At 71.9% G+C, this 54,260-nt stretch carries 50 protein-coding genes; 13 read left to right on the plus strand and 37 right to left on the minus strand.

Features of this window, described 5'->3' with window-relative positions:
• Positions 1 to 199 precede the first annotated feature (199 nt).
• The 13 genes from ileS to ftsW all read right to left on the minus strand — a co-directional run bounded on the left by ileS (position 200) and on the right by ftsW (position 14,928).
• The gene (gene ileS / locus RIN75_RS36185) at positions 200 to 3,307 is read right to left on the minus strand and encodes an isoleucine--tRNA ligase (RefSeq protein ID WP_309116597.1); all 3,108 of its coding nucleotides are present in this window, start codon (positions 3,305 to 3,307) and stop codon (positions 200 to 202) included.
• 255 nt (positions 3,308 to 3,562) lie between these two features.
• Positions 3,563 to 4,075, minus strand: a complete 513-nt coding sequence (locus tag RIN75_RS36190) for a hypothetical protein (protein WP_309116598.1) — start codon at positions 4,073 to 4,075, stop codon at positions 3,563 to 3,565.
• 27 nt (positions 4,076 to 4,102) lie between these two features.
• The gene (locus tag RIN75_RS36195; RefSeq protein WP_121226822.1) at positions 4,103 to 4,918 is read right to left on the minus strand and encodes a DivIVA domain-containing protein; all 816 of its coding nucleotides are present in this window, start codon (positions 4,916 to 4,918) and stop codon (positions 4,103 to 4,105) included.
• A gap of 45 nt (positions 4,919 to 4,963) precedes the next feature.
• Positions 4,964 to 5,248 carry a YggT family protein gene (locus RIN75_RS36200; RefSeq protein WP_309116599.1) on the minus strand — a complete coding sequence of 95 codons (285 nt, stop codon included), beginning with the start codon at positions 5,246 to 5,248 and terminating at the stop codon, positions 4,964 to 4,966.
• A 20-nt stretch (positions 5,249 to 5,268) separates the two neighbouring features.
• Entirely contained in the window at positions 5,269 to 5,886 is a 618-nt protein-coding gene (locus RIN75_RS36205; protein WP_309116600.1) for a cell division protein SepF, read from the minus strand.
• Positions 5,887 to 5,954: 68 nt separating this feature from the next.
• The gene (locus RIN75_RS36210) at positions 5,955 to 6,659 is read right to left on the minus strand and encodes a YggS family pyridoxal phosphate-dependent enzyme (RefSeq protein ID WP_309116601.1); all 705 of its coding nucleotides are present in this window, start codon (positions 6,657 to 6,659) and stop codon (positions 5,955 to 5,957) included.
• Positions 6,656 to 7,360, minus strand: a complete 705-nt coding sequence (gene pgeF / locus RIN75_RS36215; protein WP_309116602.1) for a peptidoglycan editing factor PgeF — start codon at positions 7,358 to 7,360, stop codon at positions 6,656 to 6,658. The genes RIN75_RS36210 and pgeF overlap by 4 nt, the downstream gene beginning before the upstream one ends.
• Positions 7,361 to 8,113: 753 nt before the next feature.
• A complete protein-coding gene (ftsZ, locus tag RIN75_RS36220) occupies positions 8,114 to 9,436 on the minus strand; it encodes a cell division protein FtsZ (RefSeq protein ID WP_309116642.1) in 1,323 nt (440 codons plus the stop codon).
• Positions 9,437 to 9,645: 209 nt separating this feature from the next.
• A complete protein-coding gene (locus RIN75_RS36225; RefSeq protein WP_309116603.1) occupies positions 9,646 to 10,170 on the minus strand; it encodes a DinB family protein in 525 nt (174 codons plus the stop codon).
• A gap of 67 nt (positions 10,171 to 10,237) precedes the next feature.
• Entirely contained in the window at positions 10,238 to 10,966 is a 729-nt protein-coding gene (locus tag RIN75_RS36230) for an FtsQ-type POTRA domain-containing protein (RefSeq protein WP_309116604.1), read from the minus strand.
• A complete protein-coding gene (murC, locus tag RIN75_RS36235) occupies positions 10,963 to 12,357 on the minus strand; it encodes a UDP-N-acetylmuramate--L-alanine ligase (RefSeq protein ID WP_309116605.1) in 1,395 nt (464 codons plus the stop codon). The genes RIN75_RS36230 and murC overlap by 4 nt, the downstream gene beginning before the upstream one ends.
• Positions 12,354 to 13,457: an undecaprenyldiphospho-muramoylpentapeptide beta-N-acetylglucosaminyltransferase gene (gene murG, locus RIN75_RS36240; protein ID WP_309116606.1), complete on the minus strand. Its 1,104-nt coding sequence runs from the start codon at positions 13,455 to 13,457 to the stop codon at positions 12,354 to 12,356. Before murG ends, murC begins: the two co-directional genes overlap by 4 nt.
• A 28-nt stretch (positions 13,458 to 13,485) precedes the next feature.
• The gene (ftsW, locus tag RIN75_RS36245) at positions 13,486 to 14,928 is read right to left on the minus strand and encodes a putative lipid II flippase FtsW (RefSeq protein WP_309116607.1); all 1,443 of its coding nucleotides are present in this window, start codon (positions 14,926 to 14,928) and stop codon (positions 13,486 to 13,488) included.
• A gap of 194 nt (positions 14,929 to 15,122) precedes the next feature.
• Here ftsW and RIN75_RS36250 point away from each other — a divergent pair, with 194 nt between their 5' ends.
• On the plus strand, positions 15,123 to 15,509 hold the full coding sequence (locus RIN75_RS36250) for a hypothetical protein (protein ID WP_309116608.1): 387 nt from the start codon (positions 15,123 to 15,125) through the stop codon (positions 15,507 to 15,509).
• Here the strand turns inward: RIN75_RS36250 and murD are convergent.
• The 8 genes from murD to mraZ form a co-directional block, all read right to left on the minus strand.
• Positions 15,500 to 16,864: a UDP-N-acetylmuramoyl-L-alanine--D-glutamate ligase gene (gene murD / locus RIN75_RS36255; protein ID WP_309116609.1), complete on the minus strand. Its 1,365-nt coding sequence runs from the start codon at positions 16,862 to 16,864 to the stop codon at positions 15,500 to 15,502. The two genes, RIN75_RS36250 and murD, sit on opposite strands and share 10 nt — an antisense overlap.
• A gap of 1 nt (position 16,865) precedes the next feature.
• Positions 16,866 to 17,954, minus strand: coding sequence for a phospho-N-acetylmuramoyl-pentapeptide-transferase (gene mraY / locus RIN75_RS36260; RefSeq protein WP_309116610.1), 1,089 nt, complete (start codon positions 17,952 to 17,954; stop codon positions 16,866 to 16,868).
• The gene (murF, locus tag RIN75_RS36265; RefSeq protein WP_309116611.1) at positions 17,951 to 19,414 is read right to left on the minus strand and encodes a UDP-N-acetylmuramoyl-tripeptide--D-alanyl-D-alanine ligase; all 1,464 of its coding nucleotides are present in this window, start codon (positions 19,412 to 19,414) and stop codon (positions 17,951 to 17,953) included. The genes mraY and murF overlap by 4 nt, the downstream gene beginning before the upstream one ends.
• Positions 19,411 to 20,940, minus strand: coding sequence for a UDP-N-acetylmuramoyl-L-alanyl-D-glutamate--2,6-diaminopimelate ligase (locus tag RIN75_RS36270; protein WP_309116612.1), 1,530 nt, complete (start codon positions 20,938 to 20,940; stop codon positions 19,411 to 19,413). Before RIN75_RS36270 ends, murF begins: the two co-directional genes overlap by 4 nt.
• 485 nt (positions 20,941 to 21,425) lie before the next feature.
• Positions 21,426 to 23,324, minus strand: a complete 1,899-nt coding sequence (locus RIN75_RS36275) for a penicillin-binding protein 2 (RefSeq protein WP_309116613.1) — start codon at positions 23,322 to 23,324, stop codon at positions 21,426 to 21,428.
• The gene (locus tag RIN75_RS36280; protein WP_309116614.1) at positions 23,324 to 24,076 is read right to left on the minus strand and encodes a hypothetical protein; all 753 of its coding nucleotides are present in this window, start codon (positions 24,074 to 24,076) and stop codon (positions 23,324 to 23,326) included. Before RIN75_RS36280 ends, RIN75_RS36275 begins: the two co-directional genes overlap by 1 nt.
• Complete coding sequence (gene rsmH / locus RIN75_RS36285) at positions 24,073 to 25,017, minus strand: 16S rRNA (cytosine(1402)-N(4))-methyltransferase RsmH (protein ID WP_309116615.1); 945 nt, start codon at positions 25,015 to 25,017, stop codon at positions 24,073 to 24,075. Before rsmH ends, RIN75_RS36280 begins: the two co-directional genes overlap by 4 nt.
• Before the next feature lie 152 nt (positions 25,018 to 25,169).
• Positions 25,170 to 25,601: a division/cell wall cluster transcriptional repressor MraZ gene (gene mraZ / locus RIN75_RS36290; protein WP_121226791.1), complete on the minus strand. Its 432-nt coding sequence runs from the start codon at positions 25,599 to 25,601 to the stop codon at positions 25,170 to 25,172.
• A gap of 509 nt (positions 25,602 to 26,110) precedes the next feature.
• On the opposite strand from mraZ, the gene RIN75_RS36295 reads away from it, so the two are divergent.
• Genes RIN75_RS36295 through RIN75_RS36305 form a run of 3 tightly spaced genes read left to right on the plus strand, consistent with a single transcriptional unit; the run spans position 26,111 to position 30,940 of the window.
• Positions 26,111 to 27,181, plus strand: a complete 1,071-nt coding sequence (locus RIN75_RS36295; protein WP_375296068.1) for an AAA family ATPase — start codon at positions 26,111 to 26,113, stop codon at positions 27,179 to 27,181.
• Position 27,182: 1 nt separating this feature from the next.
• Positions 27,183 to 28,448 carry a DUF58 domain-containing protein gene (locus tag RIN75_RS36300; protein ID WP_309116616.1) on the plus strand — a complete coding sequence of 422 codons (1,266 nt, stop codon included), beginning with the start codon at positions 27,183 to 27,185 and terminating at the stop codon, positions 28,446 to 28,448.
• A 29-nt stretch (positions 28,449 to 28,477) separates the two neighbouring features.
• Entirely contained in the window at positions 28,478 to 30,940 is a 2,463-nt protein-coding gene (locus RIN75_RS36305) for a DUF3488 and transglutaminase-like domain-containing protein (RefSeq protein WP_309116617.1), read from the plus strand.
• A 1,037-nt stretch (positions 30,941 to 31,977) separates the two neighbouring features.
• On the opposite strand, the gene RIN75_RS36310 is transcribed toward RIN75_RS36305, so the two are convergent.
• The 6 genes from RIN75_RS36310 to RIN75_RS36335 form a co-directional block, all read right to left on the minus strand.
• The gene (locus RIN75_RS36310) at positions 31,978 to 32,361 is read right to left on the minus strand and encodes a DUF3040 domain-containing protein (protein WP_309116618.1); all 384 of its coding nucleotides are present in this window, start codon (positions 32,359 to 32,361) and stop codon (positions 31,978 to 31,980) included.
• Between the two features lie 235 nt (positions 32,362 to 32,596).
• Entirely contained in the window at positions 32,597 to 33,307 is a 711-nt protein-coding gene (locus RIN75_RS36315; protein ID WP_309116619.1) for a hypothetical protein, read from the minus strand.
• Between the two features lie 180 nt (positions 33,308 to 33,487).
• Positions 33,488 to 33,745: a hypothetical protein gene (locus tag RIN75_RS36320; protein ID WP_309116620.1), complete on the minus strand. Its 258-nt coding sequence runs from the start codon at positions 33,743 to 33,745 to the stop codon at positions 33,488 to 33,490.
• A gap of 81 nt (positions 33,746 to 33,826) precedes the next feature.
• The gene (locus RIN75_RS36325; protein WP_309116621.1) at positions 33,827 to 34,468 is read right to left on the minus strand and encodes a Crp/Fnr family transcriptional regulator; all 642 of its coding nucleotides are present in this window, start codon (positions 34,466 to 34,468) and stop codon (positions 33,827 to 33,829) included.
• A 60-nt stretch (positions 34,469 to 34,528) separates the two neighbouring features.
• Positions 34,529 to 35,806: a DNA polymerase IV gene (locus tag RIN75_RS36330; RefSeq protein ID WP_309116622.1), complete on the minus strand. Its 1,278-nt coding sequence runs from the start codon at positions 35,804 to 35,806 to the stop codon at positions 34,529 to 34,531.
• Positions 35,807 to 35,842: 36 nt separating this feature from the next.
• Positions 35,843 to 36,937 carry an amidohydrolase family protein gene (locus RIN75_RS36335; RefSeq protein WP_309116623.1) on the minus strand — a complete coding sequence of 365 codons (1,095 nt, stop codon included), beginning with the start codon at positions 36,935 to 36,937 and terminating at the stop codon, positions 35,843 to 35,845.
• A 38-nt stretch (positions 36,938 to 36,975) separates the two neighbouring features.
• Here RIN75_RS36335 and RIN75_RS36340 point away from each other — a divergent pair, with 38 nt between their 5' ends.
• Complete coding sequence (locus RIN75_RS36340; protein ID WP_309116624.1) at positions 36,976 to 38,280, plus strand: glutamine synthetase family protein; 1,305 nt, start codon at positions 36,976 to 36,978, stop codon at positions 38,278 to 38,280.
• On the opposite strand, the gene RIN75_RS36345 is transcribed toward RIN75_RS36340, so the two are convergent.
• Together RIN75_RS36345 and RIN75_RS36350 are read right to left on the minus strand one after the other, a co-directional pair.
• A complete protein-coding gene (locus tag RIN75_RS36345; RefSeq protein WP_309116625.1) occupies positions 38,261 to 38,836 on the minus strand; it encodes a sigma-70 family RNA polymerase sigma factor in 576 nt (191 codons plus the stop codon). The two genes, RIN75_RS36340 and RIN75_RS36345, sit on opposite strands and share 20 nt — an antisense overlap.
• A gap of 582 nt (positions 38,837 to 39,418) precedes the next feature.
• Complete coding sequence (locus RIN75_RS36350; RefSeq protein ID WP_309116626.1) at positions 39,419 to 40,141, minus strand: class I SAM-dependent methyltransferase; 723 nt, start codon at positions 40,139 to 40,141, stop codon at positions 39,419 to 39,421.
• A 34-nt stretch (positions 40,142 to 40,175) separates the two neighbouring features.
• Here RIN75_RS36350 and RIN75_RS36355 point away from each other — a divergent pair, with 34 nt between their 5' ends.
• From RIN75_RS36355 to RIN75_RS36370, 4 genes are read left to right on the plus strand one after another with little or no spacing between them, the layout of a single operon-like run.
• Positions 40,176 to 41,018, plus strand: coding sequence for a ParA family protein (locus RIN75_RS36355; RefSeq protein ID WP_309116627.1), 843 nt, complete (start codon positions 40,176 to 40,178; stop codon positions 41,016 to 41,018).
• On the plus strand, positions 41,015 to 41,650 hold the full coding sequence (locus RIN75_RS36360; RefSeq protein WP_309116628.1) for a LysE family translocator: 636 nt from the start codon (positions 41,015 to 41,017) through the stop codon (positions 41,648 to 41,650). Before RIN75_RS36355 ends, RIN75_RS36360 begins: the two co-directional genes overlap by 4 nt.
• Complete coding sequence (locus RIN75_RS36365) at positions 41,637 to 42,431, plus strand: DNA-formamidopyrimidine glycosylase family protein (RefSeq protein ID WP_309116629.1); 795 nt, start codon at positions 41,637 to 41,639, stop codon at positions 42,429 to 42,431. The genes RIN75_RS36360 and RIN75_RS36365 overlap by 14 nt, the downstream gene beginning before the upstream one ends.
• Before the next feature lie 10 nt (positions 42,432 to 42,441).
• A complete protein-coding gene (locus tag RIN75_RS36370) occupies positions 42,442 to 43,461 on the plus strand; it encodes a quinone-dependent dihydroorotate dehydrogenase (RefSeq protein WP_309116630.1) in 1,020 nt (339 codons plus the stop codon).
• Here the strand turns inward: RIN75_RS36370 and RIN75_RS36375 are convergent.
• Positions 43,458 to 44,708, minus strand: a complete 1,251-nt coding sequence (locus RIN75_RS36375) for a solute carrier family 23 protein (protein ID WP_309116631.1) — start codon at positions 44,706 to 44,708, stop codon at positions 43,458 to 43,460. The genes RIN75_RS36370 and RIN75_RS36375 overlap by 4 nt on opposite strands.
• A 252-nt stretch (positions 44,709 to 44,960) precedes the next feature.
• On the opposite strand from RIN75_RS36375, the gene RIN75_RS36380 reads away from it, so the two are divergent.
• Positions 44,961 to 45,884, plus strand: a complete 924-nt coding sequence (locus RIN75_RS36380; protein ID WP_309116632.1) for a MerR family transcriptional regulator — start codon at positions 44,961 to 44,963, stop codon at positions 45,882 to 45,884.
• A gap of 281 nt (positions 45,885 to 46,165) precedes the next feature.
• On the opposite strand, the gene RIN75_RS36385 is transcribed toward RIN75_RS36380, so the two are convergent.
• The 6 genes from RIN75_RS36385 to rimO form a co-directional block, all read right to left on the minus strand.
• A complete protein-coding gene (locus RIN75_RS36385) occupies positions 46,166 to 46,954 on the minus strand; it encodes a hypothetical protein (RefSeq protein WP_309116633.1) in 789 nt (262 codons plus the stop codon).
• 14 nt (positions 46,955 to 46,968) lie between these two features.
• A complete protein-coding gene (locus RIN75_RS36390) occupies positions 46,969 to 47,841 on the minus strand; it encodes a PspA/IM30 family protein (RefSeq protein ID WP_309116634.1) in 873 nt (290 codons plus the stop codon).
• A 325-nt stretch (positions 47,842 to 48,166) separates the two neighbouring features.
• Entirely contained in the window at positions 48,167 to 48,589 is a 423-nt protein-coding gene (locus RIN75_RS36395; protein ID WP_309116635.1) for a helix-turn-helix transcriptional regulator, read from the minus strand.
• A gap of 156 nt (positions 48,590 to 48,745) precedes the next feature.
• Positions 48,746 to 49,219, minus strand: coding sequence for a nicotinamide-nucleotide amidohydrolase family protein (locus RIN75_RS36400; protein WP_309116636.1), 474 nt, complete (start codon positions 49,217 to 49,219; stop codon positions 48,746 to 48,748).
• Complete coding sequence (gene pgsA, locus RIN75_RS36405; protein ID WP_309116637.1) at positions 49,216 to 49,800, minus strand: CDP-diacylglycerol--glycerol-3-phosphate 3-phosphatidyltransferase; 585 nt, start codon at positions 49,798 to 49,800, stop codon at positions 49,216 to 49,218. Before pgsA ends, RIN75_RS36400 begins: the two co-directional genes overlap by 4 nt.
• Positions 49,797 to 51,170, minus strand: coding sequence for a 30S ribosomal protein S12 methylthiotransferase RimO (rimO, locus tag RIN75_RS36410; RefSeq protein ID WP_309116644.1), 1,374 nt, complete (start codon positions 51,168 to 51,170; stop codon positions 49,797 to 49,799). The genes pgsA and rimO overlap by 4 nt, the downstream gene beginning before the upstream one ends.
• 165 nt (positions 51,171 to 51,335) lie before the next feature.
• On the opposite strand from rimO, the gene RIN75_RS36415 reads away from it, so the two are divergent.
• The 3 genes from RIN75_RS36415 (at position 51,336) to RIN75_RS36425 (ending at position 53,371) form a co-directional block, all read left to right on the plus strand.
• Positions 51,336 to 51,836 (plus strand): amino-acid N-acetyltransferase, encoded by a 501-nt coding sequence (locus RIN75_RS36415; RefSeq protein ID WP_309116638.1) that lies wholly within the window; start codon positions 51,336 to 51,338, stop codon positions 51,834 to 51,836.
• Between the two features lie 54 nt (positions 51,837 to 51,890).
• Positions 51,891 to 52,733 carry a MerR family transcriptional regulator gene (locus tag RIN75_RS36420; protein WP_309116639.1) on the plus strand — a complete coding sequence of 281 codons (843 nt, stop codon included), beginning with the start codon at positions 51,891 to 51,893 and terminating at the stop codon, positions 52,731 to 52,733.
• A 212-nt stretch (positions 52,734 to 52,945) separates the two neighbouring features.
• Complete coding sequence (locus tag RIN75_RS36425) at positions 52,946 to 53,371, plus strand: phospholipase (protein ID WP_309116640.1); 426 nt, start codon at positions 52,946 to 52,948, stop codon at positions 53,369 to 53,371.
• A gap of 14 nt (positions 53,372 to 53,385) precedes the next feature.
• Here the strand turns inward: RIN75_RS36425 and RIN75_RS36430 are convergent.
• Positions 53,386 to 54,260: FtsK/SpoIIIE domain-containing protein (locus RIN75_RS36430; protein WP_309116641.1), on the minus strand; the 875-nt coding region annotated here is incomplete at its 5' end.

The following is a 54,260-nucleotide window of genomic DNA, read 5'->3' on the forward strand; positions in this document are numbered from 1 at the left end:
GCAGGCGGGGCTACCGCCGGATCAACCTGGAGACGGGCACCCAGGACTTCTTCGCACCGGCCCGCCGTCTCTACGCCCGCCACGGCTTCGTGCCGTGCCCGCCGTTCGCCGACTACCTGCCGGACCCCACGAGCTGCTTCATGACCCTCGACCTGGCGCCGGGACTCCCGTAGGAATCCCGGCGCCGGGTCGGAGAACGTCAGGCGCGGGCCACGGCCACCCGGACCTTGGCCCCGTCACCCACGGCACCGTCGGCGCCCTCGGCCACGTCGCCGTACACGACCGAAGTGCTCAGCGTCTCCGAGGCCACGAACTCCTCGAACCGCCGCACCGCCTCGGCCACCTCGTCCGGCACCTGCAGCGTCAGCACGATCCGGTCCGACACGTCCAACCCCGCGTCCTTCCGGGCCTGCTGCACGACCCGCACCAGGTCACGCGCCACGCCCTCGGCCGCCAGCTCGTCGGTCACGACCGTGTCCAGCACGACCAGGCCGCTGTTGCCCGGCAGCGCCGCCGTCGCGCCCTGGTCGGTGGCGACCAGGCGCTGTTCGTACTCCTCCGGGAACAGCTCGATCCCGGCGGCCACGACCCGACCGTCCACCTCGGACCAGTCCCCGGCCTTGACCGCCTTGATGACCTTCTGCACGTCCGGACCCAGCCGCGGCCCCGCCACGCGCGCGTTCACGGCCAGCTGGAAGTGCCCGTGCGCGTCGACGTCCGTGGTCAGGTCGACGTCCTTAACGTTCACCTCGTCCCGCAGCACCTCGACGAACGGCTCCAGCTGCGCCACGTCCGCCGAAGCGATCACCAGCTTGGCCAGCGGCAGGCGCACCCGCAGCTTGTTGGCCTTGCGCAGCGACAACGCCGTGGACGCGACCTGGCGCACCTGGTCCATGGCCGCGACCAGGGCGGCGTCCGCCGGCAGGTCGTCCACCGCCGGGAAGTCGGTCAGGTGCACCGACCGGCCACCGGTCAGCCCCCGCCACACCACCTCGGTGGTGAACGGCAGCAGCGGCGCGGCCACCCGTGACACGACCTCCAGCACCGTGTGCAGGGTGTCGACCGCGTCCTGCTCGCCCGCCCAGAACCGGTCGCGCGAGCGCCGCACGTACCAGTTGGTCAGGACCTCCAGGAACTCCCGGATGGACGCGCACGCCCCCGAGATGTCGTAGGTCTCCAGCTGGTCGGTCACCACCGCGACCAGGTCGTGCGTCTTGGCCAGCACGTACCGGTCCAGCACGTGCTGCGAGTCCGTCCGCCACTTGCCCTCGACGCCCTCGGCGTTGGCGTACAGCGCCAGGAAGTACCACGAGTTCCACAGCGGCAGCACGGCCTGCCGGACCGCGTCCCGGATGCCCCGCTCGGTGACGATCAGGTCGCCGCCGCGCAGGATCGGGGACGCCATGAGGAACCACCGCATGGCGTCGGAGCCGTCGCGGTCGAAGACCTCGTTGACGTCCGGGTAGTTCTTGCGGGACTTGGACATCTTCTGGCCGTCGTCGCCCAGCACGATGCCGTGCGCCACGCAGTTGCTGAACGCGGGCCGGTCGAACAGGGCCGTGGCCAGCACGTGCATCGTGTAGAACCAGCCGCGCGTCTGGCCGTTGTACTCGACGATGAAGTCGCCGGGGTAGTGGTTCTCGAACCACTCGGCGTTCTCGAACGGGTAGTGGACCTGGGCGAACGACATCGAGCCGGACTCGAACCAGCAGTCCAGCACCTCGGGGACCCGGCGCATGGTCGACTTCCCGGTCGGGTCGTCCGGGTTGGGCCTGGTGAGCTGGTCGATCCCGGGCCGGTGCAGGTCGGTCGGGCGCACGCCGAAGTCGCGCTCCAGCTCGTCCAGCGAGCCGTAGACGTCCACCCGCGGGTACTCGGGGTCGTCCGACACCCACACCGGGATCGGCGAGCCCCAGAACCGGTTGCGCGAGATGTTCCAGTCGCGCGCGTTCTCCAGCCACTTGCCGAACTGGCCGTCGCGGATGTGCTCGGGCACCCAGTTGATCTGCTTGTTCAGCTCGACCATCCGGTCCTTGAACTGGGACACGGCGACGAACCACGACGAGACCGCGCGCTGGATGAGCGCGTTGTCGCACCGCCAGCAGTGCGGGTACGGGTGGTCGTAGGTCTCGTGGCGCAGCAGCAGGCCCGCGTCCTTGAGGTCGCGGATGATCGCCTTGTTGGCCTCGAAGACCTGCCGGCCCTGGTACGGCGGGACCTCGGCGGTGAACCGGCCGTGCGGGTCGACCGGGACGACGACCTCGATGCCGGCCGCGTCGGTGACGAGCTTGTCCTCCTCACCGAAGGCGGGGGCGATGTGGACGATGCCCGTGCCGTCCTCGGTGGTGACGTAGTCCGCGGTGAGCACCTGGTGGGCGTTCTCGCGGCCCGCGAAGAAGTCGAACGGCGGGGTGTACTTCTTGCCGACCAGGTCCGCGCCCTTGTACCGGGCCACCACGGTCGGCTCCTCGCCCAGCTCACGGGCGTACGCCGGCACGCGGGCCTCGGCCAGCAGGTAGCGCTCGCCTTGGGCTTCGACGGTCACGTAGTCCACGTCGGGGTGCACGGCGGCGGCCAGGTTGGACGGCAGGGTCCACGGGGTCGTCGTCCACACCAGGGCCAGTTCGCCGGTCTCCAGGCGCAGGCCGACCGTCACCGCCGGGTCCTGGCGGTCCCGGTAGGTGTCGTCCATCTTGGTCTCGGTGTTGGACAGCGGCGTCTCGCAGCGCCAGCAGTACCACAGCACGCGAAAGCCCTCGTAGACCAAGCCCTTGTCCCACAAGGTCTTGAAGGCCCACATGACCGATTCCATGTAGTCCAGGTCGAGGGTCTTGTAGTCGTTGTCGAAGTCGACCCAGCGGGCCTGGCGGGTCACGTAGTCGCGCCACTGGTCGGTGTAGCGCAGCACGGACGTGCGGCAGGCCTCGTTGAACTTCTCGATGCCGAACGCCTCGATCTCGGACTTCGACGAGAAGCCGAGCTGCTTCTCCGCCTCGACCTCGGCGGGCAGGCCGTGGGTGTCCCAGCCGAACCGGCGCTCGACGTGCTTGCCGCGCATGGTCTGGAAGCGCGGGACGACGTCCTTGACGTAGCCGGTCAGCAGGTGGCCGTAGTGCGGCAGGCCGTTGGCGAAGGGCGGGCCGTCGTAGAAGACGAACTCGTTGGCGCCCTTGTCCCCCGCCGGTCGCGCGTCGATCGAGGCCTGGAAGGTCCGGTCGGACTTCCAGAAGTCGAGGACGTCCCGCTCGAGGGCGGGGAAGGACGGCTGGGAGGGCACCGGACCCTCGCCTGCCTTGGGGTAGGCCATCGTGCTGCTCCTCGCGTGCTGTTCTCGCCCGGCACGCGGGGACGACGCGCCCTCTGGCGGGCACACCGCGGTACCACCCCGCTTGCCGACGCGACACGCGCGACGGCCTCTCGTTGACGGCTGTGACGGGCCGCTCCCGTCCGGTTCTACTGGGGCGCTGTTCGCCGAGGGGGCGACGCCCGTTCTTCCGGAGGCTCCCCGGTGATGGCCGGATCGGTGCCTGTGCGTCAAGGGTAACCGGTGCCCGCAAACCGCCTAGTCGCCGGTGGCCCGCTTCTTCGCCACCAGCACGGCGTCGGGCGTGCACACCGCGCACGGGGTGAACCCCAACTGCCTGGCCTCGGCGATCGGCAACCCCAAGGTCGCCCGCTCGCCCAGCCAGCTGCACGACGCCAGGTGGTAGCGGGGGTGCTCGTCCAGGACGCGGACCTCGTCGGTCAGGTCCGCCACGACCAGCAGGTCGGCGGCGTCCGTGTCCTCCTCACCCGGCTCGGTGTCCTGATCGGGTGAAACGGGTGTGTCGTCCGCACCCGACACCGGTTCTACTTGATCATCGGCGCTAGCCCGTTGATCAACTCGTTCCACCGCGGCGCCGGCAGCCGGGGCGGGTCCCGACCGCCGGCGCAGCCACCAGTCCCAGACCAGGATCAGGGCCGCCGCGGCGCTCGCGCCCACCGAGAGCCACGCCCAGTGCGTCTGGGCGGTGGTCAGGGCGGGCACGAGCAGCCCCAGGGCTGCCAGCACCAGCAGCAGAACGACGTAGAGCACGTGCGCAGACTAGATCAACCGCGCCGATCAGCCGGCTTCGGCACGCGCCCCGAACGAGTAGCCCTGCTGGCGGCCGTCGGACGGCGCGGCCGGGCCGCGGTCCTGCAGGTCGCGCAGCGAGGACTCCAGCATGGTCTTGAGCCGGGTCCGGTACTCGCGCTCGAACGTCTGGAGCTTGTCGATCTGCTTTTCGAGCGTGTTCTTCTCCTGGGTGATGTTGCCCATCACCTCGGCGTGCTTGCGCTGCGCGTCGCGGTCGAGCGCGCTGGCCTTCTCGCGGGCCTGCCGCTCCAGCGTCTCGGCGCGGGTCCGCGCGTCGTTCAGCATGGTCTCGGCGCGCGTGCGCGCCTCGTTGACCATCGTGTCGGCCTTGGCGCGGGCCTCGGAGAGCAGCTGCTCGGACTTGGTCCGGGCCTCCGACAGCATCCCGTCGGCCTCGGCCTTGGCCTCGCCGGTGAGCCGGTCGGCCATCTCCTGCGCCAGGCCGAGCACCTTCGCGGCCTGCACGTGGTGGTCACCGCCACCACCGGGCGAGGTCTGCTCCAGCGCCGAGGGGGGTGGCACCGGGGCCAGCCTGCGCGGCTCGTCGACGACTCGGCTGGGACCACCCACACCTGCGGCGATCTTGGCCCGGGCGTCCTCGAGGTCGGCACGCGCGGTCTCGACCTGCTGGTCGAGCTGCTCGACCTGCTGGCGCAGGTCGTTGTTCTCCTCGATCAGGCGGGCGAGTTCGCCCTCAACCAGGTCGAGGAACGCGTCCACCTCGTCCTCGTTGTAGCCCCGCTTGCCAATCGGCGGCTTGCTGAACGCGACGTTGTGCACGTCCGCGGGGGTCAACGGCATCAGATCACCTCACGCACTCCTGGGCTGTGGACATCCCTGGTCCCCTCACCTGGGATCGGCTACTCGCATCAGAATGATAACGACCAGCAACAGCACAATAATGGACAAGTCCAGACCGATGCCCCCGATCCGCACCGTCGGGATGAGCCGACGCAGCAGTCGGACCGGGGGATCGGTCACGGTGTAAACGGTCTCCAAGGCCACCGCGACGCCACCCGCCGGCCGCCACTCCCTGGCGAAAGTCCGGACGAGCTCGACCACGACGCGGGCCGTGAGCAGCAGCCAGAACGAGAACAGCACGTAGTAGACGACGAGCGCGAGGGCATACACACCGTCAACTGTGCCATCACTCACCCGTGGTTGAGGAACCCGCCCTCCGCGAGTCGCCTCCGATCCTCCGCCGTCACGTCGATGTTGGGAGGTGAGAGGAGGAACACCTTGTTCGTCACCTTGTCGATCGAGCCGCGCAGCGCGAAGGCGAGCCCCGCGGCGAAGTCGACCAGGCGCTTGGCGTCCGCGTCGTCCATGTCGGTGAGGTTCATGATCACCGGCGTGCCGTCGCGGTAGTGCTCGCCGATGGTCCGCGCCTCGTTGTAGCTGCGCGGGTTCAGCGTGGTGATGCGGCCCAGCGACTGGCGGGGCGGCTCGGGCGCCGGGCGGACCCGGCTGACCGGCTCGCGCGGCGACTCGACGGCCAGCGAGCCGTGCGTCGGCTCGGCCGCCCACGACCGGCGGGACCGGGTGCGGGCGTCGGGCTGCTCGTAGTCGTCGGCGTCGTCCAGCTCGGCGCGGTACCCGCCGTGCGGGCGGCGCCGGCCGTTGCGCTCCGGGTACTCGGGGTAGGCGTCGTAGTCCTCGGCGTCGGACCGGTAGTCGTACCGCCCGCGCTCACCGTCGTAGTCGGGGTCGTCGGCGTACTCGGCGGGAACCATCCCGAAGTAGGCCTTCAGCTTGTGAAACCCGCTCATGGTCGAGCCCTTCCTCCGCCGATCCCTACCCGCAAGGACGTCGCGGCCGCCCCCGAGGTTCCTCCCGATTACGGCGAGGCTAGCCCTCGGCTGCCCAGCAACGCTGTTCCGACACGCACGCACGTCGATCCGTGCGCGATGGCATCTTCCAGGTCACCGGACATCCCCGCCGAGATCACGGTGGCAGTGGGATGATCGTCACGCAAGCGGGTTACCGCACCTTGTAGAGCACGAAACGCCGCCTCTGGAGACATCCCGAGGGGTGCGACGGTCATCACACCGCGGAGACGAAGTTCACCCTTCTCAGCGACATGTTGAGCAAGATCGGGCAAGTCCGGGATCGGGCAGCCGCCGCGGGCCGGGTCGCCGTCGATGCTGACCTGGAGGAGCACGTCCAGCGGGTCGCGGCCGGCGTTGGCCTTGGCGAGGGCGTCCGCGAGCCGGGTCGAGTCGACCGCGTCGACCTGGTCGGCCCAGGTGACGACGGATTTGGCCTTGTTGCGCTGGACCGAGCCCACCATGTGCCAGCGGACGGTCGCGTCCGGTCGGAGCCGGGCGAACGCGGCGGTCTTGCGGCTCGCCTCCTGGTCGCGGTTCTCGGCGAACTCGGTCAGACCAAGGTCGCTGAGGATCGCCACGTCCTCGGCGGGGAAGGTCTTGGTGACCGCGAGGAGCGTGATGTCTCTTTGATCGCGGCCGGCGTTGTGACAGGCCCGTTCGATGCGCTCGCGAACCTCGGCGAGGTTGGCGGCGAGTTCGTCCCGGCGGCTCACGCGTCGATCCAGATCACGCCGGCGATCCGCCCCGTTCCGGGGTCGCGCCGATGGCTGAACAGGGCCTTCTCCTCGACCGTGCAGCGGGGGTCGACGCCGATCTTGCCGATGCCCGCGTCCGCGAGCTGCTGCCAGAGGCCGGCGCGCAGGTCGAGCGAGGGGGTGCCCCGGCGGGACTTGGCGGCGCTGCCCGGGAGGTGCTTCTCGACGTCCGCGCGCATCCCGGCGGGGACCTCGTAGCACTGGCCGCAGACGGCCGGGCCGAGGAGGACTTCGATGTGGTCCTTCTGCGCGCCGAGTTCGACCATCTTGTCCAGCGCTGCGGGGACAACTCCGACCCGAGCCCCGACCCGCCCGGCGTGGACGGCCCCGATGACCCCCGCCTCGGGATCGCCGAGGAGCACGGGGACGCAGTCGGCGGTGAGGACGACGAGGGCGAGGCCGGGGGTGGCGGTGACGACGGCGTCGGTGGCTTCGAGCGGGTTGGGTCGAGGGCCGTCGACGGCTTGGACGGTCCGGCCGTGGACCTGTTCCATCCAGACGAGCCGGTCGACGTCGAGCCCGATGCCCTCGGCGAGGCGGCGGCGGTTGGCGGCGACGGCGGCGGGGTCGTCACCGACGTGGTCGCCGAGGTTGAAGGAGTCGAACGGGGGCTTCGACACGCCGCCTTCGCGGGTGGTCACGACACGACGGATACGCACCCACTAAGCCTGCCACGCCCCCCACCACCCCCAACCAGACCCGCTCCCCTCGCGTCCATCCACCCCCGCCGCCGCCCACCGCCGCCCACCGCCCACCGCCTCCGCCACCGCCACGGCCTCGCCTCCACCCTTCGCCACCGCCTCCGCCCGCCCCGCCTCCGCTCGCCCGCCACCGCCCACGCCCGCCCTCAGCTGCGCTCAACCTCCGCACATACTCACTTAGCCACCCTAAGCAAAAATATTTAGTACGGTGAAGTGAAATTTTCACCTGCCAGGCGGCCAACCCTCAGCGCGCGCCGAATCCCGCAGCCAGCGAACCCCGCGCAGCCCGCCGAACCACCGACCCCACCGACCGCGCAGACCCGCCCGCCGCGCAGACCACCGGCCGCGTCAGCCCCGCCGGCGAACCGACTGGCTCGCCAAATCCGCCAGCCTGACCCCGCCCGCCCAGCGCCAACCCAGCCCGCCGCCGGCTCGGGCCGCAACTCAACCCCGTCGGCCGACCAAGGCCGTCAGCCCCACGCAGCCAGCAGCGACTCGCCCACAGCCCAGCAGCAACCCGCTCAGCCCGGCAGCCCCCGCCGAGTCCCACCGAGTCCCACCGGGTGCCGCCGGGTGCCGCCGGGTCCGACCGGGTGCCGCCGAGCCCCGCCGAGTCCCCACCGAGTCCCGCCCTGTTCCAGCGAGTCCCGAAGAGCGAAGAGCCCGCCTCCCCAAACGGGAAAGCGGGCTCTCGGTGGCGTTCGGCCTGCCTCAGCGGCGCATGAAAGGCGGCACGTCGACCTCGTCGTCCGGGTCGTCGGTCACCGGCACCGCGCGGGACGGCAGCGACCCGCTCTGCGACAGCGACCGCGGCACCGTCGGCTGCGGCGTCGGCTGGACCGTCGGCTGCGGCGTCGGGTACGTGGGCTGCGGGGTCGCCCCGTTGGTCTGCGTGGGCTGCGGCGGCACGGTCGGGCGGGGCGGGACCACCGGGGTCTGCTCCACCGGCGGCTGGACCTGGTGCTGGACCGGCTGCGCCACCGGAGCAGGCTGAACCGAGGGCTGCACCGTCCCCGACTGGCCCGGCGCCACCGTGGTGCGCGGCGGCGAGGAGAGGGCCTGGGGTTCCAGCTTCTTGTGGGTGGGACCGCCGCCGTCGAAGCCGGCCGCGATGACCGTCACCCGGACCTCGTCGCCCAGCGAGTCGTCGATGACCGTACCGAAGATGATGTTCGCGTCCGGGTGCGCGGCCTCCTGGACCAGCGACGCCGACTCGTTGATCTCGAACAGGCCGAGGTCCGACCCGCCCGCGATCGACAGCAGCACGCCGTGCGCGCCCTCCATGGACGCTTCCAGCAGCGGCGAGTTGATCGCCTTCTGCGCCGCCTGCACGGCACGCCCCTCGCCGCGCGCCGAACCGATGCCCATCAACGCCGAGCCCGCCCCGGACATGACCGACTTGACGTCGGCGAAGTCCAGGTTGATCAGACCGGGCGTGGTGATCAGGTCGGTGATGCCCTGGACACCGGACAGCAGCACCTCGTCCGCCGAGCGGAACGCGTCCATCAGCGAGACGCCGATGTCGCCGAGCTGGAGCAGCCGGTCGTTCGGGATCACGATGAGGGTGTCGCACTCGTTGCGCAGCGCCTGGATGCCCTCCTCGGCCTGCTTCGCGCGCCGCTTGCCCTCGAACGAGAACGGGCGCGTCACGACACCGATGGTCAGCGCGCCGAGCTTGCGGGCGATCGACGCGACGACCGGCGCGCCGCCGGTGCCGGTGCCGCCGCCCTCGCCGGCGGTCACGAAGACCATGTCGGCGCCCTTGAGGACTTCCTCGATCTCCTCGCGGTGGTCCTCGGCGGCCTTGTGGCCGACCTCGGGGTTGGCGCCCGCGCCGAGGCCGCGGGTCAGCTCGCGGCCGATGTCGAGCTTGACGTCGGCGTCGGACATCAGCAGCGCCTGGGCGTCGGTGTTCACCGCGATGAACTCGACGCCCTTGAGCCCGACCTCGATCATCCGGTTGACGGCGTTCACACCGCCGCCGCCGATGCCGACGACCTTTATCACCGCGAGGTAGTTGTGCGGGGGCGTCATCGGATCCGCCTTCCTGATCGTGTCCGTGCTCATGTGCTGGAGTGGATGACCACCGGTGTCACACCCGGACGGAAGTCCACCCGGATTGAAACCCTCAACCAGAGGTCGAGAGTTATGTCAACCCCGTATGTTCCCACCGGACGTTATGCACCGAAAATGCCTCGGTCCAGTTGCCACGCCGTGTTGTGTCCCGACCGGGTGAGGCCGACCTACTCGCCGGTCACGCCGTCGAGCAGTTCGCGCACCACGTCCAGGTGCCCCGCGTGCCGACCCGTCTCCTCGATCATGTGGATCAGCACCCAGCGCGTGGAAAGCCTCTGGTCCCCCCGGAACGCCACCTCGTGGTCGAGGTCGAGCCCCGCGGCGATGTCGCGACTCACCCCGCACTGCTCAGCGTAGTCGGCCAGCAGACCCGAGATCGTCTCCCCCGGCTCGATCCGCCAATCGGCGTCCGGGTCCTCCCTCGTGTAGGGGGCGGCCATGGGCCGTCCGAGCAGCGCGACCTCGAACCAGTAGTGCTCGACCCACCGCAGGTGCTTGACGATGCCCGCGGCCGTGTTCAGCGGCGACGGCAGCGTCGAGCGGCGGGCGTCCTCTTCGGACAGTCCGGCGCACTTCAGCTCGATGGTGCCGCGCAGGTAGTCCAGGAACCCGGTCAGCAGGGTCCGCTCGTCGCCGGTGAAGGCGATGTCCACCCGCTCCTCGGGCTTGGTCACGATCTTCGTCACAGTCATGCCGCGCAGTATCACGGTCCCGAACGCGGAGGACGATCGACTTTCCCCAGGTCGGTCGTGGTGAAGATCACGACACGGTGGGCAGCTCCGGGCTGGAGACGTCGAACACCGAGCCGTCCCGGGTCATCAGCACCTGCACCACCGCGGCCTTGCGGGGCGTGTCGTCGGGCGAACCCCACCGCACCTCGCGACCGGCGGTCAGGGTCAGCTTCACGTCCGCGCCGGTCGTCGCCGACACCGCCAGGACCTCCCGGCGCAGCGGCTCCGGCAGCGCCACCAGCACGGAGACCGCGGCGGGCCGCCCCTTGCCCTCGGCCTTCAGCTCCGGCAGACCGGGCGGCGGCTGGGCGACCGTGGCGTAGTCCTGGCCGGTCGCGTCCACCAGGTGCGCGCCGTCGCCCGCGTTGACCACGGCGACCGGGGTCCGCTCGTCGATCGTGAGCAGCACGGTGCCGGGCAGGGCGCGGCCCACCCGCACGCCCGCCACCCGGGACAGGCCCCGCACCCGTTCGGCGATCGCGTCGACGTCCAGCCGAACCAGCGGCGCGCCGGGTTCGATCGCGGCGGCCTCGCGGACCTGCTCCGCGGTCAGCTCGACGGTGCCCGCCACGTCGACCTGCCGCACGCCCAGCAGCGGCGTGAACCAGATCGCGACGACCAGGCCGACCGCGGTCAGCACGGTCAGCACCGCCACCGCCCGGCGCCGCAGCACCACGCGGCGGGAGGGTCCTCCGCGCCGGGACGGGCGCCGCCGCGACGCGGAGGCGGTGCGGCGGCGCGCCGTCTGGGTCGTCATGCCCGGTCCAGCTCCCCGACGATCTCCGGGCCGAGCATGGTCACGTCGCCCGCGCCCATGGTCACCACCACGTCGCCCTCCCCGACCAGCCCCGCCACCAGCGCGGGAACCCGGTCGAACGACGGCTCGTAGTGCACCTTGCCCTGCTCCAGCGGCACCTGCCGGGCCACCAGCGCGCCGGTCACGCCCGGCTCCGGGTCCTCCCGCGCGCCGTACACGTCGAGCACCACGACCTCGTCGGCCAGGCCGAGCGCGGTGCCGAACTCGTCGGCGAACAGCCGGGTCCGCGAGTACAGGTGCGGCTGGAACACCACGACCAGCTTGCCCCCGCCTGCGACCGGCCGGGCGGCGGTGAGCTGCGCGGCGACCTCGGTGGGGTGGTGGGCGTAGTCGTCGTAGACGCGGACCCCGCCGGCGCGGCCCTTGAACTCGAACCGCCGCCGCACGCCGCCGAACGCGCCCAGGCCCTCCAGCACGCAGTCCCGGTCCGCGCCCAGCTCCAGCGCGGCCAGCAGGGCGGCGATCGCGTTGCCCGCCATGTGCTCGCCCGGCACGGCCACCCGCACGTCGAGCTTCTCGCCGTCCAGGTCCAGCACGGCGATGCCGCCGCCGTCCTCGGGCCGGTAGTCGACCAGGGTCGCCGCGCCCTCGCCGGACGCCGTGCGGCCGTACGGGCGGACCCGCAGACCGAGCGACCTCGCGCGTTCGGCCAGCGCCTTCGCGCCCGGGTCGTCCACGCACGCGATCAGCACGCCACCGGGCTCGATCCGCTCCAGGAACGAGTCGAACACGGCGGTGTAGGCCTCGACCGTGCCGTGGTGGTCCAGGTGGTCGGCCTCGACGTTGGTCACCACCGCGACCGAGGGCGCGAAGTACAGGAACGACCCGTCGCTCTCGTCGGCCTCGGCCACGAAGATCCCGCCGGTGCCCTGGTGGGCGTTGGCGCCGGACTCGTTGAGGTCGCCGCCGATGGCGAAGGACGGGTCCATGCGGCAGTGCTGCAACGCCACGGTGAGCATGGACGTGGTCGAGGTCTTGCCGTGCGTGCCGGCCACGCAGGCGACCCGGTGGTCCAGCATGAGCGCGGCCAGGGCCTCGGCGCGGCGCAGCACGACCACGCCCCGCTCGCGGGCCGCCGCCAGCTCGGGGTTGTCCTCGCGGATCGCCGTGGACACCACGACCGCGGTGGGGCCGTCGTCGAGCAGGTCGAGGTGCTCGGCGGCGTGGCCCACGGCGACCTTCGCGCCCTGCGCCCGCAGCGCCAGCACGGTGCGGGAGTCCTTCGCGTCGGAGCCGGACACGTGCGCGCCGCGCGCCAGCAGGATCCGGGCGATGCCACTCATGCCCGCCCCGCCGATACCGACGAGATGAACCCGTTCGAGGACACTCACTTCTTGATCACATCCAGGACGATCCGGGCGAGCACCTCGTCGGCCTCGCGGTGGCCGGTGCTCAGGGTGGCGGTGGTCATCGCGGCCAGCCGGGCGCGGTCGGCGACCAGCGGGACGACGTTGCGCGCGACCCACTCCGGGGTCAACTGCTCGTCGGGGACCAGGACGCCGCCGCCCGCGCCGACCACGGGGCCGGCGTTGAGGGCCTGCTCGCCGTTGCCGTGCGGCAGCGGCACGAACACCGCCGGCAGGCCCACGGCGGACACCTCGGCCACGGTCATCGCGCCCGACCGGCACAGGACCGCGTCGGCGGCGGCGTAGGCGAGGTCCATCCGCTCCAGGTAGGGCACCGGCACGTACGCGGGTGCGCCGGGCACCGCCTGCACCGCGACGGAGTTCTTGGGGCCGTGGGCGTGCAGCACGCCGATCCCGGCCTGCGCGAACGCCTGCGCCGCGCCGGACACCGCGTTGTTGATCGACCGCGCGCCCTGCGAGCCGCCGAACACCAGCAGCGTCGGGGCGTTCGGGTCGAGGCCGAAGTGGGCGCGGGCCTGGGCGCGCAGCGCGGCCCGGTCCAGGGACGTGATCGAGTGCCGCAGCGGGATGCCGATGATCTCCGCGTCGGTCAGGCCCGAGTCCGGCACGGCGGCGGCGACCCGTTCGGCGAACTTCGCGCCGACCTTGTTCGCGAGACCCGCCTTGGCGTTGGCCTCGTGCACCACGATCGGCACCCGGCCGCGCGCGGCGAGGTAGGCGGGCAGCGAGACGTAGCCGCCGAAGCCGACCACGACGTCGGCGTGGTGGCGCTCCAGCACCTCCCGGGTGCGCTTGACGGACTCGCGCACCCGCAGCGGCAGCTTCAGCAGGTCGGGCGACGGCTTGCGCGGCATCGGCACCGGCGGGATCAGCTCAAGCGGGTAGCCGCGGGCGGGCACGAGCTTGTTCTCCAGCCCGCGCTCGGTGCCCAGCGCGACCACGCGCGCGTCGGGCCGCAGCCGCTTGACCGCGTCGGCCAGGGCCAGGGCGGGCTCGATGTGCCCGGCGGTGCCGCCTCCGGCGACCACCACGCACGGTCCGGCCTGCTGGGGAACCCCGGTCACGCACTTCCTCCTTGTGTCGTGGGGCGGGCTAGCGCCCGTCGCGGCGCCGGGACCGGTCCTGGGTCGCCCGGCGCGAGTCGCGCCGACGGTACTCCGACGGCGGAGCGTGACGGCCGGCCATCCTCCGTTCGTCCACCGGCGGCGGCGCGGCCTTGCGCCCGCGCGGCGGGGTGGACGGCCGGACGGGCCGGCGCTTGGGCGGCGGCTTGTAGGCCTCCGGCGCGGGCAGCTTCAGCACGCCGCCGACCCGGCCGGGGCCGAGCGACCGCAGCGCGGAGACGGCTTCCGGCTCGTGCCGGGCGCAGTTGGCGAGGATGCCGAACACCACCATCGTGGTGACGATCGACGTGCCGCCGGAGGAGATCATGGGCAGCGTGATGCCGGTGACCGGCAGCAGCCGCACCACGTAGCCGATGTTGATCGCGGCCTGCGCCACCAGCCACACGGTGAGGGTCGCGGACACCAGCCGGATCCACGGGTCGGTGTTGCGCGCGGCGATCCGCAGGCCCACCACGGCCAGCAACCCGAACAGGCCCAGCACCAGCAGGCACCCGATGAAGCCGAGTTCCTCGCCGATCACGGCGAAGATGAAATCACTGTGCACGTTCGGCAGATAACGCCACTTCGAACTGCCGTTGGTCAGGCCCTTGCCGAAGAACCCGCCCTCCGCCAAGGCGAACATCGCCTGCCGCGCCTGGAGCCCCGCGCCCGTGGGGTCCTTGTCCGGGTCGAGGTAGGTCAGCACGCGCTGGAGCCGGTAGGTCGCGCCGACCGCCAGCACCGCCGCACCCGCCGCCGCGCCGACCGCGATCACGCCGAACAACCGCATCGGCGCGCCCACGAACCACATCAGGCTGATCAGAACGACGCCGAGCGTGATCGTGCCGCCGAGGTCGGGCTGGAGCATCACCAGCGCGAACACCAGCAGCGCCACCGGGACGACGGGCACCAGCAGGTGCCGGTACTGGTCCAGCAACGCCCGCTTGGTGACGAGGACGTGCGCGCCCCACAACGCCATCGCGAGCTTCGCGGCCTCGATCGGCTGGAACGACACGGGCCCCACGGTGAACCACGACTGCGCGCCGCCCGCGACCGTCCCGAGTGGAGTGAGCACCAGACCCAGCATGATCACGCACGCCAGCATCGCCATCATGCTGCTCTGCCGGACGGTCCGCAGCGGGATCCGCAGCACGATCAGGAAAAGGATCGCCCCGACCGCCACGTACAGCAACTGCTTCTGGAATACGCTGTAGGCCGACGCCCCGTCCGCGACCTCGCCGGGCGCGGAGGCGGACAGCACCATCACCAGGCCCAGCACGGTGAGCAGGCCGAAGATCGCGAGCAGCAGGTGGAAGTCCGCGAGCGGCCGGCTCAGCCAGGCGGTGAGCGCACTGCGCACGGCCACCACCTTGACCGCGCGCTTGGGCCGCGCACCCCCGGCCCGCTCCACCGCTCTGTCCACCGCTGTCATGCGTTCATCGTCTCCCGCTTCGCACGGGGAAAGCTGAAAATCCGCCGCGTGTCGCCCAGACGCGACCGCCGTCACGACCATTTCCCCAACGGGGGGACGCCCGAAACCGGCCGCCGGTTGCGCTCCACCGCCGGACCCGCCGCCCACCCGCCGGATTCGCCGCTACCCGAGCCACCCGGATTTGTCGGTACCCGATGAGACAATGGAACCGGGGGCCGGAGGCCGCGCCGAGGCTGACCGCGCTGGCCGCACTGGGCCGGCTGCACGGAGCGGACCGCGCCGAGCCCACCACGCCGAGCCGACCGCACTGGGGCTGGGCTTGGCCGGCTGCGCCGAGCCGACTGCGCCGAGCCAGCGTGGGCTGGGCCGGCGTGGGCTGGGCCGACGTGGGCTGGGCCGACGTGGGCTGGGCCGACTGCGCCGGGCCGGGGTCGCGCCCGGGTCGGCTGGCCTGGGGCCAGCCCCGCAGGAGGCCGTGCCGGGCCGGCTGCGCTGGGCCGGGGCCGGCTGCGCTGGGCCGGCTGCGCTGGGCCGGGATCGGCTGGGCTGCGGCGGGCCGGGGGCGGGGTGCTCAGGGCTGAGACTGGCCCGTCAGCTCCCGCACCGCCTCCGCGAACGCCTGCCCCCGGTGCGCGTAATCCGTGAACATGTCCATCGACGCCGCCGCCGGCGCCAGCACCACCGCGTCCCCCGCCCGAGCCATCGACCGCGCGGCCCGCACGGCATCGCGCATGGTCGCGTCCTCCAACACCGCCACCGGCACGGAAGGCGCGTACTTCGCCAACGACGCCGCGATCACCTCGCGGTCCGCCCCGATCAACACCGCCCCCCGCAACCGGAACGCCTCGGCCCGCACCAACTCCTCGACCGACGCGCCCTTCAACAACCCACCCGCGACCCACACCACACTCTCGTACGACCGCAACGACGCCGAAGCCGCGTGCGGGTTGGTCGCCTTCGAGTCGTTGACGTACGTGACCCCGTCCGACACCGCCACGACCTCCGCCCGGTGCGCCCCCGGCCGAAAGTCGCGCAACCCCCGCCGCACCGCCTCCGCCGACACCCCGTGCGCCCGCGCCAAAGCCGCGGCGGCCAACGCGTCGGCCACCCCGGGCGGCCCGGCCGGGTGGACGTCCGACACCGAAGCCAGCACCGCATCCGGCCCGAACGCCCGGTCCACCAGGTTCCCGTCGACCACCCCGAGCTGCCCCTCCTCGGGCGCCCCCAGGGTGAACCCGACGTGCGCCGGAGAAGGCGAAGCCGAAAGCAGCTCGGCCACGTAAGGGTCGTCCACCCCGGCCACCGCCACGTCACCGGTCAGCACCTGCGCCTTGGCCTCGGCATACGCGGCGAACGAGCCGTGCCAGTCCAGGTGGTCCTCGGCCAGGTTCAGCAGCACCCCGGCCGCCGGCCGCACGGACGGCGACCAGTGGAGCTGGAAGCTCGACAGCTCCACCGCGAGCACCCGGTGCCCGGCCAGCAGGGCGTCCACCACCGGCAGCCCGACGTTCCCGCACGCCACCGCGTCGATCCCGGCCGCCCGCAGGACGGACTCCAGCATCCCCACGGTCGTCGTCTTGCCGTTGGTCCCGGTCACCGCGAGCCACGCCGGCGGGTCGGCCAGCTCCAGGCCCATCCGCCAGGCCAGCTCGACCTCGCCGATCACGTCCAGCCCCGCCGCCCGCGAGGCCACCAGCAGCGGGCTGTCCGGCCGCCACCCGGGCGAGGTCACCACCAGCTCCGCCGACGACGGCGGCGCGACCAGGCCCGGCACCAGCGCGACACCCGGCAGCAACGGCTCCAGGGCGCTCAACCGGTCCGCGGAACCGTCGGTCACCGTCACCGACGCACCCGCCGCCAGCAGCGCCTCGGCGGCGGACCGGCCGGTCACGCCCGCACCGGCGACCAGGACGTCGCGACCGGCCAGGAACCCCACGTCAGCTCCCCGCCGCGGTGAGCCACTCGCTGTAGAACAGGCCCAGGCCCAACATGCAGCACATGCCCGCCATCAGCCAGAACCGGATGATGACCGTGGTCTCCGCCCACCCGGCGAGTTCGAAGTGGTGGTGGAACGGCGCCATCCGGAACAACCGCCGCCGCGACGTCCGGAACACCGCGACCTGCAGCACCACCGACAGCGCCTCGACCACGAAGATGCCGCCGATCACGACCATCAGCAGCTCGGTGCGGGTCGCGATGGACAGACCCGCGACCAGGCCGCCCAGCGCCAGCGAACCCGTGTCACCCATGAAGATCTTGGCCGGCGCCGCGTTCCACCACAGGAAGCCGATGCAGCCCGCCATCGCGGCGGCGGCCACCAGCGCCAGGTCCAGCGGGTCGCGCACCTCGTAGCAGCCCGCCACCAGCAGGTTGGAGCAGTTGTAGCGGAACTGCCAGAAGCTGATCACCACGTACGTGCCGAGCACCATCGCGGACGTGCCGCCCGCGAGGCCGTCGAGGCCGTCGGTGAGGTTGACCGCGTTGGACCACGCGGAGATCGCCGCGTAGCAGAACACCACGAACCCGACCACGCCGAACGACACCACCGCGATGTCGCGCACGAACGACAGGTTCACCGACGCCGGCGTCAGGCCGTCCTTGTTCGGGAACTGCATGACCAGGACCGCGAAGATGATCGTGGCGACGAACTGGCCGACCAGCTTGGCGGTCTTGTTCAGGCCCAGGTTGCGCTGCTTGCGGATCTTGATGAAGTCGTCGAGGAAGCCGACGATGCCCAGCGACGTGGTCAGCATGAGCACGAGTAGGCCGGACGCGCTGGGCGTCTGCTCCGCCGCCGACGCCGACATCGAGTTCACCAGGTGCGCGCCGAGGTAACCCGCCCACATCGCGACCAGGATGGCCACACCGCCCATCGTGGGCGTGCCGCGCTTGGTCTTGTGGGACTGGGGGCCCTCTTCGCGGATCTCCTGGCCGAAGCCCTGCCGGGAGAAGATCTTGATCAGGTACGGCGTCAGCATGATCGACGCGATCAGCGCGATGGCCGCCGCGATGAGGATGCTCTTCACTTGCTGACCGCCTCCAGGAGGGCCTCGGCAACCCGCCACAGGCCGTATGAGTTGGATGCCTTCACCAGCACGACGTCACCCGGACGCACCTGGTCGCGCAGCAGCTCCACGGCCGCCGCCACATCGGGCACCAATACCGCTTCTTCGCCCCATGATCCTTCCAGGTGCGCACCCTGGTGCATCGGGCGGGCTTGGTCCCCGACGACGACCAGCTTGTTGATGTCCAGGCGCACGGCGAGCCTGCCGATCTCGTCGTGCGCGCGGACGTGGTCTTCGCCCAGCTCGGCCATGGGGCCCAGGACGGCCCAACTGCGCCGGGCGGGGTTGGTGGCCCGCGAGATGGTGGCGAGCGACTTGAGCGCCGCGCGCACCGACTCCGGGTTGGCGTTGTAGGCGTCGTTGACGATCGTCACACCGTCAGGACGTTCGGTGACCGCCATGCGATGCGCGGAAACCCGTTCGGCTTGCCCCAGGGCTTCGGCGACCTGCTCGTGGGTCGCGCCCAGGCGCAGGGCGATCGCGGCGGCGGTGAGCGCGTTGCCGACCTGGTGGGGTCCGTGCACCGCGAGCCGCACGCGGATTTCCCCCTGCTGGGTGACCAGGGTGAACGCGGCCCGGGCCTGCGCGTCCAGCTCGACGTCGACGGCACGGACGTGGGCGTCCGGGTGCTCGCCGACCAGGAAGACCTCGGCCCTGGTCCGCGCGGCCATGCCGGCGACCAGCGGGTCGTCGGCGTTGAGCACCGCGATCCCGTCGACCGGGAGCGCCTCGACCAGCTCGCCCTTGGCCTGCGCGATCCCCTCGCGCGAGCCGAACTCGCCGAGGTGGGCGCTGCCGACGTTGAGCACGGCACCGACCTTCGGCGGCGCCACCTCGCACAGCGCCGCGATGTGCCCGCGACCCCGGGCGGACAGCTCCAGCACCAGGAACCGGGTCGACTCGTCGGCGCGCAGGACCGTCCACGGGTGCCCGAGTTCGTTGTTGAACGACCCGGGCGGCGCGATGGTCGGCCCCAGCGGGGTCAGCACCTGCGAGATCAGGTCCTTGGTGGAGGTCTTGCCGGACGAGCCCGTGACGCCGATCACAGTCAGGTCCGGCAGCCGGTCGACGACGTACCGGGCCAACTTCGCCAGCGCCGCCAGCACCGCCGCCCCCGCGCCGTCCTTGTCCCCGGACAACACATAGGCGTTCCCGTGCCCGCGCTCCACCGGAGCCGCCACGACCGTCGGAACCCCGTCCACCGGACGACCCGCCAGCACGCCCGCCGCGCCCTGCTCGATCGCCTTGGCCGCGAAGTCGTGACCGTCGACCCGTTCGCCGGGCAGCGCAAGGAACAGCCCGCCGGGCGTGATCTTGCGGGTGTCGAACTCGACGGTGCCGGTGACCACCGGCGTCCCGTCGGTGCCGTGCAGGGTGCCGCCGACCGCGTCGGCGATCTCGGCCAGGCTGAGCGGGATCACCGGCGGACCTCTCTGATCGCGTGCGCGAGTGTGTCGGCGTCGGAGAACGGGTGCACGACGCCCGCCACCTCCTGCCCGGTCTCGTGCCCCTTGCCCGCGACCACGACCACGTCACCGGGCCGGGCGAGGTTCACCGCGTGCTCGATCGCCGCACGCCGGTCGCCGATCTCCAGCACCTGGCCCCGGTCCTCGTCGGGCACGTTCAGCGCGCCCGCCAGCATCGCGGCCCGGATCGCGGCCGGGTCCTCGCTGCGCGGGTTGTCGTCGGTGACGATCAGCACGTCACTGCGCCGAGCCGCCTCCTCGCCCATCAACGGCCGCTTGGCGGTGTCCCGGTCGCCGCCACAGCCCAGCACCGTGATGATCCGACCGGTCGCCCGGGCGCGCACGGCGGCCAGCGCGAGCGCCACGGCCTGCGGCTTGTGCGAGTAGTCGACGACGGCCGTGAAGTCCTGGCCCTCGTCCACCCGCTGCATCCGCCCCGGCACCTGCACGTCGGCCAGCCCGCGCCGGATCGACTCGACGTCGACCCCTTGGAGGTGCAGCAACGCCGTGGCCAGCAGCGCGTTGGCGACGTTGAACTCACCCGGCAGCCGCAACTCGACCTCGAACACCAGGCCGTCCGGCCCGTGCGCGGTGAACCGCTGCTCACCGGTCGCGGACACGCTGATGTCCGAGGCCGTCCAGTCGGCGTCCCCGGTGGTCGCGACGGTGACAGTGCCTGGCTTGACCAGCCGACGCCCCCACTCCCCGTCCACGCACACGACCTCGCGGCGGGCGCGGCCGTCGAACAGCAGCGCCTTGGTCTGGAAGTAGTCCTCCATGTCCGGGTGGAAGTCGAGGTGGTCCTGCGACAGGTTGGTGAACGCGGCCACCGCGAACCCGACCCCGCCGACCCGGCCCAGCCGCAACGCGTGGCTGGAGACCTCCATCGTCACGTCCGTGACCCCGCGCTCGGCCATGACCGCGAGCAGCGCGTGCAGGTCGGGCGCTTCGGGCGTGGTGAGGGCGCTGTCCAGCCGCTCACCCGCGATGCGCGTCTCGACCGTGCCGATCAGCCCGGTGGTGCGCCCGGCGGCGCGCAGCGCGGACTCGACCATGTAGCTCGTCGTGGTCTTGCCCGAGGTGCCGGTGATCCCCCACACGGCGACCTTCGTCGCGGGCTCGCCGTAGACCCGCGCGGCCAGCGTCCCGAGGACTTCACGCGGGTTCGGGTGCACCAACACCGGAACGTCCCGCACCTTCGCCGCACCGGCCTCGTCGGTCAACACCGCCGCGGCCCCCCGGGCCACGGCTTGCTCGGCGAAGTCCGCACCGTGCGCCCGAGCCCCGGGCAACGCGGCGAACAGGTCACCGGCCCGGACGTGCTGGGCGCGCAACGTCACCCCGGAAACGGCGGTGTGCGCGCGATCGGGCGCGGTGAGGTGCGCGTCCACGGTCGAAGCGAGTTCGGACACGGCGACGGGCTGGACGCGGGAAGGGCGAGGCGGGGCGGTCGCGACCTTGCCCTCAAGCTTGGCAGGCACGCGCGGAAGGCTACCGGCGCACGGAGAGTGTTCACCCACCACGTCCACTGCGGACACGAAAACCTTTCAGTGCCAGCCAAAACACCCCCACCGCACAGCGCTGCCGCTTTTGCGCCGCAGGCGCTCCCAGGGGCTTGCCAAGCCACAGGAAGGGGCCTCGGTTCGTCCCCCGTGCGGCCTGGGCGCAGCCCAACCACGCTCCGGCCCTTTCCGCAACCACGCTTCACCGGTTGCGGAAAGGGCCGGAGCGTGGTTGCCTCCGGCAGGCCGCACGGGGGACGAACCGACGCCCTTCCACCCCCTGGGGGTCTCCAGGCCCGCTTTTCTCTTGAGAGCGCCAGCGAGTCCGCTTGAGAGCGCGAAGCGCGTTCCTTCCCAAGCAACGCGAAGCGCTTTCCTCCCCAGCAGCGCGAAGCGCGTTGCGCATAAACCTGCACATTTCCAGTCGAGTGCCGCTAAAAATGCGCTAACCCCTTAGCGCCTGCTCAGAGAACCAGCTGGACCACGGGCGCCTGCTCCGCCGACATCGGCACCTGGTACCGCTGCGCCAGGTAGGACGCAATGTCGTGGAACAAAGGTGCCGCCGACCCGCTGTACTGGCCACCCCCACTCGGCGCGTCCAGCATGATACCCACCACATAACGCGGGTTGTCCGCCGGGAAAATCCCCGCGAAAGTGATCCAGTACGAACTCTGGCTGTAGCAACTGCACTTCGGGTCGACCTGCTGCGCGGTCCCCGTCTTCCCGGAAACCTGGTACCCCGGCAAAGCGGCCGACGGCCCGGTCCCGGTCTGCCCCGGCGCTTTCTGCACCACCGCGCGGAACATGTCCCGAACCGTCTTCGCGGTTTGCGGGGAAACCACCCGCACCTCTTCCGGGCGCTCGACTTCCTTCCGAGCGCCGTTCTGGTCCACCTCCGCCCGGATGATCCTCGGCGGAATCCGGACGCCGTCGTTGGCGATGGCCTGGTACATGCCGGTCATCTGCAACAGCGTCATGTTCAGGCCCTGGCCGATGGGCAGGTTGCCGAACGTCGAGCCGGACCACTGGTTGCGCGGCGGCACCGAGCCCGATTCCTCGCCCGGCAGGCCGGACTGGGTCCGCTTGCCCAGGCCGAACTTGCGCAGCATGTCCGCGTACCGGTCCTCGCCGATCTTCTGCGCCGCCATCAGCGTGCCGACGTTGGAGGACTTCGCGAACACGCCGGTGAACGTCATGTCCTGCGTCGGGTGGAACACCGAGTCCTTGATCACCCGGTCGGCGACCTTGATCGTGTAGTCGACGGTCAGCACGCTGTCCGGCTGGTAGATGCCGTCCTCGATGGCCGTCGCCGCCGTCACGATCTTGTTCACCGACCCCGGCTCGAACACCGACGACACGGCCGTGTTGCGCAGCTGGTCCTCGGAGGCCTTGCCGAAGTCGTTGGGGTCGAACGTCTTGTCGTTGGCCATGGCCAGGATCTCGCCGGTGCGCGAGTCGAGCACCACCGCCGACCCGGACTTCGCGCCGGACTTGGCCGTGTAGTCGGTGACCATGCGCTGCAACGCGTACTGCGTGTCGACGTCCAGCGTCAGTTCCAGGCTCCGGCCCGGCACGGCCGCCGCCAGCTCGCGCGACCGGTCGGGGCCGGGGATCACCACGTTGTTGTTGCCCTGCATGGTGTCCACGACCCGGCGGCCCATGCGGCCGGCGAGGACGTTGTCCTGCGAGTTCTCCAGGCCCAGGACGCCGTGCGTGGCGGGCGGTTCCTGGTCCTCCCGCCAGTTCGCCGCGCCGATGATGTTCGACGCCAGCTCGCCGTTGGGGTACACGCGGACCGCGCGGTACTCCTGGCCGATGTCGGCGTACTTCTCGGTGATCGTCGCCGCCTTCGCCGGGTCGATGTTGTCGACCAGCTCGACGTAGGTGATGTCCTTGGTGATCAGCGAGTACATCGTCTGCTCGTCGGTCTTCTGGCCGTTGACCTCGGTGCCGAGCGTGTCCTGGATGAACTTCGCGACCTCGCGCGCCCAGTCCTCGTAGCTGCCGATGTCGGGGTCGGCCTCCTGCGCCTTGACCCACTTCTCCCGGGTCAGCTGCGGCACGGCGTAGAGCTGGCGGGCCTCGACGCTGAACGCGAGCTGGTTGCCGTTGCGGTCGGTGATCGCGCCGCGCGCCGCCGGGACGTCGATGGGCGTGGCCCGCTGCTTCTGGGCCTGCTCGGACAGGGCTTCCGCCTGGAAACCCTGCACCTGCACGAGCTTCAACCCGGCCAGCACCAGCGCGCCGACCAGCAGCAGCCGGCCGACGGCGATGCGGACCCGGCTGTTGCCGCCCCGCCGCCGCTTGGGCGCGCGGACCTGCAACGGCCGCCTGGTGGGCCTCCCCCTGGTGGGCCCTGGCATCACTGACCTCCGGGCACCTGCTGTGCGGGCGGTTGCTGTGCGTTCGGGTCGACCGGCTGCTGCCCGTTCGGATTCACCGGCGGTTGGGCGTTCGGGTCGGCCGGTGGCTGTTGCGCGTGGGGATCCGGCTGCGCGGGCGGCTGGGCGTTCGGATCAGCCGGCGGTGGGGCGTTCGGATCGGCGGGCGGCTGTTGAGCGTTGGGGTCCGCCGGCGGCTGCTGGGCGTTCGGGTCCGGCGGCGCGGGCGTCGAGGTGGCCGGCGGCGCGGGAGCCTGCGCGGCCGAGGGCTTGCCGTGGACCTCGATCGTCCCGTCCGGCAACTGCCGCAACCGCGCCGGGTCCTGCACCGGCACCAACCCCAACCGCGCCGCGGCCTCCGCGAGCTGCCGCGGCGACTCGGCCAGCGCCACCTCCCGGCGCAGCTGCTCGACCTGCCGCGCCAACCGCTTCTCCTCCGCCCGCGCGTCCTGCAAGCGGTACGAGTCGGCGGTCGCCTGGGTGGACAGCCACATGATCGCGGCGATCCCGACCCCCAGCACGACCATCACCATCACCACGAACGGAGCCCGCGGCGCGGCCACCGGCTGGCGGGTGACGGCGGTGCCGCGGGACGCGCGCGTCCGCTGCTCGCGGCGGGCGTAGGCGCGCTCGGCCGCCGCCGAACGCGAACGGGTGGGCACCGAGCGCAGGGCGCGCTCGCGCGGCGTGCCGGGGGTGGACGGCACGCCGTTGGCCCGGGCCGGAGCGGTCATGTCGCCTCCCTGATCCGTTCCGCCGCCCGGAGTCGCACCGGCGCGGCCCTGGGGTTGTCCTCGATCTCCTGCTCGGTCGCCACCTCGGCGCCGCGGGTCACCAGCTTCAGCTCGGGGCCGTGGCCGGGCAGCTCCACCGGCAGCCCCGGCGGGGTCTTGGAGACGGCCAGCTCGGCGAAGGCCCGCTTGACCATCCGGTCCTCCAGCGACTGGTAGGACTCCACGACGATCCGCCCGCCCACCGCCAGCACCGAGAGAGCCGCCGGTAGGGCCCGGCGCAACGACTCCAGTTCGCCGTTGACCTCGATCCGCAGCGCCTGGAACGTCCGCTTGGCCGGGTGGCCTCCGGTGCGCCGGGTCGCCGCGGGCACCACGTCGTAGAGCAGCTCGACCAGCCGCCCGGAGTTGGTGAACGGCTCGCGGGCGCGTTCGCGCACCACGGCCTGGGCGATCTTGCGGGCGAACCGCTCCTCGCCGTAGTCGCGCAGGATGCGGGTCAGGTCGTCCACCGAGTACTCGTTGAGCACGTCCGCGGCCGTCATGCCGGTGCCCGCGCTCATCCGCATGTCCAGCGGCGCGTCCCGGGAGTAGGCGAACCCGCGCTCCTCGGCGTCGAGTTGCAGCGAGGAGACGCCGAGGTCCATCAGGATGCCGTCCACCGGACCGTCCACCGCCTCGGCGATGTGGTCGTAGGTGGTCTGCACGAACGTCATCCGGTCGGCGAACGGTTCGAGGCGCTTGCGCGCCAACTCGATCGCCTGCGGGTCGCGGTCCAGGCCGATCAACCGCACCCGCGGGTGGGCCCGCAGCACCGCCTCGGAGTGCCCGCCCAACCCGAGCGTGCAGTCGACGAACACCGCGTCCCGGTCGGCCAGCGCGGGGGCCAGCAGGCCCAGGACGCGGTCGAGCAGCACCGGCACGTGGCGCGCCCGCTCGCCCATGTCCCCTCCCACATCCCCCCACCGACAAAAATTCGGGTGTCGTCAGGTCCCCGCCCGCCCGTCGGACCTGGCGCCGGGGAAGGTGCGCCAGGGCCGAAAGCCGAGCGGACCGAGGCCTCACGGCACCCGAAACCTCAAGCGTTCAAGCCCGATCAGAAGACGCCCGGCAGCACCTCCTCGCGAGCCTCGGCGTAGCTGTCCTCGTGCTCGTCCATGTAGCGCTGCCACGCCTGCGCGTCCCAGATCTCCAGCCGGTTGACCGCGCCGATGACCACGCACTCCTTGGTCAGCCCGGCGTAGCGGCGCAGTTCCGGTGCGATGGACACCCGGCCCTGGCCGTCCGGCCGCTGCTCGTCGGTCCCCGCGAACAGGTAGCGCTGGTAGGCGCGGACGGCCTCGTTGGTGAACGGCGCCTCCGCGACCTTGCGCGCCATCTGCTCGAACTCGGCCCGAGGGAACACGTAGAGGCAGTGGTCCTGGCCCTTGGTGACCATGAGACCCCCCGCTAGCGCGTCCCGGAACTTCGCAGGCAGCGTCAGCCGGCCCTTGTCGTCCAGCCTGGGGTGGTGCGTGCCCAGGAACACGGCAACCCACCTCCCGCCGCCGGACGGCGAACCGGCAGTGGGGCCCCCGTCTGCCCCACCGGCCGCCACAGTACCCCACTTTTCACCACAGTCAACGCTGAAACGGGTGGTCAGCCACCCGGATGGGGAACGTTTACGCAGGTAGAGCGAAGATGACGAGCGTGGGGGGCGGTGGGGGGAGCCGAGCGGCCGGGGCGCCCGGAGGGCCGTGATCGACTTCAAATCCCACCCGAACGGCCCAGCGAAATCGGGCAAAACGGGTTCAGCCCGGCGGGTGGTGGGGAATCGTGGTGGGAGCGGGTGAACCGGCAGCCGGGGACGGCCGTGGAAACCAGCGGCACGAGAATGTTCAATCGGTGTGGGGCGCTTCGCCCCGGTTTGACACACTGCGTGAAACGCTCACCGCCTCCGCGAACCGGTCGCGGTGGTCTTCGGGAGGTCGAGTGACTCCGAGTACCCAGCCAGCCGCGCTGCCCGAACACTCTTTCGGGGGCGGTGGGCTCAATCACGTGAACAACACGGCCCACGTGCACAGCCGGCCCGACGAGGTGCTCGCCGAACTGCACGCCGTGGTGGGGCGCATCGCGGCGAACGTCGAGAAGGTCATCGTGGGCAAGCCGGACGTGGTCCGGATCGCCATCGTGACGCTGCTCGCCGAGGGCCACCTGCTGGTGGAGGACGTGCCCGGCGTCGGCAAGACGTCGCTGGCCAAGGCCCTGGCGCGGTCCATCGACTGTTCGGTGAGCCGCATCCAGTTCACCCCCGACCTGCTGCCCAGCGACATCACCGGTGTGTCGATCTACAACCGGCAGGACAACGACTTCGAGTTCCGGCCCGGCCCGGTGTTCGCCAACATCGTCGTCGGCGACGAGATCAACCGGGCCTCGCCGAAGACACAGTCGGCGCTGCTGGAGTGCATGGAAGAGCACCAGGTGACGGTGGACGGGAACACCTACCCGCTCAGCTCGCCGTTCATGGTGATCGCCACCCAGAACCCGATCGAGATGGAGGGCACCTACGCCCTCCCCGAGGCCCAGCGCGACCGGTTCACCGCGCGGGTCTCCATCGGCTACCCCGACCCGCAGGCCGAGCTGGCGATGGTGGACGAGCACGCGGGCAACGACCCGTTGGCCGACCTGCGCCCGGTCTCGGACGCGGACACGGTGCTCAAGCTGGTGCACGCGGTGCGCCGGGTGCACCTGTCGCCCGAGGTGCGGCGGTACGCGGTGGAGCTGGTGTCGGCCACCCGGCGGCTGCCCGAGCTGCGGCTGGGCGCGTCCCCGCGGTCGACGCTGCAACTGGTCCGCGCGGCGCGGGCGCAGGCTGCGCTGGCCGGGCGCGACTTCGTGGTGCCCGACGACATCCACGCGGTGGCCGTGCCCGTGCTGGCGCACCGGCTGGTGCTGACCGCGGAGGCGCAGGCGGCGCGCAGGTCGGCGGCGGACCTGGTGCGCAACCTGCTGCAGCGGGTGCCGGTGCCGCAGGCGGCGCTGGAGCCGTCCGGCCAGTTCCTGCAGAACGTGCAGCGCCACCCCGGCGGCCACCCGGTCCCGGGCCACGGCGACGGCCACCACCGCTGACATGCGCGGAGCCCTGTCCGGGCTGACCACCCGGGGCCGCTGCCTCCTCGCCGCCGGGTTCGCGGCGGGCCTGTGCGCGGTCGTGCTCAACGAGCGGGACCTGCTGCGGGTCGCCGCGTTCGTGGTGGCCCTGCCGGTGCTGGCGGCGTGGCTGGCCCAGCGGGCGCGCGTCGGCCTGCACGCGTCCCGGTTCCTGTTCCCCAGCCGCGTGCAGGTGGGCGCGGCGACCGAGGTGAAGGTCGAGCTGCGCTCGGCCGGTCGGCTGCCCACCGGCGGTCTGCTGCTGGAAGACGCGGTGCCGTACGCGCTGGGCGCGCGGCCCCGGTTCGTCGTCGAGCGGCTGCCGCGCAACACGGTGACCGCGCTGCGCTACCCGTTGAAGCCGGTGATGCGCGGCATCCAGCAGGTCGGGCCGCTGATGGCGCGGATCACCGACCCGTTCGGGCTGGCCGAGTTCGACCGCGAGCTGGCGGGCCGCTCGAAGCTGGTCGTGGTGCCGCGCGTGGTGGGCCTGTCCGGGCTGCCCAGCGGGTCCGGCATGGGCGCGGGCGACGACGGTTCGATCCGGCTGCGCGCCGGGCAGGGCGAGGACGACGCCGTGGTGCGGCAGTACCGACACGGCGACGACCTGCGGAAGGTGCACTGGCGGTCCACCGCGCGGCGCGACGAGCTGATGGTGCGCGTCGAGGAACGGCCGTGGCGCGGCGGCACGACGGTGCTGCTGGACCACCGGCTGGTCGCGCACCGCGGCACCGGGCCGAACTCGTCGCTGGAGTGGGCGGTGTCGTTCGCGGCGTCGGTGTGCCTGCACCTGCACCGGTTCGGGCACCAGGTGCGGCTGGTCGGCGACGACGGCCGGGTGCTGGCGGGCGGGTCGGGCGACGGCGGGCACAGCGACGCCGTGGTGCTCGACGCCCTGGCCGCCCTGCAACCGTCGCACCGGCGGGAACCCGCGGTGGGCGTGGACCCGGGCGCGGGCCAGGAGGTCATCGCGATCCTCGGCGGCAGCACGCCCGCCGTGGTCGACGCCCTGGTGCGCAACCGGCCGCGCGGGATGCGCAGCCTGGCCGTGGTGATGGACGTGCGGGCGTGGGCGGCGGGCGGCGAGGACCCCGCGCCCGACCCCGAGGACGCGCGTGGCCTGCTGACGGCGGCCGGCTGGGGCGCGGTGGTCGCCGGGCCGTCGACGGCGATGGGCCAGGTCTGGCAGGAGCTGTGCCACAGCGCGGGCAACCGCGGCCCGGTGGTGCGCACGGAGGTGGGTTGAGTGACCCGCAGTGACTGGGGGATGAGCAGGTGACCAGCGGGACCGCCGCGCGCGGCAACTGGGTGGTCGGCGCGACACCGGTGGTCGCGGGCCTCGCCACGCTGTGCGCCGCGACGGCGTTGTCGAGCGTGGTGGCGGGCGGGCTGTGGCTGGTGAACCTGGCGGTGGCGATCACCGTCGTGGTCGGCGTCGGCGTGCTGCTGCGGCAGACCCGGCTGCCCAACCCGCTGATCGCGCTGGCGCAGGTGTTCGCGCTGATGTCGCTGCTGGTGACGATCTTCACGCGGACCGGCGTGCTGGTGGTGCTGCCCGGGCCGCAGTCGTTGAGCGACCTGATGACCGTGCTCGGCGACGCGTTCACCGAGGTGCAGACCGGTGTGCCGCCGGTGCCGGACAGCGAGGCGATCCGGTGCCTGGTGATGGTGGCGATCGGCCTGGTCGCGGTGCTGGTGGACCTGCTCGCGGTCGGTGCCGCGGCGCCGGCGGCGTCGGGTCTGGTGCTGCTGTGCGTGTTCGCGGTGCCGGCGTCGCTGGCCGACGAGATGCTGCCGGTGTGGACGTTCGTGTTCGGCGCCGGGGCGTTCGCGTTGCTGCTGGCGGTGGACGGGCAGCACCGGCACGACGCGTGGCGCGGGCGGCGACCGGGGACCGGCGGGGCGAGTTCGGGTCCGGCGGCGACGGCGGTCGCGGGTGCGGCCGTGGTGATCGCGATGCTGGCCGGGGCGAGCTTCACGCTGGTCGGGACGGTCGGCCGGCTGCCCGGCGGCGACGAGGTCGGCGGCGGTGCGAACGGCCTGGGCATCGACCCGATGACCGAGCTGCGCGGCATGCTCAACCAGGGCGCGACGCGGGAGATGTTCCGGGTGCGCGGGTTGCCGGAGGCGGCGTACCTGCGGGCGATGACGTTGCGCGAGTACGTGCCCGACCAGGGGTGGCGGCTGGGCGGCGACCTGTCGACCGGGGTGCCCGCGAACGGTGATCTGCCGCAGCAGCCGGGTGATCCGGGTGACGGCGAGGTCGCGACGGTGGTCATCGAGCCGGTGAACTGGCTGGACAACTGGCTGCCGGTGTACGGACGGCCGCGGCGGATCCAGGACGTCGAGGACAACTGGCGGTACGACCCGGTGCGCGGGATGGTCTACAGCGTTCGGCAGCGCAAGGCGGGGCCGTACAAGCTGGAGACGGTCCTCAAGACACCGCCGGCGGATGCCCTGCGCCGGGCCAATGGTGCCGCGGACGTTGAAGACGTGTACCTCGATGCCCGAGGCGTCAGCCCAGAGGTGGCGAACCTGGCGCGGGAGATCACGCGCAGCCAGGGGAACGCGTTCGACAAGGCCACCGCGCTGTACAACTACTTCACCGACGGCACCCAGGGCTTCACCTACACCACGGACACCGGTGGGGCGCAGACTTCGGACGCCCTGCGTGACTTCGTCCTGACCGGCAAGCGCGGTTTCTGCGAGCAGTACGCGTCCGCGATGGCGATCATGGCACGGTCCATCGGCCTCCCGTCCCGTGTGGCTCTTGGCTTCACGGCAGGCTTCCCCACCGGCGACGCCCAGACCATCACGACTCAGGACGCCCACGCCTGGGTGGAGATCTACTTCCCGAACTACGGCTGGACCGTCTTCGACCCGACCCCGCTCTCCGACGGCCGCGGCGTGGTCCCCCCGTACATCGCCGGCCGAGAAGCCGACGGCGACGAAAACGACACCACCACCGCTCCTACCACGACGACCGCCCCCACGACGTCCGCGTCCGCCGCCACCACCTCCGCCACTCCCGAGGACCTGGCCGGCAACGACCCCAACGCCCAGCAGACGCCGACCCCGACGTGGCACACCGTCACGCTCTTGGTGGCCGGCGCGATCGGCGTCTTCCTGACCCTCTTGCTCTACCTGACAACCCGCCGCCGCGGCTCCACTTCCAGCCCCGCTTCCGGCTCTGGCGGCTCGGCCCCGTTCTTCGTCGTCCCCTGGCTGCGCACGCTCCTGATCGCCATCGCGGTAGCCGCATGGATCATCCTGGTGACGTTGCTGGTTGCCTTGGTGTCGTGGTGGATCGCCATCCCCCTCCTCCTGGCCCTCCTGATCGCGACGCCGGCAGGCATCCGCGAATGGCGCCGCCGCGAACGCTTGCGCGCGGTCGCGGGCCTGGGCCCGGACGCCGCCGCCGCGGCCTGGCAGGAACTGATCGCCGAATCGGTGGACCGGGGCACCCGCGTCCCGACCACCGAAACCGTCCGAGTAGCCGCCCGCCGAATGGCGAAGGCCCACAACCTGGACGAACAGGGCCGGGACGGTTTGCGCGCGGTGGTCGGCGCGGTCGAACGCTCGTGGTACAGCACCAACTCGGCGGCCGACCCGACCCTCCCCGCAGCCGTGGCAGAAGTCCGCCGCTCCCTGACCAGAACCGCCCCCCTGGCCCTACGAGCCAAACTCCTCCCCCGCTCAGTCCTAAACCCAACCCCAGACACAGATCCCAACGACTAACCCACCCCGCCCCGCGATCGCACGCCCCGCGGCAGCCCGCCCGCAGCAGCCCACCCCGCCGCAGCCGCCCTGCCACGGCCCGGCCGGCAGCTGCCCGCCCCGCGATCGCACGCCTTGCGGCGGCACCACCGCAGCGGCCGGCCCCGCAGCGGCACGTTCGCGGCGGCCCAGCCTGCTGCACGGCCCTCGTCCGGCGCGGCTGTGCGACACGGGGTCGGGAACAACGCCGGATAGCCAGCCGGCTGCCGCCCTCCGGCAGCACTGCCCTCGGGCGGCTCTCCCCGTCCCGGGGCACGGCCGGTGAGGCGGGATCGGGAAACACGGGACAACCGGGCGCTGCCGTGGGACCGGCGAGCGGGCCAGTGAGGGTGCCGTGCCGGGCGGGCCAGAAGGGTGCTGCCAGGCGGGCCAGTGAGGACGGCGCGCTGAGCACGCCAGTCAGGGTGGCGCGCAGGGCGGGCCAGCGAGGGTGCCGGGCTGGGCGGGCGAATGGGGGTGCCGGGCTGGGCGGCCGGGTGTGGGGGCCGTGGTCAGCGGGCGGGGCGGATGCCGGATTGAGCGTGCGGGCGCGGGTGCCTGGGTCAGTGGGCGGGCGCGAGTACTGGGTCGAGGGGGGAGCGCGTCGGGAGCAGGGGCGGGGCCGGGGTCGGCGCTGCGCTCATCGGCAGGCAGGGCCGGATCGGGCACCCGGCCCGTCGGCGGCAGGCGCAGCGGCGGGGCGGCGCAGCGGCGGGCAGGCGCAGCGGCGGGCAGGCGCAGCGGCGGGGCGGAGTCTTGGGGCGCTGGGTTTGTGGGTAGCTGAGGGCTTTGGGCGAGTCGGGGGTGGAGGGAGGGGCGCGTTTGAGGGGCGGGGGCTGCCGTTGTGCCGCGCTCCTTGTTTACGGGACGCGTGAGACTGGGTTTGGTCGCGGATTCTGCATGTCGCTCTATTGGGTGATTGGCGGAAGTGGGGAGTAGGGGGTGTAGGGGGTGCGGAGTTTGGGCATGCCGCACGGCCCGCCCTCCGGGGGAGGACGGGCCGTGGGGTGTTCGGCTTCCTACTCGTCCTCTAGGCGACGACGGAAACGCTCTTCCATCTTCTGGGAGAACGAGCTGCGGCTGGGGCGGCTTCCCTCTTCGCTGGGCTCGTCGGCACCCTGGTCACCACGACGCAGCGTCGTCACGGTGAGCAGCACGCCGAAGAACATCAACAGGAAGCCGACCACGCTCACCACCGGGATACCAGCGAGCTTCGGCAACATCACACCCGTCACCAGCAGAGCCACACCCACGGCGAACAGCGCGATGCCCTGGATGCGACGCCGTCGGGACGGCTTGCGCAGCTTGGCACCGCGCACAGTGGATGCGAACTTCGGGTCCTCGGCGTAGAGCGCGCGCTCGATCTGGTCGAGCAGTCGCTGCTCGTGCTCGGAGAGTGGCATGGCTCCTCCTCCGGCACAGCGGTCGCGGGCGCCGGGTGTTCACGGTTGCCGCCGGTCCCGGCGGACGCCCCGCCCGGGGGGCGTCACAACCAGGATACGATTCGCGAGGCTTGGCGACTACCCAGTCCGCGCCCCTAAGCGGTTCGTTCGGTCACCATCATCCTCACGGGTCAACGGTAGGACCTTCGTGAGGTCACGAAACGGACCCACCCCCGTCCGGATGACTTACCCAAGGTCAACTGTCAACGCCCGGTTGCCGTCCTCTCGGCCCCGACTTTATTCGGAACGCTGGAGTGTCGGAAGTCGCCCGCCGCCACTGGGGTGGAGAGGTGGAGCGCCGGGTGGGTGGTGGGCGGTGAGTGGGTGGGGCGGTGGAGAGGTCGGTGAGGATGTGCCTCACGGCTTCGCCGCGTTTCGACAGCAGACGCATGAGGTCGGTGGGCGGGATGCCGCCTCGGTGGACGGCGTCCGTCAGCACCGCGCGCAGCGCGTGGGGGCATGTGGTGAATCTCGTGGTGTCGGCTACTGCCCGGATCAGTGGCGCGGTGGGGAAGCCTTTGCGGAGGACTGGTTCCAGAGCGGTGCGAGGGCGTAGGGGTTTGACGTCGTCTGTGGGTTCTACCGGGCGGGTGGTCAGGACCATGATCTGGCCGGTCGTCGGGACGGTGCGGAGGCCGTGCAGGTGCAGGGCGTCCAAGCCCGTCAGGAGGGCTCCTGGGCCTGCGTAGCGGAGGGCGGCTTGGACGCGTTGCAGGCGGGTCGGAGGTTTTCGGGTCAGGAGCAGGACACCGGGGAGCAGGGGTTGCCACTCGCGGGAACGGCGGCGGTCGGCCAGTTCCTCCTGGTCCAGGCCGAGGGTGATGAGGTCGGCGGCGGTGGCCACCTGGTGCGGGAACAAGGCGGCCAGGGCTTCTACGGTGATCGTGGTTCGGGTTTTGGTGTGCATGGGTCCACGATCGGCCCAAAGCAATCGCTCGGCGAGGAGTCGATTGCGAACTGTGGACAACTTCGGACCTGTGGACAACTTTGGCGTCAAAATGCGGAAAGAGGCCTTCTGCGGACCCGACCGCCCGCAGAAGGCCTCTGGGAGACGACGACCGCCCCTCGCCGGTCGCCGTGTGGATCGCTAGAGCCGGACCAGGTCCTCGCGGATCTCCTCGTCCAGCGTCCGCCGCGCCGCACGCACGCTCTGCCAGGCGTCGTGCACGGCGACCAGCGCACCCGACAGCACCAGCGCCACGGCCAGCGCGACCACGCCGTTCGTGTCCAACTGGGTGACGATCACGGCGGCGGCCCACAGCTGGACGGCGGTGAAGACCAAGGTGCAGGCGAGGCGTTCGGTGAAGCGGCGGCGCGACCGGGCGGGTTCCTCGTTTCGGTTCATCTCTCCCCCTTCAGCTCGTCATGGCTCATTTGTAAGGGGAATGACGGACCTGTTCTGCGTCAGATGACACAGAACCGCGAATCAGGTGGTCAGGTCGTAGAGCCGGCGCACCTGGAGGATGTCGATCTTGCGTCGACCCGTCCTGATGATGCCCTGTTCGCGCAGTGAGCGCAGCACCCGGACCAGCGATTCGCGCGACGTCCCGGCGATGCCCGCCAACTCCTCCTGGCTGAGCGACACCGCCCCCTGGTCGGCGATCCCGCGTCGCAGCGCCATGTCGATGAGCACGGCCGCGACGCGCTGGGTCGCGGTGCCGCTGAACTGGATGCGCTGCCGGTCGGTGTCCCGCTGCCGCGCCACGACCACGGTCAGCACGGCCCACGCGATGCGCGGTCGCCGCTGGCACAGGTCGGCGAACGCCGTGTCGGACAGCACCAGCGCCCGCACGTCCACCAAGGCGCGGACGGTCGCCGACCGGGGTCGCCCGTCGATCGCGGACCGCTCCCCCACGATGTCCCCGGCGCCGCGCACGGCCAGCACCTTCTCGCCGCCGTTCGTGGTCGCCGCGGTGACCCGGAGCAGGCCGCGCAGCACGATCAGGACGTGCCGGCTGACCTCACCCTCGTGGCACACCACCGCCCCGGTGGCGTAGTCGCGCTCGGTCCCGCTCGCGGCCAGCACGGCGTGCTCGGCGGGCGTGAGGAGACTCCAGAAACGGTCCACGTCCGACAGGGTGGCCCCTGATCGACCCCGCTGTCCGGCACGACCACCCGAACGGCGCGCTCAGCGGTCGGGTTTGGGTTCGGGCAGGTTCGGCTGGGCCGGGGCGGAGGACAGCAGGGACGCGGGTTTCACGGCCGCCCGGCCGAAGCGTGTTCGGGCCTGGTCAGCGGCCTGTTCGGCCTCGCGCCAGCCGCGTTCGGGGGCGTCGAACATGAGCTGTTCGCCATCGTCGCCCTCGACCAGCTGCTCGATGCGCACGCCGATGAGCCGCACCGCGCCCGGCGGCACCTGTTCGTCGAGCAACGTCGAGGCCGTCTGGTAGACCTCGCGGGTCACGTCGGTGGGCACGCGCAGGGTCTTGGACCGCGTGATCGTGGTGAAGTCCGCGAACCGCACCTTGATCGACACCGTCCGCCCGCGCAGCCCGCGCTGCCGCAGGGTGGCCGCCGACCGCTCGGACAGCCTCAGCAGCTCCCGCCGCAGCAGCTCGCGGTCGTAGTGGTCGACCTCGAACGTCTCCTCCGCGCCGATCGACTTCTCCCTGGTGGACGGCACCACGGGCCGGTCGTCGAGGCCCTGCGCGAGCGCGTGCAGGTGCTCGGCCAGCGCCACGCCCAGGACCCGGCGCAACCGGGGCAGCGGGGTGGCCGCCACGTCCGCCACCGTCTCCAGCCCGACCCGGTCGAGCTGCTCGGCGGTCCGCTTGCCGACACCCCACAACGCCGACACGGGCAGCGGGTGCAGGAACTCCAGCACGTCCGCGCGCGGCACCACCATCATCCCGTCCGGCTTGCACATGCCCGACGCGAGCTTGGCCAGGAACTTCGTGGGCGCCACCCCCACCGAGCAGGTGACCCCCTGCGCCTGCTCGACCTGGCGCCGGATCAGCGCCCCGATCTGCGCGGGTGTGGCCTTCAGGCGCTTCAAAGCCCCGCTGACGTCGAGGAACGCCTCGTCCAGGCTCAGCGGCTCCACCAGCGGCGTGATGTCGCGGAAGATCGCCATCACGCCCCGGGACACCTCCTGGTAGCGCGCGAAGTTCGGCATCACGAACACCGCGTGCGGGGCCAGCCTGCGGGCGTGGGAGGTGGGCATGGCGGAGCGCACGCCGTACTCGCGCGCGAGGTAGTTGGCCGACGAGACGACACCGCGGTTGGCCGTGCCGCCGACCACCACCGGCTTGCCGGCCAGCTCGGGGTTGTCGCGGATCTCCACGGACGCGTAGAAGGCGTCCATGTCGACGTGCAGCATCGAGCAGCCGGTGTCGTCCGGCCAGACGTCGCCCTGCGCGCGGAAGCGGTCCACCAGGCCGCGTGGCAGGTTCGCGCTGCGGCCCATGAACCCTCCCCCCGATCCGAACGCTTGTTCGACAGTCTAGTCCAAACGGTAGGCCCGGTGCGCGTTCTCCCACCCGATCAGGTGAGCGATGCGCACGGCGTCGGCCTCCGCGAAAGCATGCCTGCGGAGGGCGGACAACAGGAAGTCCGACAGCGCGCGCCGGAAGAACAACGCGCCCAGGTGGTACAGCTCGGGCAGCGCGAACGCGTCCGTGGAGAACAGGAACTTGCCGTAGGGCACGATCTCCAGCGCCTCGGCGAGCACCCGCCCGGCCTGGTGGCCCGCGTTGTGGGTGGCCAGGCCGACGTCCACGAACACGTGCGGGAACACCTGCGCGAGGTACGCGGCGGTGCGGTGGAACGGGTAGTTGTGCAGCAGCATGATCGGCACGCCGAGCGGTTCGGTGGCCCGCAGCAGCGGCGTGAGCAGGGACGGGTCGGCGCGGTGCAGGGTGACGTCCCGGTCGCCGTAGCCGACGTGGAACTGCACCGGCAGCCCGCACTCCAGCGCCTCCCAGATCAGGAAACGCGACAGCACGTCGTCCGCGCACCGCCCCTGACCGGCCCAGCGCTCGCACGCGGCAACGACCTCCGCGTCGGAGGGCCGTCCGGGCGCCAGGTCGAGGCCCACCCGGTAGGCGGCGATCGACTTCGCGGCGACGGCCGGGGTCCGTTCCAGCGCGGTGCGGATCGCGTCGGGGAACGCTTTGGGGCCGCCGGTCACGACTTCCTCGGCCAAACGCTCCAGGCGGAGGACGGAAAATTCACGTGATCCGGTGAAAACCGACGGCCCGGACAACCGATCCGGCCACAGCCCGCCGTCGACCAGGAACACCGAGATGCCGGAGGCCACCAGGAAGGCTCTGTTGACCTCGGCCGCACCCAAAGACAGCCGTCGCGCCATGTACTCGTCGGCGGGTGCGTTAGGAGCCAGATCGAGCAACGGGGCGCACCAACGGCGCACCGCGAGGCCTATGGCGGAGTCGAACAGCGATGTGCCCCACGGGCTGACCACGTCCGCCTCGGTGAGCAACTCTTCGAACCCCGTGCGGTCCACGTCGTCCCGCAGCACCCCGTGGCAGTGGTGGTCCACGAGGTTCAACTCGGCCACGTACGGCAGCAGCGGCTCCACTTGTTGAAGAGTAGTGACCTGGTGTAACCACGCACCTCATGGACACGGACGAACGGCAACGCCGGTACGACCGGGCCGCCGACCTCGTGGCCGACCTCGCCGACCGCGACGTCATCGTCGTCGCGATCACCTGGGTCGACCACAGCGGCATCACGCGCGTGAAGTCCGTGCCGCTGCGCAGACTCCCCGACGCCGCCGCGCACGGCGTGGGCGCCTCCCCCGTGTTCGACGCGTTCCTGCTGGACGACTCGATCGTGGCCGGCCGGCACGCGGGCGGCCCGGTCGGCGACCTGCGGCTGCACCCGGACCTGGACCGGATCACCGTGCTGGCGGGCCAGCCGGGCTGGGCGTGGGCGCCGGCGGACCGCTACGACCGGGACGGCGTGCCGCACCCGCGGGACGAACGGGGTTTCGCGCGGGCGATGACGGACCGCATGGCCGTCCACGGGTACGACGTGCGGGCCGGGTTCGAGGTGGAGTGGGTGGTCGGGCAGCCCGGAGACGACTTCGTACCGGCGACGACCGGACCGGCGTACGGGCACACCCGGCAGGTCGAGCTGTCGGACTACTGCGCGGACCTGGTCGCGGCGCTGGGCGAGCAGGACGTGGAGGTGCTCCAGTTCCACCCGGAGTACGCGCCGGGGCAGTTCGAGCTGTCCACCGCGCCCGAGGAGCCGGTGCGCGCGGCCGACACGGCGGTGCTGGTGCGGGAGACCGTCCGGGCGATCACCGCGCGGCACGGGATGCGGGCGTCGTTCTCGCCCAAGGTGGTGGCGGACGGGGTCGGCAACGGCGGTCACCTGCACGTCAGCCTGTGGCGGGACGGGCGGAACCTGGCCGGGTCGGGTGACGCCGAGTCGTTCGCGGCGGGGGTGCTGCGGCACCTGCCGGGGTTGTGCGCGGTGGGCTGTGCGTCGGTGGCCAGCTACCTGCGGCTGGTGCCGTCGCACTGGGCGGGGGCGTTCGCGGCGTGGGGCGTGGAGAACCGGGAGACGGCGCTGCGCGTGGTCGAGGGGCGTGACCTGGAGGTCAAGTGCTTCGACCTGTCGGGCAACCCGTACCTGGTGGTCGGGGCGACGCTGGCGGCCGGGCTGGCGGGGATCGTGGACGGGTTGCGGTTGCCGGAGCCGGTGTCCGTCGATCCGGTGCACGTCGCCGGGGTGCCCCGGTTGCCGTTGTCGCTGGAGGAGGCGGTGCGGGCGTTCGAGGCGGACGAGGTGCTGGTGGAGGCGTTCGGGCCGGAGTTCGCGGCGACGCTCGTGGACGTGCGGCGGGGTGAGGTGGCCCGGTTCGCCGGTGCGTCGGCGGAGGAGGTCGCGCGGGTCACCCGGTGGCGGCACTGAAGCGGGACATCTCCTTGCGCAGCTTGGACAGCGCTCGGTGTTGCGCGACCCGGACGGCGCCGGGTGAGGAGTTGACGACGGCGGCTGTTTGCTCGGCGGACAGGCCCACCACGACGCGGAGGAGCAGGATCTCCTGCTGCTTCTCGGGGAGGACTTTCAGCAGGTCGGCGACGTGGCGGGCGAGTTCTTCGCGCAGGGCGGACTGCTCGGGGCCGTCCTCGTCGGTGGGGGCGTCGGGGAGTTCGGGGACGGGGTCGGCGCGGTTGCGCAGGGAGGCGCGGTGGGCGTCGGCGACTTTGTGGGCGGCGATGCCGTAGACGAAGGCCAGGAAGGGGCGGCCGTGGTCTTTGTAGGTGGGGAGGGCGGTTAGAACGGCTACGCAGACCTCTTGGGCGACGTCGTCGGCGGAGGCGTAGGAGCGTTCTTGGCGGCCTACGCGGGCGCGGCAGTAGCGGACGACCAGGGGGCGGATGGCGCCGAGGAGCCAGGCGGTGGCGGCGCGGTCGCCGGCGACGGCCTTGCGGACCCCTTCGTCGAGGTCGGGGGTGTCGGCCATCAGGCGGCCTCGGCTAAGTGCGGGTCTCCCACTGCGGGCTCCTCGCGGGTCGGCGGCGGTTGCCTTCCGCGTTTCTACCGCAAGTTCGGGGGGCCGGGTGGGTGGATGGCGCGGGTTCCGGAGTGGTTCTGCGGCCGGTTAGGGGCTGGTCGCCGGCTCGCGTGGCGCCAAGCCACGTGGTTCTGCTGCGAGGTCGGCTGCCGGGTCGCGGGTGGTCGGCGGCTCATGTGGCGCAAAGCCAGGGCGGCGTGGTCCTGCCTTTGAGGTCGGCCTGCCGGGGGCGGTGGTGGTCGCCGGTTCACGTGGCGCACAAGCCAGGCGGCGCTGCCGCCGCCACGCGGCTTCGCCGCGAGCGACTTCGTCGCGGCAGGCTCGCCACCTGGGCCGCTGCCTGCCGCCCGAATCGCTGACTGCCGCCCGAGCCCAGCCCGCGCCTGGCCTGCGTCCAACCCCGTCGGACCCGCGCCTGACCTGCGGCGGAAGGGCTGCCGGAACCGCTGGGCGCGGCCTCCGGCCCCCGTCGTCCATTGTCCCACGGGGTACCGACAAAGATCCGCTTGTGGGACCGGGAGGCGCGGCGGGTCAGGAGGGTTTGCGGGCCAGGACGTGGAGGCGGGCGGCTACGTCCCGGAGCGGTGGGCGGGTGGCGGCGGCGAGTTCCAGTTCGGCCAGGGCGTCGGCGGCGCCGGGGTTCGACTCCAGGACCGCGCCGGGGACCAGGTCCGACACGACTCCGTGACCCTGGATGAGTTCGATCTTCAGGCCGGCGTCCAGGACCAGGGCCTCCAGGCCCGCCACGTCGAAACGGCGCTGCACCGGCTCCTTCGAACCGGCCAGTTGGCCTGCCTCGTCGTCCAGGAGCCTGCGAGCGTCCACCAGGCGGCCGGCGATGGCTCGGTGCAGGACGGCGGCGTAGCGGTTGGCCGCGAGAATGGAGACGGCGGCACCTGGAGCGGCGGCGGCGGAGAGGGCCGACAGGGCTGCGGCAGCGTCGTCCACGACTTCCAGGAGGCCGTGGCCCAGGACGAGGTCGGCGGAGGATTCCGCGTCTAGAGCGTCCGTGTCGCCCTGGATCGCGGTGATCCGGTCGCGCACGCCGGCCTCGGACGCGCGCCGGTCCAGGGTGGCCAGGGCGTTGGGGCTCGGCTCGACCACTGTCACCGTGCAGCCGGCCACGGCCAGCGGCACGGCCCACACGCCGCTGCCGCCGCCCACGTCGAGCACCCTGGGGGGTTCGCCGCCGCGGCGGTCGCGTGCGGCGGCCAGCTCGGTGTCGAGCACCCTGTGTACGGCGTCCGGTCGCATGGACGTAGAGCCTAGAGACCGTAGGCTGCACCCCGTGCATACGGTGGCGGTGCTCAGCCTCAAGGGTGGCGTGGGCAAGACGACGGTCGCTTTGGGTCTCGCGTCGGCCGCGCTGCGGCGCGGTGTCCGGACGCTGGTCATCGACCTGGACCCGCAGTGCAACGCCACCTCGACGCTGGAGCCCGACGACACCGACGCGAGCATCTACGACGTCCTCCAGGAACCGACGGCGGAGAAGCTGCGCGCGGCGATCTCGACCAGCGCCTGGGGTGACGGCGTGGACGTGCTCTCCGGGTCCGAGGACGCCGAGCTGCTCAACCACCCCGACCCGGGCGAGTCCCGGCTGGGGCGGCTGCGCGAGGCGCTGCGGGTGCTGGCCGAGGAGGACGACGAGGAGCCCTACCAGCTCGTCCTGCTGGACTGCCCGCCGTCGCTGGGCCAGCTCACCCGCTCGGCTCTCGTGGCGGCGGACCGGGCGCTGCTGGTCACCGAGCCCACGATGTTCGCCGTGGCGGGCGTGCAGCGGGCGTTCGAGGCGGTCCAGGCCGAACGGGCGCACAACGCGGACCTCCAGCCGCTGGGCGTGGTGGTCAACCGGGTCCGGCCGCGGTCGCACGAGCACCAGTTCCGCATCGACGAGCTGCGCGACATCTTCGGCCCGCTGGTGATGCCGGTGGCGCTGCCGGACCGGCTGGCGGTGCAGCAGGCGCAGGGCGCGTGCATGCCGATCCACGAGTGGGGCACCCCGGGCGCGCGCGAGGTGGCGCTGGCGTTCAACCTGCTGCTCGCCCGGATACTGCGGATCAGCCGCAGTCGGCGCCGTCCGGTGCACGAGGACTTCGACGACGAGGAGATCCAGGAGGCGGTGGAGGCGTGAGCACGACCGCGCTGCCGGCGTTCACGGTCGCCGCCCTGCTGCTCACCATCACGCCGGGGCTGGACACCATGATGCTGCTGCGCATGGTGCTCGGCGGCGGGCGCAAGGCCGGGATCGTCGGCGGGTTCGGCACCACGTTGGGCTGTGTGGTGTGGGGTGCGGCGAGCATCGCCGGGCTCACGGCGTTGCTGGTGGCGTCCCGCTTCGCCTACGACGTGGTCCGCTACGCGGGCGCGGCCTACCTGCTGTGGCTGGGCGGGTCGGCGCTGTGGAAGTCGTGGCGCGGGCGGAAGGTCGAGATCGCCGAAGACGTCCAGCAGATCACGCCGGGGCAGGCGTTGCGGGTCGGGTTCACGACGAACCTGCTCAACCCGAAGATCGGCGTGTTCTACCTGTCCCTGCTGCCGCAGTTCCTGCCCACAACCGGTGACACGACCGGGTGGGCCGCGCTGCTCGTCGGTGTCCACGTGGGGCTCGGGCAGGTGTGGCAGCTCGGTGTCGTGTGGCTGGCCGGACGGGCCGTGGTGGTGCTGACCAGGCCCCGCGTCCGGCGGTGGACGGAACGGCTGACCGCGTCCGTGCTGGTCGGCTTCGGCCTGAAGGTGGCGTTCGACACCGGTGCCCGAGGGTGACACGGTCTTCCTGACCGGCCGGCGGCTGAACGAGGCGCTGGCCGGGAAGACGCTGCTGCGCGCGGACCTCCGCCACCCGAAATTGTCCACTGTGGACCTCGCCGGGCGGGACGTCCGGGAGGTCGCGACGGTCGGCAAGCACATCCTCACCCGGTTCTCCGGCGACCTCACGCTGCGCAGCCACCTGCGCATGGACGGCTCCTGGCACCTCTACCGGCCCGGCGAGCGCTGGAAGCGGCCGGGACACCAGGCGCGCGTGCTGCTGGAGGTGCCGGACCGGGTCGCGGTCGGGTTCAACCTGCACGACCTGGACCTGGTGCCCACCGACCAGGAGGACGCCCTCGTCGGCCACCTCGGGCCGGACCTGCTGGGCGACTGGACCCCGGAGGCCGAGGCGGAGGCCGTGAGACGCCTCATGGCGCAGCCGGACCAGGAGATCGGCCAGGCGCTGCTGGACCAGCGGGTCATGGCCGGCGTCGGCAACGTCTACAAGTGCGAGGTGTGCTTCCTGATCGGGGCCTCGCCGTGGGCGAAGGTGTCCGATGTGGATGCGGCCGAGGCCGTGCGGCTGAGCCGGAAGTTGTTGCTGGCCAACGCGAAGACACCGTTCCGCAACACCACCGGGATGGTGGGTCGCGGCAAGGAGTCCTGGGTGTACGGACGGGCGGGCCGGCCGTGCTTCCGCTGCGGTACGAAGGTCCGGCTGGCCGACCAGGGCGACGGCGTCCAGGAGCGGCCGACGTACTGGTGCCCGCGCTGCCAACCGGGGCCGATCGCTTAGAGTTACCGCCGTGGTCTACAAGAGCGTGGTGCGCAACGTCCTGTTCCGGATGCACGGTGGGGACGCGGAGCGCATCCACGAGACCACACTGCGGGCGCTGAGCGTCGTCAGCCCGCTGGCGAAGGCGGTCCGCCGCAAGCCCGCCGCCGAGCGCACCGTGTTCGGCGTGCGGTTCCCCAACCCGGTCGGCCTGGCCGCAGGCCTCGACAAGAACGGCCGCGCGCTGCCCGCGTGGGGTGCCCTGGGGTTCGGGTTCGTCGAGGTCGGCACGGTGACCCGGCACGCCCAGCCGGGCAACCCCAAGCCGCGCCTGTTCCGCCTGCGCGACAGCGAAGCGATCATCAACCGGATGGGCTTCAACAACGACGGCGCGCTGGAACTGGCCAACCGCCTGGACCGGCTGGGACCGCTGTCGGTGCCGCTGGGCATCAGCCTGGGCAAGTCGAAGGTGACGCCGGTCGAGGAGGCCGTCGAGGACTACCGGGCGTCGCTGCGCGCCCTGTACCGGCACGGCGACTACTTCGCGGTCAACATCAGCTCCCCCAACACGCCCGGCCTGCGCAGCCTCCAGGACCGGGGCGCGCTCACCGAGTTGCTGTCCGCGCTGGAGCAGACGTCCGGCGAACTGGCCGGGTCGGGCAAGCGCAAGCCGCTGCTGGTCAAGATCGCGCCCGACCTGACCGACCAGGCGATCGCCGAGGTGCTGGAGGTGTGCGCGGCGCACGGCGTGACCGGCCTGATCGCCACCAACACCACCCTGTCGAGGGACGGCATCGCGCCCGCCGACCAGGCCAAGGCGGCCGAGGCGGGCGGGCTGAGCGGGCGTCCGCTGGCGGTGCGGGCGCGTGAGGTCGTGCGGTTCGTGAGCCGGGAGACCGGCGGGAAGCTGCCGATCATCGGCGTGGGCGGGATCTTCGGCCCGGACGACGCCAAGGCCATGTTCGACGCGGGCGCGAGCCTCGTGCAGGTCTACACCGGGTTCATCTACGAGGGTCCGGGCATGGTGCGCCGGATCGTCAAGGCGCTCTAGGGCTGGGCGGGGCGCGCGGCGCGCAGCCAGCGCATGATCGGGTGCAGGATCACCACGAGCAGCGAGCCCCACACCAGGCCGCCCAGTTCGAGGTCACCGAGCTTGAGGGTCAGGTCGCCGACGCCCGCCACCAGGGCCGCGCCGCCGACCAGGGCGTTGCCGGGGTTGGTCAGGTCGACCCGGTTGTCCATCCAGATCCGGACGCCGACCAGGCTGATCAGGCCGAGCAGGACCAGCGTCGCCCCGCCGACCACGCCCGCCGGGATGGTGGCCAGGGCGGCGGTCGCCTTCGGGGAGAACGCGAGGAGCATCGCGATCACGCCGGTCACCGCGTAGGCGGCCGTCGAGTACACCTTCGTCACGCCCATGACGCCGATGTTCTCCGAGTACGTGGTGGTGCCCGTGCCGCCGCCGAAGCCCGCGAACGTCGTGGACAGGCCGTTGGCGATGATCGAGTCGCCGACGCTGCCGTCCAGGTTGCGCCCGGTCAGCCCGCCGATCGCCTTGACGTGCCCGACGCTCTCCGCGACCAGCACGATCACCACCGGCAGGACCAGCAGCGTCACGGACGGGCGCAGCTCGGGGGCGTGGAAGTCGGGCAGCCCGACCCACGCGGCGCGGCCCACGGCGTCGGTCTCGACCACGCCGAGCACGAACCCCAGCACCCACCCGACGACCACGCCGAGCAGCACCGAGAACCGGAAGAACAGCCGCCGGCCCAGCACCCCGCACAGCAGGATGATGCCCATCGTCACCACGGCGGGCAGCGGCTGCTCGGAGAACGAGTCCGTGGCGCGGTGCGACAGGTTGAGCCCGATGAGGATCACCACGGCGCCGGTCACCACCGGCGGCATGACGGACTCCAGCAGGCGGACGCCCAGCGCCTTGACCGCCACGCCCAGGATGATCACCAGCAGGCCGGCCGCGACCACGCCGCCGAGCTGCGCGGCCACGCCCTCGCTGCGCGCGGCCTCCAGCGGGGCGATGAACGCGAAGGACGCGCCGAGGTAGCTGGGGACGCGGTTGCGGGTGATGAGCAGGAAGAGCAGAGTGCCGAAGCCGGAGAAGAGCAGGGTGGTGCTGACGGGCAGACCGGTGGTGGCGGGGACGAGGATCGTGGCACCGGCCATGGCGGCCAGGTGCTGGGCACCGAAGCCGACGGTGAGCGGCCAGCTGAGCCGCTCCTCGGGCGCTATGGCGTCACCGTCGGTGGTGCGCCCATCGCCGTGCACGGTCCACAACGCCACTCAATGCCCTCCCCGGCGACCAGGCCGAACGCCGTTGTTCGACCAACGGATCGATCCTGCCACGCCATGTAGTGGACGAGGCCAGATAACGGTCTGATAATCACACGATTGCAGCAAGGGGTACCAGACCCGCTGCAGCTTCAGCCCAACTCGACTACGCAACGTGACCCAACGCCCGTTCGTGCGGATGGCCCCATCATGTCGTGGCCGGAACTTGACCTTCCAGCAGGGGGAGGCCGCAGGGTGGTCGACATGAGCGGCGACACCTTCCTCACCATCGGTGACCTGGCGCGACGGACCGGCCTGCCGGTGAAGACCGTCCGCTTCTACGCCGACCGCGGGATCGTGCCGCCCACCCACCGCGCCCCGACCGGCCACCGCCGCTTCGACCACACCGCCGCGGCCCGCCTGGACCTCGTGCGGACGCTGCGCGAACTGGGCGTCGACCTGGCGACCGTCCGCCGCGTCCTGGACCGGGAGACCACCGTCGCCGAGGTCGCCGCCGCGCACGCCGACGCGCTGGACGCCCACCTGGCGGTGCTGGTGTTGCGGCGGGCGGTGCTGAGGTGGCTGGGCTCGAACCCCGAGGAGATCGCTTTGGTGCACGAACTCGCCCTGCTGTCCGCCGACGCCCGCCGCCTGCTGGTGGCGGACTTCCTGGCGGATGTGTTCAACGGCCGTCCTGAAGTGGAGGGCATCGCGCGGACTCTGACTCCCGAACTGCCTGACGACCCGCAGCCCGCCCAGGTGGCGGCGTGGGTGGAGCTGGCCGAGCTGACCCGCGACCCGGGCTTCCGCGCCCTCCTGGCCCGCCTGGCGGCCCACTACGGGTTCGGTGGGGTGCGCGACGGGTTCGGCGGGCTGCGCGGCGACGGGACCGGCGGCGGGGTGGGCGGCAACGGGTCTGGTGGGCTGCGGCCGGACGTGGTGGCGGTGGTGCGCGACCGGGTCCGGCCGCTGCTGGGGACCGACCCGGCGTCACCCGAAGCGGGCACGGTGGTCGCGGAGATCACCCAGCGCTACGGCGACGAGGTGGCCGAACACCTCGAAGCCGCGAACGACCCCCGCCGCGAGCGCTACCTGACCCTGTTGGCCCTGATCAACGGCTGGGCCGAGCCGGAGAGCACGCGGGCCGAGCTGACCTGGTTCCTCGACGCACACCGCGCCCGGAACTGACCGCGAACGCTTCCCCACGACACGCCGGAGATCTGTCGGTGCCCCGTGCGATGATCGAGTCGGGGGCCGGAGGCCACGCCCGAGCCGCCGAAACCACGCCCCAGCCGCCAACGCCGCACGCCCACGCAGCCAAGGCCAGGCCCGAGTCGCCGACGCGCACGTCCGAGCCGCCGAAGCAGGCCCCAGCCGCCGAGACCGCACGCCCGCGCAGCCAACGCCAGGCCGAGCAGCGAGCCGCCAACCGACCGCACGAGCCGGGGCCGGGTCCAGCGGGACCGGGCTCAGGTCCAGCGGGACAGGTCTCGCATTGCCGAGGCCAGGCCGGCCAGGTGGTCGGTCGCCTCCCCGAGCACCTGCCGCGGGTTGGACGCCGTGCTCTCCGCCAGCACCCGCCCCGCCGCCGCCACCAGCCCGCAGTAGCCGTCGACGCCCTCGTCCAACTGCACCCGCAGCCGCCGCACGCCCTCCACCAGCGGACCGCGGTCCAGCGGCGGGGCCGTGTCACGCGCCCGTTCCACCGCCTGCAACTGGTGCGACACCGCGCGCAGCGCGGACGCCGCCTCCGCACCGGTCGCCCGCGCCTGCGCGACCGACTCGGTGGGCACGGACGTCAGCGCCGCCGAGTCGAGCTGGTGCAGCAGCTCACGCAGCGTGTCCTCGGCGTCCTCCAGGCGCTCCATCGGCGCACGGGCCGCCGACGACCGGGCCGGCAGCGGCGTGCGCACCGGGGCGATCGCGAGCTGTTGCCGGGCCGCGTCGATCTCGCGCATCTTGCCGCGCGTGCGCAGCGCCAGCACGCCCGTCGCCGCCGCGCCGCCGAACGCCACCACGGCGACCGCCGGGTGGATGCCCACCGCGATGGCCAGGCCGCCGACGACGGTGAGCAGCGTCAGCACGATCAGCCAGAACGTGAGCGCGCGGCTCGACCGGTTGTAGCGCCGGTCGAGCTTCGCGCGCGGGTCGTTCCACGCGGCGATCCGCCGTTTGACCTGGTCCGCGAGTTGACCTTGCAGCTGGGCGCCGACGAACTGGGCGATCTCGCCCGCCGCCTTCCGTGCGGGGTGCTCCATCGCGGACCCCACGCTCAGCCCTGGCTCGCGGGCGGGTTCTGCTGCGCCTGCTGCGAACCCTGTGCACCCTGGGTCTGGGCCTGCTGCACGCGCTGCGCGATCTCCTGCTGGATGCTCGCCGCCGCGCTCTGCGACTGCCCGCTGGTCACCTCACCGGCGACCTGGCCACCGCGCATGGACGCCCGGATCTGCTCCAGCCGCGACGAGCCCGCCATCTGGGTGGTCGACTGCTGGACCTCCAGCATCCGGCCCTGCACCGAGTTCTGCGCCAGCTCCGCGGACCCGAGCGCCGTGGTGTAGCGCTTCTCGATCTTGTCGCGGATCTCGTCCAGCGACGGCGTGTTGCTCGGCGCGGCCAGCTCGGTCATCTGGCGCAGCGACGCGGAGACCTGCTCCTGCATCTTCGCCTGCTCCAGCTGCGAGAGCAGCTTGGTGCGCTCGGCGAGCTTCTGCTGCAGCACCATCGCGTTGCGCTCGACCGCCGCCTTGGCCTGCTGCGCGGCCTGCAGCGACTGGTCGTGCAGCGTCTTGAGGTCCTCGATGCTCTGCTCGGCGGTCACCAGCTGGGTCGCGAACGACTGGGCGGCGTTCTCGAACTCCTGCGCCCGCTGCTCGTCGCCCTTGGCCCGCGCCTCGTCGGCCAGGACGAGCGCCTGGCGCGCGGACGCCTGGAGCTTCTCGACCTCACCGAGCTGCCGGTTGAGCTTCATCTCCAGCTGGCGCTGGTTGCCGATCACGGCGGCAGCCTGCTGCGACAGGGCCTGGTGCTGCCGCTGCGCCTCCTCGATGGCCTGCTGGATCTGCACCTTCGGGTCGGCGTGCTCGTCGATCTTGGACGAGAACGCCGCCATGAAGTACTTCCACGCCTTCACGAAAGGGTTGGCCATCTCCTACGCCTGCCTTCTCCGCACTTCCCTGGCTCGCGCTCGTGACTGGCAACGACCCGGTGCCGGTGTTGGTTCCATCGTGTCAGTTGTCCGGTGCCGCTTCCACCGACCTGGGGAGATATCCGGGTTCACCCTGAGTCACCCCTGAAACTTCGGCGTCGACATGGTCATCCTGCCGCTCCGGTGCCCGGGTGGACGCGGCGACCCCGCCCGCGGTTGCCAACTCGTTGCAGTGTGACGAAACCCATGCTCAAGCGCAGCGCCGGCGCGCATGCGACGAAGCCGAGTCGGTGGACCCGACCCGGCTTCGCGAACAACGCTCGACTTACGCCGCCACCACGGCGCCGCGCGGCTCGATCGACGTGGACAGCCGGTGCGTGAGCATCGGCTGGATGCGCAGATCGGACAGGTCGTTGCCGATGACGGTGGGCACCAGCGTGCCGCCCTCGAGGCTCGGCGCGGTCGGACGCTGGGTCCGCTCGGCCAGCTCCGCGGGCGTGGGCACCGGCTGCGTCACCGCGCCGATGTCCGACGCGACGAGGTGCAACAGCTCCGACAGGGGCAGGTCCAACGCCTCGCAGATGGCGGCCAGCAGCTCGCTGGACGCCTCCTTGCGGCCACGCTCCACCTCGGACAGGTACCCCAGGCTGACGCGGGCGGTCCTGGAGACCTCGCGCAGCGTGCGGCGTTGGGTGGTGCGGGCATGGCGGAGCCGATCACCGATCGCCTCGCGTAGCAGCACGGTCATCGCGCGCCTCCTTCCGGCCGGCCGTGCCACCACGTTACCGACCCGTCCCGTCGACGGGCAGTGACTTCGGTGCACGTCCGCCACAAGCGAACGATCGAACCGGGCTCCTTGTTCCCGCGCCCAGGCCCGGGTGTGACCGGGATTGCGCTGCTCAAGTCATGCTTGAGCGATCTTCAGGTGATCGCGGAGAAGATCGAGCGCGGCGATCACGGAAGCGTGGCGGACTTCGTGACGATCACCACCGACAGTGATGGTTTCGACCGCCGAACCGGACGGACCGGACAAACCGATGTGGACGGTACCCGCGTCGACCCCGTCCTGCGGGTCCGGCCCGGCGACCCCGGTCAGCCCGAGGCCCCACGTCGCCCCGCAGCGCGTCCGAGCGCCCTCGGCGAGCTGCCGGGCCACCTCCGGGTGCACCGCGCCGTGCGCGGCCAGCAGCGCCGCGTCCACGCCCGCCAGGGACGCCTTCAGGTCGGTCGCGTAGACCACGAGCCCGCCGCGCAGCACCGCGCTGGCACCCGGCACGGTGGTGATCTCGGCGGCGACCAGCCCGGCGGTCAGCGACTCGGCGGTGGCCACCGTCTCCCCCCGCGCCTTGAGCGCGGCGACGACGTCGACGGCGGTCACGCCCCCGCCACCGCCCTCTTCCCGCGGGCGCGCAGCCGGAACGCCCGCACCACGTAGTCGACGCCGGTCACGACGGTGAGCACGACCGCCGCGTACATGGTCACCACGGCGATCAGCTCCAGGTTCGCGGGCAGCGGCAGCAGGTAGAGGCCGATGGCGACGATCTGCACCAGGGTCTTGGCCTTGCCGCCCCGGCTGGCCGGGATCACGCCGTGGCGGATCACCCAGAACCGCAGCAGCGTCACGCCCAGCTCGCGCACCGCGATCACCACGGTGATCCACCAGGGCAGCTCGCCCAGCAGGCTCAGGCCGACCAGGGCGGCGCCGGTCAGCGCCTTGTCCGCGATCGGGTCGGCGATCTTGCCGAAGTCGGTGATCAGGCCGTGCTTGCGGGCGAGGTTGCCGTCCACGTGGTCGGTGACCGAGGCCACGGCGAAGACGCCGAACGCCGCCAGCCGCCACCAGTACGAGTGGCCGCCCTCGGCGAACAGCAGGTAGAGGAACACCGGCACGAGCACCAGCCGGGACATCGTCAGCACGTTGGCGATGTTCAGCACCGGCACGCGCGCGGGTTCTGTCACCTTTGGAGCACCTCGATCGCGGTGACCACCAGGTCCACGCCCTCGGCGGCGTCGACGCGGCAGCGCACCAGGTCCCCGACCCGCAGGCCGTCGGCGTTGGTGATCACGCACTCGCCGTCGACCTCGGGCGCCTGGTGGGCGGCCCGGCCGACGCAGTCGTTCTCGTCGTCCTCCTCGGTCTCGACCAGGACGACGACCTCCTCGCCGACGCGGTCCTCCGCGCGCTGGGCGGTCAGCTCCTCGACCAGGTTCGAGATCCGGGCCACCCGCTCGGCGATGGTGTCGGCGTCGAGCTTGCCGTCGAGGGTCTCGGCCTCGGTGCCGTCCTCGTCGGAGTAGCCGAACACGCCGACCGCGTCGAGGCGGGCCTCGGTGAGGAACCGCTCCAGCTCGGCCACGTCCTCCTCGGTCTCGCCGGGGAAGCCGACGATGACGTTGGACCGGATGCCGGCCCGCGGGGCCAGCGCCCGGATCTGCTCGATCAGGCCGAGGAAGGACTCGGTCGACCCGAACCGGCGCATCCGGCGCAGCACGGCCTCGCTGGAGTGCTGGAAGGACATGTCGAAGTACTGGGCGACGTTCGGGGTGGTCGCGATGGCCTTGACCAGCGACGGCTTGGTCTCGGCGGGCTGGAGGTAGGAGACGCGGACCCGGTCGACGACCTCGGCCAGGCGCTCCAGCAGGTTCTCCAGGCCGCCCAGCTCGCGCGGCAGGTCCTTGGCGTACGAGGTGGAGTTCTCGGAGACGAGGAACACCTCGCGGACGCCCTGCTCGGCCAACCACTGCGCCTCGGCGACGACCTCGTCGGGGTGCCGGGACACGAACGCGCCCCGGAAGCTCGGGATGGCGCAGAACGAGCAGCGGCGGTCGCAGCCGGAGGCGATCTTCAGCGGGGCGACCGGGGTGTCCTCCAGCCGGGTGCGCAGCACGCGGGGGCCCCAGCCGTGGCCCGGGACCTGCACGTCCTCGGCCGCCTTGGGCCGCTGGACGGGCGTGAGCGGCAGGAGGGTGCGGCGGTCGACCGGCTTGTGCGACTCGATGGTCTTGCCGTCGAGGACGTCGTCCAGGCGCTCGGCGAGCTTGTCGTAGTGGTCGAAGCCCAGCACGGCCCGCGCCTCGGGCAGGCTGTCGGCCAGCTCCGCCCCGTACCGCTCGGCCATGCACCCGACCGCGACCACCTTGGCGCCGCTGTCCGCGGCGGCCAGGAGCGTGTCGACGGAGTCCTTCTTGGCCGACTCCACGAAGCCGCACGTGTTGACCACGACCACGTCGGCGTCGTCACCGTCGACCAGCTCCCAGCCACCGGCGGTGAGCCGGCCGGCGAGTTCCTCGGAGTCGACTTCGTTGCGGGCGCAGCCGAGGGTCAACATGGCGACACGCTTGGACGTGGTGGGGGAAGACACGGTGCTCAGGGTAGCCGCCCCGGCTGTGAACGCCGGACGTCAGCGCCCGAACGCGGGTTCTCGAGGGCTGCGATCGGCGACCTCGATGCCCACGAGCGGCACGATCGGGCCACCGGGAGCTACGTTTGCACCGTGAACGACCCGATCAACGTGCGCCGGGCGCGCACCGGTGACGTGCGGGCCATGAAGGCGCTCATCGACCTCTACGCGGGCAAGGTGTTGTTGGCCAAGCCGCTGGTCACGCTGTTCGAGGACATCCAGGAGTTCTGGGTGGCCGAGGAGGGCGGTGAGCTGCTGGGTTGCGGTGCGTTGCACGTGCTCTGGGAGGACCTCGCGGAGATCCGCACCGTCGCCGTGGCGCCGCAGGCGTTGGGGCGGGGGATCGGGCACCGGCTGGTGGGGCGGTTGATCGACACCGCGCGCGAACTCCAGCTGTCGCGGGTGTTCGTGTTGACGTTCGAGACCGAGTTCTTCAGCAAACACGGGTTCGTGGAGATCGACGGGACGCCGGTGTCGCCGGAGGTCTACGAGGAGATCATGCGGTCGGCGGACGAGGGTGTCGCCGAGTTCCTCGACCTCTCGTACGTGAAGCCGAACACCCTGGGCAACTCGCGGATGCTGCTCCACCTCTGATTGTTCGAGTGTTCACTCGAACAATGTTGACTCGATGAGCCACGCCCCACGAGGATGGGGGTCGTGCAGCTCACCGTGGACGAGCTGGCGGTCCGGGTCGGACTGCCGGGCAGCACCATCCGGATGTACCAGACCAAGGGCGTGCTCCACCCGCCGCGCAGGCAGGGCCGGGTCGCCTACTACGACGAGTCCCACATCGAGCGGTTGACGCTGGTCCAGCGGCTCCAGTCGCGGGGGTTCTCGCTGCCGGCGATCGCGGAGCTGGTCAAGGCACGCGAGCAGGGGGCGAGCGTCGCGGCGGTGCTCGGGGTCGGGGACAACGAGGGGCCGGACGACTGGGTCCGGGTGCGGGTGCGGGACCTCAAGCGGCTGGTGCCCACCGGGGACATGCGGCCGGCGGTGTTGCGCCGGGCCATCCAGCTCGGGCTCGTGCGGTGGCGGCGCGGGTGGCCGCACACGCGCCGGTGGGCGCTGGAGGCGGGCAACCGGCTCGCGGGGCTGGCCGTGCCGGCCGAGGACGTCCTGGACCAGTTCGCGGGCCTGCGACGGGCCACCGACGGCATCGCGGCCGACTTCGTGGAGGTCTTCGAGCGGCGGCTGTGGCCGCGGCTGGACGGCAAGTCCGCCGAGGACGACCAGCTGGACCGGGTCCGGGCGCTGCTGGTGGAGCTGACCTACACCGCCGAGACCGTGGTGGTCGGGACGCTGCGCGAGTCGATCCGCGAGGCCGCCGAGGAGTTCGCGCGCCGGCACGGGCTGCTGCCCGGCGGTGACTTCCAACCCGCGTGGGCGGAGGAACCCGTGCCCATCGCGGAACGTCTCATCGACACCGAGAACGAGATACCGGACGAGACCACCATCCGCCGGTTCCTCGACCAGGGCGACGAGCCCTCCTGAGCGTGCCAGGGACGCACGAGCCGGTTCGGAGGGGTTCGGCTCGCACGTCCGACGACGGGGCACGACGGTGCCCGGCGGACCGCGAAAGGCCCGCCGGGCACCGCAAACGTTCACCCGGTGTTGCCGTCGCGTGAGCCCATCGGGGCTGTCGGACGTCGATCAGCCACGAGTAGGAACGTCTTCACGGCCTTTCCTCACGAGGGGGAACACCTGTGAAGACCCTGCGCTCCGCCGTCACCGCCGTCCTCGCCACCGCCGCCTTCCTGCTCGGCGCGGGCAACGCCCAAGCCGCCATCGACGCACGGGCCGTGACGGACGACTTCCTGTTCAACCGCAGCCTCAGCCAGTTCAGCTCGATCCGGTCGCAGGGCCCGTACGCCGACCAGCTCGACTGGTCGTCCGACGGCTGCTCCTGGTCCCCGGACAACCCGTTCGGCTTCAAGTTCCTGCCCGCGTGCCACCGGCACGACTTCGGCTACCGCAACTACAAGCGCCAGTCCCGGTTCAACGAGACCACGCGCCTGCGCATCGACGACAAGTTCAAGGCCGACCTGTACCACCAGTGCGCGGGCAACTGGGCGTGCAACCGGACGGCGGACCTGTACTACCAGGCGGTCCGCGAGTTCGGCGCGAGCTGAACCCGGGGGGCGGGTCAGTCCACGTCGGGGGCCGGCCCACCCTTGATCAGGTACACCACCGAGTCCAGTTCGTCCGGCTTGATCAGCACCTCGCGCGCCTTCGACCCCTCCGAGGGACCGACCACGCCCCGCGTCTCCAGCAGGTCCATCAGCCGGCCCGCCTTGGCGAAGCCCACCCGCAGCTTGCGCTGGAGCATCGACGTCGAGCCGAACTGGGACGTCACGATCAGCTCCGCCGCCTGCAGGAGCAGTTCCAGGTCGTCGCCGATGTCGGCGTCGATCTCCTTCTTCTCGCCCGCCTTCGCGGCGGTCACGCCGTCGGTGTACTCGGGCTGCGCCTGCTGCTTGGTGAAGTTGACGATCTCGGCGATCTCCTCGTCGCCGACGAACGCGCCCTGGATGCGCACCGGCTTCGACGCGCCCATCGGCAGGTAGAGGCCGTCGCCCATGCCGATCAGCTTCTCCGCGCCCGGCTGGTCGAGGATGACCCGCGAGTCGGTCAGCGACGACGTGGCGAACGCCAGCCGCGACGGCACGTTGGTCTTGATCAGGCCGGTCACGACGTCCACGGACGGGCGCTGGGTCGCCAGCACCAGGTGGATGCCCGCCGCGCGCGCCTTCTGGGTGATGCGGACGATGGCGTCCTCGACGTCGCGGGGCGCGGTCATCATCAGGTCGGCCAGCTCGTCGACGATCGCCATGATGTACGGGTAGGGCCGGTACACCCGCTCGCTGCCCGGCGGCGCGGCGATCTCGCCGGAGCGCACCTTGCGGTTGAAGTCGTCGATGTGGCGCACCCGGTTGACCTGCATGTCCTGGTAGCGCTGCTCCATCTCCTCGACCAGCCAGGCCAGCGCGGCGGCGGCCTTCTTCGGCTGGGTGATGATGG

The organism is Saccharothrix sp., from assembly GCF_031180885.1.
Classification (GTDB): Bacteria; Actinomycetota; Actinomycetes; order Mycobacteriales; family Pseudonocardiaceae; genus Actinosynnema.

What these genes read in the sequence shown, in the direction of transcription:
- ileS (WP_309116597.1), bottom strand. Translation starts at nt 3,307, where the DNA reads ATGGCCTACCCCAAGGCAGGCGAGGGTCCGGTGCCCTCCCAGCCGTCC.
- RIN75_RS36195 (WP_121226822.1), bottom strand. Translation starts at nt 4,918, where the DNA reads ATGCCGTTGACCCCCGCGGACGTGCACAACGTCGCGTTCAGCAAGCCG.
- RIN75_RS36205 (WP_309116600.1), bottom strand. Translation starts at nt 5,886, where the DNA reads ATGAGCGGGTTTCACAAGCTGAAGGCCTACTTCGGGATGGTTCCCGCC.
- ftsZ (WP_309116642.1), bottom strand. Translation starts at nt 9,436, where the DNA reads ATGACGCCCCCGCACAACTACCTCGCGGTGATAAAGGTCGTCGGCATC.
- RIN75_RS36225 (WP_309116603.1), bottom strand. Translation starts at nt 10,170, where the DNA reads ATGACTGTGACGAAGATCGTGACCAAGCCCGAGGAGCGGGTGGACATC.
- RIN75_RS36230 (WP_309116604.1), bottom strand. Translation starts at nt 10,966, where the DNA reads ATGACGACCCAGACGGCGCGCCGCCGCACCGCCTCCGCGTCGCGGCGG.
- ftsW (WP_309116607.1), bottom strand. Translation starts at nt 14,928, where the DNA reads ATGACAGCGGTGGACAGAGCGGTGGAGCGGGCCGGGGGTGCGCGGCCC.
- RIN75_RS36250 (WP_309116608.1), top strand. Translation starts at nt 15,123, where the DNA reads ATGAGACAATGGAACCGGGGGCCGGAGGCCGCGCCGAGGCTGACCGCG.
- RIN75_RS36275 (WP_309116613.1), bottom strand. Translation starts at nt 23,324, where the DNA reads ATGCCAGGGCCCACCAGGGGGAGGCCCACCAGGCGGCCGTTGCAGGTC.
- RIN75_RS36280 (WP_309116614.1), bottom strand. Translation starts at nt 24,076, where the DNA reads ATGACCGCTCCGGCCCGGGCCAACGGCGTGCCGTCCACCCCCGGCACG.
- rsmH (WP_309116615.1), bottom strand. Translation starts at nt 25,017, where the DNA reads ATGGGCGAGCGGGCGCGCCACGTGCCGGTGCTGCTCGACCGCGTCCTG.
- RIN75_RS36300 (WP_309116616.1), top strand. Translation starts at nt 27,183, where the DNA reads ATGCGCGGAGCCCTGTCCGGGCTGACCACCCGGGGCCGCTGCCTCCTC.
- RIN75_RS36310 (WP_309116618.1), bottom strand. Translation starts at nt 32,361, where the DNA reads ATGCCACTCTCCGAGCACGAGCAGCGACTGCTCGACCAGATCGAGCGC.
- RIN75_RS36315 (WP_309116619.1), bottom strand. Translation starts at nt 33,307, where the DNA reads ATGCACACCAAAACCCGAACCACGATCACCGTAGAAGCCCTGGCCGCC.
- RIN75_RS36320 (WP_309116620.1), bottom strand. Translation starts at nt 33,745, where the DNA reads ATGAACCGAAACGAGGAACCCGCCCGGTCGCGCCGCCGCTTCACCGAA.
- RIN75_RS36330 (WP_309116622.1), bottom strand. Translation starts at nt 35,806, where the DNA reads ATGGGCCGCAGCGCGAACCTGCCACGCGGCCTGGTGGACCGCTTCCGC.
- RIN75_RS36340 (WP_309116624.1), top strand. Translation starts at nt 36,976, where the DNA reads ATGGACACGGACGAACGGCAACGCCGGTACGACCGGGCCGCCGACCTC.
- RIN75_RS36345 (WP_309116625.1), bottom strand. Translation starts at nt 38,836, where the DNA reads ATGGCCGACACCCCCGACCTCGACGAAGGGGTCCGCAAGGCCGTCGCC.
- RIN75_RS36350 (WP_309116626.1), bottom strand. Translation starts at nt 40,141, where the DNA reads ATGCGACCGGACGCCGTACACAGGGTGCTCGACACCGAGCTGGCCGCC.
- RIN75_RS36380 (WP_309116632.1), top strand. Translation starts at nt 44,961, where the DNA reads ATGAGCGGCGACACCTTCCTCACCATCGGTGACCTGGCGCGACGGACC.
- RIN75_RS36385 (WP_309116633.1), bottom strand. Translation starts at nt 46,954, where the DNA reads ATGGAGCACCCCGCACGGAAGGCGGCGGGCGAGATCGCCCAGTTCGTC.
- RIN75_RS36390 (WP_309116634.1), bottom strand. Translation starts at nt 47,841, where the DNA reads ATGGCCAACCCTTTCGTGAAGGCGTGGAAGTACTTCATGGCGGCGTTC.
- RIN75_RS36395 (WP_309116635.1), bottom strand. Translation starts at nt 48,589, where the DNA reads ATGACCGTGCTGCTACGCGAGGCGATCGGTGATCGGCTCCGCCATGCC.
- rimO (WP_309116644.1), bottom strand. Translation starts at nt 51,170, where the DNA reads ATGTTGACCCTCGGCTGCGCCCGCAACGAAGTCGACTCCGAGGAACTC.
- RIN75_RS36420 (WP_309116639.1), top strand. Translation starts at nt 51,891, where the DNA reads ATGGGGGTCGTGCAGCTCACCGTGGACGAGCTGGCGGTCCGGGTCGGA.